Source organism: Nocardia sp. NPDC050630, from assembly GCF_044457245.1.
GTDB lineage: Bacteria > Actinomycetota > Actinomycetes > Mycobacteriales > Mycobacteriaceae > Nocardia.
This window is the reverse complement of sequence record NZ_JBITGN010000017.1, coordinates 1-57,521: the sequence shown is the minus strand read 5'-3', so window position 1 is coordinate 57,521 and position 57,521 is coordinate 1. Positions and strand designations below refer to the sequence as shown.

The window sequence follows — 57,521 nt, the reverse complement described above, 5'->3', positions numbered from 1 at the left end:
CACTCCCGCGAACGCCCCAGCAACGAAACCGCTTTGAACCCACCACCGATGCCGCAGGGTGAGCAACCCCACCAGCGCAGACCCGAACCGACCACTCACGCAAACACCCCAGCAACGAAACCGGATCGACCCACCCCGATGTCGGAACCGCCCCCGCTGAGCAACCCTCGGTGCTGGCATCCATGGCCACCCAGTACGGCAACGCCAAGCCCACCGCTGACACCGGTCAGCCGTACGCACCACCTGCGCTCGGCTCCGGCCAACCGACCTCATAGCCCGGCGAATCGGGCACACAGTACGCGGCGAACAATCTCGACACCGCACGGCGCGGACAATCGATGAACGCAGAACTCGGCCGCCTGCTCGGCGGCGCTGCCGATAGCACCATCCGGGGGGCGAGCCGCCATCGATGGAATTATCGCCGAGTTGAGCACGGCCATGACCGCGCTCGGTGGTGTCGCGGATACCACCGCTGGGCGGCAAATGCTGATCACCACACTGAGCAGTGCCTTACAGCGCACAGGGACCGTGCTCGGACAGGGGCAGACCGCTGCCTCCGGCGATCACCGCGGATAAGGTTTCCGCACTGGCCGATCGGTTCCTGCAGAACGCGCGCCCTCCCCGGCAACCACCACGGCGATCCCAGCCGAGCACCGGCCGACCGATAGAAGCCTGAGCCATCCGCTTGCCACGGCACCGCAGCCGGATTCGGACCCACCGGTGTCGGGCCCGCCCCGAGTAAGCAACCCAATTGGTGGCAGCCTGAGCCGACCAGCACGCGATCGCCACAGCAGTGCAGTGTTTCGACCCTGCCCCGGCACCGAGGCGGCTTCTCGGCCGACACCCTGGTGGGCACATGCCTGAACCATCGCTAGGGTTCATTTCCGCCCGGCCAACACAGCATGCGATAGGCAGCCCGGCCCGGTTGCACGCGGTTTACCTGCCCCCTTCCGTCGTACCCGGGGAACATCGGTCACTACGACGCGCTGACCTGCGAAGTTTGCGTACGATCCCGGTTCAGGAAACCAACTCGGCCCGGTCACCCGCCCGGTAATGTCTGCCCCGCTGTACTGGTCGAATGCGAGGCCGACCGAGTTCAGGCGGCGGCGTCAGGGGTGGTTGAGGCACCCGCCAGCAGTCGCTTTACAGTGTATTCGGCGTGGAACAGGGTCCGGAGGCTTGAACGTTGTCGAGAAACTTGTCGGTGCTCATCGGTGAGGTGGCTCCCACATCGGAAACGATGCCCCGGATATCCGGGCCGCAGGCAGGGCTGCCAATGCCTGTGGAGATTTCGGCGCTGGTCAGCCCACTACTCCGACTGGTGAAACCGATGTCGACGCAGCAGGAGCCTGCATCGATGCGGCAGCACCCGAGAAGGGTGGCGTCGCGGAAGCACCCGAGAAGGGTGGCGTCGAACAGTTTGTTCGGCGCGCGGTAGGCACAACGACGCGCATGGCAGATCAGCGACTGACGGTGTCGCGAAGAGCGATACTTCGCGGCACCGTCGCAGCAGGGGTAGCAACGGCGGGGGCACTAACGGCTGGTGGGCTCAGACCGGCGCCCGCCGCGGGCAGTCCCGGCGGCAGGCGGGTTGCGGTACTCGGCGGTGGGGTCGCGGGGTTGACCGCGGCGCACGAATTGGCCGAGCGTGGGTTCCAGGTCACCGTATTCGAAAGACGTGCGCTCGGTGGCAAGGCGCGCAGCATTGCGGTGCCCGGCAGCGGGTCGGGCGGGCGGGCGGATCTACCCGGTGAGCACGGATTCCGATTCTTTCCCGGCTTCTATCAACACATTCCGGACACCATGCGACGAATTCCGTTCGCGGGCAATCCGAATGGCGTTTGGAACAACCTGATCGGCGTGCCGGAGGCACGTTTCGCGCGCCGCGGCGGCGATGATTTCCGACTTCCCTTGGGCCCCAAGGCCCGCGCGAATTTCACCCCGGACGCGTTCCGCGAAACCGTGGGTGCGGCAATCGCGACGGCCCTGAAAATGCCCGCCAACGAGGGCGCGTACTTCGCCGATCGGCTGCTGGTATTCAACTCCAGCTGCGACGCCCGCCGAGTGGGGCAGTGGGAATACACCTCATGGCGCGATTTCGTCGGCGGCCACCAGCGCTCCCATGAATTCCGCGCCCTGCTCTCACGGACACTGACCAGCATCATGGTCGCCGCGAAAGAGGATGTCGCCAGCGTCCGAACCATCGGCACCATGGGCGAACAGTTCCTGGGCAACCCCTTCGAAATCGGCAATGACGGGGCGCTGGACCGAGTGCTCAACGGTCCGACCAATTCGGTGTGGATCGATCCGTGGGTGCAGCGGCTACGCGACCTCGGCGTGGAATTCGCGCTCGGGGCCGAGGTGCGCGGGCTCGACGTGCGCGATCGGCGGATCGCCTCGGCCCGCATCGTCGATGAGAACGGGTCTCAGCGCAGCATCGACGCGGATTACTTCGTGGTCGCGCTGCCCGCCGAAAAAGCCCGCGCCCTATGGTCGCCCGACGTGCTCGAGGTGCGCCCGGAATTGGCCGCGATGGATCGGCTCTTCGTCGACTGGATGAACGGCATCCAGTTCTATCTACGCAGGCCGATGGATATTTCACACGGTCACACCGCCTATATCGACGCCCCGTGGTCGCTCACATCGATCACCCAGAATCAGCTGTGGACGCGCAAACTCACCGAATTCGGCGACGGCACGGTACAGGACTGCCTTTCGGTCGATATCTCCGATTGGAACTCCCCCGGCATGCTCTACGGCAAGCCAGCCAAGGAGTGCACCCACGAGGAAATCGCGCGCGAGGTGTGGGCGCAACTGCGGGCGCATCTCAACGACCGCGAGGACCTGTTGCGCGATGCCGATCTGCATTCCTGGTTCCTCGATCCGGGCATCAGCTGGCAGGAATCCCAGCGGCGCAATGCCAATGCCGATCCGCTGCTGATCAATACCGCCGGTTCGTGGGAGTGCCGACCGGAAACCCACGGCGCGCTCGAAAACTTGTTCCTGGCAGGCGATTACGTGCGCACCAATGTCGATCTGGCAACCATGGAGGGCGCCAACGAATCCGCGCGCGACGCGGTCAATGCCGTTCTCGACGTTTCGGGTTCGAATGCCGAACGCTGCCGCAAGTTCACTCTCTACCGAGCTACCGAACTGGAGCCCCTGCGCCGCATCGATGCCGACCGCTACGCCGCGGGTCAGCCCAACGTGTTCGACGTGCGTCTGTGACCCGTGACTCGCCGCGCAGATCACCGTAGAGTCAACGTAATAACTGATTTCGTCAGCACATGGGTAACTCGTCGGGTACGCCCAAGACTCACTCAGTACGCGTCCGGCGGCCCAGAACGGGAGTCTGCACGTGCTCAACGACCGGCAAAAGTTCTGGGGAGGCGGGGAGTGATTACCGAAGCCAATGAGATCACCGACCCGGCCGAGCTGCGGCAGTTGCTCGGTGAGGTCATGCCGCGAGCCGCGACCAAGGAACGCGTCGCACTGCATCCCCGCGACCGCGACTGGATCGCGGCTACCCCGTTCATTGCCCTCAGCACCAGCGATGCCGACGGCAACTGCGATACCTCACCGAAGGGCGATCCGCCCGGATTCGTGAAGGTGCTCGACGACACCACCATCGCCATTCCGGAACGGCCGGGCAATCGAAGGGCCGACGGCTACCTGAATATCCTCAGCAATCCGCACGTCGGGCTGCTGTTCATCATTCCGGGCCGCCGCGAGACGCTGCGCATCAACGGCCGGGCCCGTCTGGTTCGCGATGCACCATATTTCGACGACATGGTGGTCAAGGGTCATCGACCGATCCTGGCGATCGAGGTCGATATCGAGCAGATCTTCTTCCACTGCGCCAAGGCGTTCATCCGCAGTCACCTGTGGGAACCGGCGCAGTGGCCGGTCGACAATCTGCCGAGTGCGGCCCGGCTCGTCAAAGAGGTCCAGACCAATGTGACGGAGTCGCTGGAGGAGCTGGAGCGCTACTACTCGCCGGAGAACTACAACGCCAAGCTGTATTAGACAAACGTAAGCACTGATTTCGTCAGCACATGGGTAACTCGTCGAGTACGCCCAAAAGACGTTCGGCACAGATCCGGCGGCCCGGAACGGGAATCTCCCCGTGCTCGACGACCGGCAAAAGTTCTGGGGAGGCGGGGGAGTCTGGCCGCAGCGAATGCGGCGCCGAGCAGAACACATAGACTCGCGGCGTGGCAGACATAACGGTGCGCGGGCGACTCGCGCTGCGGGCGGCGGCGGCAGCGTCGTGGGCCTCGCAGAAGGCGGGCCGCGGCAAGGGGTCGATGATCGGCGGGCTCATCGCCCTGCAGATCGATAAGACGATCATGGATCAGCTGGGTCGTGGGCGACGCACCGTGCTGGTGACCGGCACGAACGGCAAGTCGACCACCACCAGGATGACCACCGCCGCATTGAGTACCCTCGGCAAGGTCGCCACGCAGGCCGACGGCGCGAATATGGACGCAGGCATCGTGGCCGCGCTGAGCGCGCACCGCGGGACCCCGCTGGCCGCGATCGAGGTGGATGAACTGCATCTGCCACACGTCACCGATTCGTTGAATCCGTCCGTGGTGGTGCTGCTCAACCTGAGTCGCGATCAGCTGGATCGGGTCGGCGAGATCAATATGATCGAGCGCAAGCTGCGCGCCGGACTGGCGCGGCACCCGCAGACCGTGGTGATCGCCAACTGCGACGATGTGCTGGTGACCTCCATTGCCTACGACCATCCGAATGTGGTGTGGGTCGCGGCGGGCAGCGGTTGGTCGATGGATGCGACGAGTTGCCCGCGCAGCGGCGAGCCGATCGTCTGGGAGGGTGCGCACTGGCGCAGCACCGGCACGGATTTCGAACGGCCCGAACCGAATTGGTGGTTGGACGGCGCAGAATTGGTGGGACCCGGCGGTGTTCGGCTGCCGCTGAAATTGGCGCTGCCGGGGCGGGCCAATAAGGGCAATGCCGCGCAGGCGGTCGCCGCGGCGGTCGCACTCGGTGCGGATCCGGCGGAGGCGGCGACCGCGGCGGGTACGGTGCGCGAGATCGCCGGCCGGTATCGGACGGTGCAGGTCGGCGAGCACGCCGCGCGGCTGCTGCTGGCGAAGAATCCAGCGGGCTGGCAGGAGGCGCTGTCGATGATCGAGCCCGATTCGGCCGGTCTGGTGATCGCGGTGAACGGGCAGGTGCCCGACGGCGAGGATCTGTCCTGGCTGTGGGATGTGCGGTTCGAGCATTTCGAGGGCGTCCAAGTGGTGGCCGCGGGTGAGCGCGCCACCGATCTCGCGGTGCGCCTGACCTACGCCGGAGTCGAGCACACCACGGTGCCGGATCCGTTGCGCGCCATTGCATCCTGTCCGGCGGGACGGGTCGAGGTGCTGGCGAACTACACCGCGTTCCGCGATCTCAACCGCGATCTGGAGGAGCAGAACTGATGGCAGCATCGCGTAGCGATTCGATGAGCGGTGGTGGCCGGATGACGGGCGGATCCGAATCGACTGTGCGCATCGGCCTGGTGCTGCCCGATGTGATGGGCACCTACGGCGACGGCGGCAATGCTCTGGTGCTGCGGCAGCGACTGCGCATGCGCGGCCATGACGCGGAGATCGTCGAAATCACCCTGTCCGACCCGGTTCCCGAGTCGCTCGACATCTATACCCTTGGCGGAGCGGAGGATTCGGCGCAACGTTTGGCGACCCGGCATCTGCAGCGCTATCCCGGACTGCAGCGGGCCGCCGCGAAAGGCGCTCCGGTACTTGCCATCTGCGCCGCGATTCAGGTGCTCGGCCACTGGTACGAGACATCCACCGGCGAGCGCGTCGACGGCGTCGGCCTCATCGATGTCACCACCTCCCCGCAAGCCAAGCGCGCCATCGGCGAAGTGACGACCACGCCGATGCTTCCCGGTCTCACCGCCGCCCTCACCGGCTTCGAAAACCACCGTGGCGGAACGAAACTCGGCGGGGACGCCACCGGTCTCGCGCACGTCACCCGCGGCGTGGGCAACGGTGTCGGCGATGGACTCGAGGGTGTAGTCCAGGGATCCACCATTGGCACCTACATGCACGGCCCCGCCCTCGCGCGCAATCCGGAACTCGCCGACCTGTTGCTCGCGCGCGTCCTCGGCGTGGATGAACTCCCCCCACTGCACCTCCCGGAGGTGGACCAGCTCCGCCGAGAACGACTGCGCGCCTGAGCCCCGCCGCAACGCGCCACGCTTTTCGCCGGGGGCCCTCGACGAGGTACGCAGTGATGCACGATACGCTCCCGCTATGGCGACGATCACATCAGCGGAATCGGAACTGCTCGAGGAACAATCGGCACCGGCCGACCGTCGGCCGTCGCTGATCAGCCGGCTACGAGTATGGCGGCCACGCCCGCTACATGCTTCGGCGATCGTCACCGGTGTCGTCGCACTCACGTCATTCGAAATGTCGTTTGCCGCATTGCACGACCTTTCGGTGCGAAACCTGGTGGCTCCGGCGCTGGCCGCGAATGTGCCGATCGCCATCGACGGACTGGTCATCGGTTCGATCATCGCCACCGCCACCTTCAAGCGGCACAGTTCGGCGTGGTGGTACGCCACGGCGCTGTTCGTCTTCTGGACCCTGGTATCGGTCGCGGGAAATATCGAGTACGCGCGCGAAATCGGGGGTAGCCCTGTGTCTTTGTCGCTGTACGCCGGTATGCCGTTGACCATGCTGTTCGCGGTGCATTTGACCCTGATGCTGTTCGGGCGCGGACGCGCCGTGGCGACCGCCCCAGCAGCGCAGCAGAATCGCGCACCGGCAACCCAGCAGACTCACGCACCCGCAACTCAGCAGACTCACGCACCGGCAACTCAGGAGACTCACGCACCGGCAACCCAGCAGACTCACGCACCGGCAACCCAGCAGACTCACGCACCAGCAACCCAGGACGACCGCGCACCGGCAATCCAGGACGACCGCGCACCGGTGACGCAGGAGGATCGCAGCCAAGCGGCGGAGGAGGTTTGGGACCACGCGACGAACGAAAATTGGAATGACACGGAAGAGGATTGGGATTCGGCACCGAATGAAGAGCGTGTCGTAACGACGCGGGGTGCCGCGATCCTGGAGAATACCAACCCACTGCCCGTCGCCCCGAAAAAACTGCTGACCAGCACACTGCCAGGTACCGCGGTATCGCCGCGGATCACACCGACATACGTGAGCAACGGCGCGGGCGGCAAGACGAAGATCAATCCCTTCTGACTCGAAACTGCTTCAGCCACAATCGGACACGTCGATGGAGTAAGCGATGGCTTTTACCGTTTGGCAAGACCAGGGCGTAGAACAATTCCGGGAGGTCGCGGCGCGGCTCGCGTCGGTGATCCAGAGCGGCATCGATCGCTCGGGCGCGTTGAACCAATTCGCCGAATCGATCAGCAGCGGAGAGACATTCACCGATCTGATGATCGAATATTCGTCCCGGTGGTTCACCGAAACCGGTGGACGTTCGACATTGATCGGGCCGGAGTTGTTCTGGTTGCTGTCCGAGCCCAGCCCGCGCCGGGTATCCGGCACCACCGGCCTGCGCGTCCAGGAATCGTATCTGGATACCGAATTGACGGCCGGACAGCGGGCCCGGATTTTGCTGCTGATCTGCGTTTACGAGGCGCTCGCGCAGAATCAGTGGGGTCCGGAAAGCATTGGGGACCATGTGCTCACGACCAACGGTGTCGGCTAGGTCAGCGGGGTTCGGTGCGCAGGTCGTCGACCAAGCACATCGTTTCGAGCACCGGGTCGGGCAGGACGAAGAGGTAGAGGTCGTCGTGGCCCATTGACCGGTTGACCATATTGAGCGACCAGGCGAGCGGAAGCCACGGGTCGAAAATGCGGTCGAAGCCGGCGCGGCCGAACTGGAGACGGTCCAGTGTCGCGCCGGCGGGGGCCCAGCCGAAGGCGGCGGTGTCGATGGCGCCTCAGCCTACCTGCGCACATATCGCTACACCTCTACCGGCGCGACGTCGACGGATACCGTGATCGAGCTCTCCTTCGCGTCGGTGTAGATGATGCCGCGCAACGGGGGCACGTCGGCGTAGTCACGGCCCCATGCGACGGTTACATACCGCTCGTCGGCGAACTGGTCATTGGTCGGGTCGAAACCGATCCAGTGGCCGGTCCGGTCGTGTGCGGTGTCACCGGGGACCCACACCGCGGACCAGGCGTGGGTCACGTCCGCGCCGACCATGCGTTCCTTACCTGGCGGCGGATCGGTTGCCAGGTAACCGGATACATAGCGTGCGGCCAAGCCGTGCGAGCGCAGGCAGGCGGCGCCGATCCTGGCGAAGTCCTGACAGACGCCCGCACGTGCGGCGAAGACGTCGGCGACCTTGGTGGATACGGTCGTCGAGCCGGATTTGTAGGTGAAGTCGTCGTGGATGCGGGTGTTGAGTTCGGCCACCGCTTCCAGTAGCGACCTGCCGGGCGTCAAGGATTCGGCAGCATATGCGCTGATCTCGGGGGTGATTTCCGGGGGTTGCAGGTCGAGAGCGAATTCCACTGCGAGCGGGCCATTGGCGGTGGACGGACGGGACCGCTCCCACGGCTCGGCGGTCGCGCTCACCGCTGTGGCATCGGGTACCTCGACCTCGACCACGGATTCGCCAGTGACCACAAGTTTCGTGTGTTCGGTCGTGACATGGAAATACGAGGTGGTGTTGCCGTACACATCGGTGCCGATCGAGCGATCCGATGGCGTCGGCTCGATATGGATCTCATGGGAGAGCAGGCGCTGTCCGGGAAACTCTCGGGGCGTGAGATAGGCGCGCCCATAGGAGCTGGTAACCGCGTCGGAATATTTGTAGGTGGTGCGATGCTCGACCCGATAGTGCCGGGCGGCGGCATTCGGCGCGATCATCCAACGACCCTCGTGCTACCCCACAGTGGCTGGGTACCGACCGGCAGTGCCAGTTTCGTGGTCTCGAACGATTCGGAGATCTTGCGCAACCGCAGATGCACACCCTCCAACAACTCGGCCAATTCGGTACGCCGACCCTCGGCATCGGTGACATCCAGCTCGTCCGGATCCACCCGGCGCAGCATGCGCTGGGCATCGGCCAGCAGCCGCTGCGGGCGCGAGGATCCCGAATTACCCGGCAGCGCCTGGAAGCCGGCATCGAGCCGATCCAGCTGATAGGCCAGCGAGCGCGGATTCCCGGCGTCGAAAAGCAACAGTCCGGTCACCGCCGATACCCGCACCGAATCCCGGTGCCGACCACGGTAACTCACCGACGACTCGGTCGCCTTCAGCACCGTTTCGATGACCACCCGTTCAGCTTCCGGCGGATAGGCATCTGTCAGCGCGGCCTCGAGCAATGCGGTCAACGACAGCCCCCGTTCGATGCGCTTGCCGATATCCATGACGTACCAACCGGTATCGCGCACCAGCGATTCGGCACCGATACCGGACAACGAAAGCAGCGCCGCCAACGACAGCGAATGCACCGCCGACAATGCCGTTTCCTGATCGTCACCGGTGAACCGATACTCTTCCAGCGCCCGATCGACCGCCCCCAGAATCATCCAGGTATCCATCGACAACTGATCGCGTACCGCCCGAGCCGCCGACCCGTACCGATGGATGGCAAACGCCATCGACCCCGGCATATCCCGATCAACAGTCAACGCCACCAAATAGTCATGTCCCTCCCGACCTGTGCCCGGCACCATCGCCCGCGCGGTAATCGCCGCAACCGCGTTCGACGAATCAGCGGAGCCGGACGCCATGCCCGACGCACTCGAACCCTGCGCTGCAGATTGCGACTGCGCTTGTGACCGTCCAGCTGGCGGGCGCGGGTGCACGCCGCTCGGCTCCGTCGCACCGACACCCGCCACTCGCCCGGCAGTCTCCGAGGCCTTGCCCGCACCTGGACCACTCGTCTCGGAACCATGCGCACTCGTGCTCGAACTCGGCACCTCGGCAGCAGAACTCAGCTCAGAAGGCAACTTCTGCACGGCACCGGCACCATCGGGCAGCACGCTCGGCGGAGCCAGCGTCCCGGTGGTGTGGGCCAGGGCCGCCATGAGGACAGGCAGCGCGTCGGCGCCCGCCATCCAGGGACGGTAGCGGTAGTCCTGATAGCAGTCGTGGGTTGCGATCAGTTGTCGTACAACGGCTTCGGCGCGTTCGCTGTAGCGGCCCATCCAGAACAGATCGTTGAGGACACGCGGGGAGCTCACCGGTTCGAGGGTAGGGGCGCGGCGTTCGCGTACCTCGCGGGTCGGTTCGGTGCCGATGGCGGCCACAGTGGCGGGGACCGCCCGGACCCAAATGTCTTTAGCGGCAAACTTTATGGCTATTCGCTCGGGCTGTAGGCGTTGACGCAGTTGGCCGAGGCCGCCTTCCATCGCCGTGTAACCGCCGCGTCGGGCGAGCGAGAACAGCCGCATACCAACGGGTGCCGAGGCGAGCCCGCCGTAACCCTGCACCGCGGGCGCGACCGAGAACTGCGCGGGCTCCTGCCCGACCCACTGCCACCCGCAGTTCTCGATCCGAGCGGCCAGCTCGGCGCGTTGCGCATTGGACAGCTCCGGACCGAACAGCGTCGCACCGTCGACCGCCGAACGAATGATCAGTCGATCCAGATTCGCGATCAGATGCGACCGCTCACTGTCATCGCCACCCCAGTATGTCGGCGCGCTCTCGAGCGCCAACTCCTCCCCGAGCAGTGCCCGCGAGATCCGCGGCAGGAACCCCGCCAGCGCCGGATTCTCCAGCAGCCCACTGCCGATCGTATTCACCACGGTCACCGCACCGCGACGCAATACCTCCACCAACCCGACCACCCCTAGCCGCGAATCCGGCCGCAGGTCGAGCGGATCGGAGAATTCGGCATCCACCCGCCGCAGCACCACATCGACACGCTTCAACGTGCCGAGCGAGCGCATCCACAGCGCACCGTCGCGCACCACCAGATCCGCGCTCTCGACCAGCGGAAAACCCAGCGTCGAAGCGAGATATGCCTGGTCGAAGGCGGTTTCGGAATGTACACCTGGACTCAGCACCACAACGACCGGATCATCGTTATCGGCCATCGGCGCGGATTCGATCAACATCAACCGCATGGCCCGCGCGAACGGCGAGAGCGGGCGCGGATTGGAATGTTCGAAGGCTTCGGGAATCGCCGTCGACACCACCCGCCGATCCGCCAGCGCGTATCCGGCACCCGACGGCGCCTGCGCCCAGTCGGCGATCACCCGGAACTGTCCGTCACTCCACCGGCTGATATCGCAGGCGTGCAGGAATAACTGGTGGCGTCCGGGAACCGTGATGCCATGCGCGGCCCGCACATATCCGCTATTGCCGAACACCACCTCCGGCGGCAGCAGACCAGTGGTTACGGTGCGACGCGGACCGTAGATATCGGTGAGCACCTCGTCGAGCACCCGTGAACGCTGCACCAGTCCGGCCTCCAGCCGGGTCCAGTCGTCGGCGGAGACCAGCAGCGGAATCGGATCCAACCGCCAGGCGCTCGGCATGGGCGGTTCCCCTGCCGCGCCCACCTCGGTGTAGTAGATGCCGTCGTCATCGATGAGCCTGCGCACCCGGCTGTCCAGCCGTCCCAGCCCGGTCGTGCCCAATTCCACGAAATCGGCGGACAGCTCCGACCACATGCGCCGCACACTGCCCGAGGGATCGACCAACTCGTCGTAATACCCGCCCATCGGACGACCGCATTCGTCGTAGCCCCCGGTCTCGGCACCCTCGGCGCGATATCTGGCGAACTGCTCCTCGACCTGCTCACCGACACTGAGCCGTCCGGCATTCAGCAGTGTCATCTCGGATTCTCGTGCACCCGAACCCCGCGCTTCGTCGCGCATCGTCACCGCGCCGACCTCGCTTCCCCTGCCAGACGTTCTCTCCCAGCGCGGACCACGTGTCCGCTTTACCGATCGCCGACCAGTCCCCACACCGTGCACGCCCGGCGCAGATCGCGGATGCCCGGCGCGCCGATGTCGGCGGACTGTGCTGCCATCTTCGCACGTAGCTCCCCCCGATCGACCTGGGAAATGGTGTGCCCACCGCCTCGAACCGCCGGTTGCGGCGCGATTGCTCTGCCACCGCATCACCGGCGGGTCCAGGCCACGCCGCCCGGATGGGCGAGGTGATAGGCGCCGCCGCCGCGCGACACGCGCGGCTATCTCCCACGCCCTGTCGGGGGCTGATGCTATGACCGATTCACGAACCGATCTCGTCTGGAGGCCATATGCGCGCGTCGATGTGTCCGTCCTGCGAATCCGCCGTCGACCACTGTCACGGCACCCTTATCGTCCACCGCACCCGCATCACCGATTGCACCGATGCGGACTGCATCGATCCCGAGCACGCCAGGCATGCCTTCGTCGTCGACTGCGGTGACATCGCCGGTGGCTGCGCCTGCGCGGCACCGGATGTCACGCGCACCGCCCGAACTAGTAGGTCAGCGCGAAGGTGAGCAGCAGGGTGGTCTGGAAGTAGCCGCGCCACCACGAGTAGCCGAACCAAACATTGGGCGTGACCTCGCGGATCTCGTCGTAGACCTGCGGGGTCGGTGACGGTGCGTAGTTCAACGCCCAGGTCGGCGCGCCATCCACAAGCGCGGGTGCGCTGTAGACATCGGCCTTCCAGCCTTCGATGCCCGCGCCGGTGATTCGGTTCATCAGATAGCCACCGTCGGGTCCGGTGTAGAAGGTCTTACCGATCCAGAACGGCGGGGCCAGCGTCTCCATGATCGGTGGCCTGGTCACCCAACCATTCGTGACTCCCCTCGGCACCTCACCGCGCGGGGCATCGCGGAAGATCGCGTCCTGCTGTTCGGCCGAGCAGCGCAAGCGCAGCGAATCGATGGTCGCAGCCGGATTGTCGGGATAGAGAACACATCCGCCGCCGTAGTCCGCCGCCGCAGCGACGACCCCGGAGTCGGCAACCTCTGAGTCGATAACTTCGGAGTCGACAACCTCAGGATCGACGATGCCGGAATCGGCAGCAGCGGGACCCGCGGTCCCGAGGAGCGAACTGCCCAGTGTGAGCACCACAGTGCCCATGAAAAGAACGCGGTTTACGCGCATTGCTGTCTCCAGAACTCACCACACCGGTCCCCGACCCTGCGTCGATCGTAAGACGGTGGCCGCGCGGGCATCTGGTTAAAAGTCGAACTGTTATCTGGCGGCTCGGGGCTGCGGACACGGCCGTTGCCGCGCCCACTAGGCTGAACAACGACACTTTCCGCAGAGAGGACAAGCCGTGCAGCCCGGTGGTCAGTTCGATATGCAGCAATTACTCGCCCAGGCACAGCAGATGCAGCAGGCGGTGATGCAGGCCCAGGCCGAGATCGCGGCGACCGAAGTGCAGGGTCAGGCCGGTGGCGGCCTGGTCCAGGTCACCATCAAGGCGACCGGTGAGGTCGTCGCGCTGAGCATCGATCCGAAGATCGTCGACCCCGACGATGTCGAGGGGCTGCAGGATCTGGTGATCGGCGCGGTCAACGACGCCATGTCCAACGCACAGCAGCTGGCTGCCGAACGGCTCGGCCCACTGGCCGGCGGCGGGTCGCTGCCGGGTCTGCCCGACTTCTGATCCGGGGACGTCTTTGTACGAGGGCCCGGTCCAGGATTTGATCGACGAATTGGGCAAGCTGCCCGGCGTCGGTCCGAAAAGTGCGCAGCGCATCGCATTTCATCTGCTCCAGGTCGAGCCGCCCGAAATCGACCGACTGCAGGCCGCTTTGCAGAAGGTGCGCGACGGCGTGCAGTTCTGCATTGTCTGCGGCACGGTCTCGGATAACGAAATGTGCCGCATCTGTTCGGATCCGCGGCGCGACCGCACCATGATCTGTGTGGTCGAGGAGCCCAAGGATGTGCAGGCCATCGAGCGCACCCGGGAATTCCGCGGGCGCTATCACGTGCTCGGCGGTGCGCTCGATCCGCTCAGCGGCATCGGACCCGATCAGCTGCGCATTCGAGAGCTACTGGCGCGCATCGGCAATCAGGAGGACGGCGTCGATGTCAGCGAGGTGATCATCGCGACCGACCCGAATACCGAGGGCGAGGCGACGGCCACCTACCTGGTGCGGATGCTGCGCGATTTTCCCGGCCTATCGGTGACGCGATTGGCATCCGGCCTGCCGATGGGCGGCGATCTCGAATTCGCCGATGAGCTCACCCTCGGCCGCGCACTCTCGGGGCGGCGGGCACTGTAGCTTGCGTTCGGCCGGGCACGGGTTACTGTGTCGGGGATGAGCATCGAGTTCTTCCTGACCACGCTCGTCATCGTCGCCACACCCGGAACCGGCGTGCTGTTCACGCTGGCGGCCGGACTCTCCCGGGGAACGCGGGCCAGCGTGATCGCGGCCTTCGGCTGCACGCTCGGCATCATTCCGCACATGATCGCGGCCGTGACCGGGCTGGCCGCACTGCTCAACGCCAGCGCCGTGGCCTTCCAGACGCTGAAGTATCTGGGCGTGGCTTACCTGCTGTACATGGCGTGGAATACGTTCCGGGACAAGGGCGCACTGGCCGTGCCGGAGGCCGAAGCCGCAACGCCCTCGGCCCGGCAGGTGATCACCTCGGCGGTGCTGCTCAATATCCTCAACCCGAAGCTGACCATTTTCTTCTTCGCCTTCCTGCCCCAGTTCGTGCCGACCCTTTCGAGCGACCCGCAAGCGATCGCTAGCGAGGCAGGTACCCCGAACGCGTTGGTGCGCATGCTCGAACTGAGCGGACTGTTCATGCTCGCCACATTCGTGGTCTTCGCGATCTACGGTGCCTGCGCGGCTGGCGTGCGCAACCAGGTGATTTCCCGGCCCGCCGTGGTCACCTGGATGCGTCGGGTGTTCGGGGCTTCATTCATTGCCCTGGCCGGGCGGCTGGCGGTACAGAATCAGTAAGCGTCAGACGGTGATTCGGCTCCAGGGCAGGGCCTGGAGCCGGGTGCGGTCATCGACGGCCCAGTCCCAGATAAGCTCCGCGACGGTCTGCGGGTCGGTGACGGTGATGCCGAAGTGCTGGTCCGGGGCGCCATCTCGATATTCGAGGGTGAATGTCCCGGACTTATCGCGGTAGGTCTGGATGTAGATTTGCTCGTCACGTTCGATGACTAGATACGGGTTCGGCGGTGCCAGCTCGGAAACCCACTGGTCGGCGAGGGCTTTCGTCAGATAGGGGAATTCCCCGGCACCGCCGTGCGTGACCAGCGCGGGCACGTGTCCGGCCGGATCGATGAGCCAGGCCAGCTGCGGATCGTAGACGGCGTAGTTCAGCGGTGTCGCGATCTCGAAAAGCAGCTGCCGGACGAATCCGATCGCGTCGTAGGGGCACGGCACGTGCAGCACCGCACCGGTCGCCGCGCCACCGACCGGAACCGTACTCAGGAATCCGTCCTGCTCAGGCAGTTCGGCATTGCGCTTGTTCAGCTCCGCCGCTATCGCCGCGACCGGTTCCGTCTCCGGTCGTCCCTGCTGGGTAGCCAGATACGCATCGACCTGCGCGATCGTCATCGCGACACCGGATGGCAACAAGACGTGGTCGTAGCTCACCAGAACAGCGTACGGGGGGAGTCGGAACTGGTCGGATGCTCACCTGCGCTGGTGTTATCGGGCCAACGCATGGTGAGCAGCCGGTCAGGTTGACTCTCCAGTGGGGGGAGGGTGTTCGCTGATGGGTATGGCCGCGACAGTTTCGATCGGGGAGTTCGCCAGGTTGACCAACCTCAGTGTGAAGACGCTGCGGTACTACCACGAGGTCGAGCTCCTCGAGCCCGTCGCGATCGATGCGGGGTCCGGATATCGGCGGTATTCGGTGAACCAAGTTGGGCAGGCGCAGCTGATCCGGCGGCTGCGGGGGCTGGATATGCCGCTGCCGGAGATCAAGGCGGTGTTGACGGCCTCGGATACCGAATCCCGGGATGCCGCATTGCGCGCACATCTCGAACGCATGGAAGTGGAGTTGCGGCGCACGCAGTCCGTGGTTGCTTCGCTGCGCTCACTGCTCACCCCGGCCGCGCCGCTCACCGTCGAGTACCGGTCGATCGCGGCCTTCCCGGCGCTCGCGTATGTCGATTCGGTGCGCAGGGACAGGATCGGTGACTGGTGCGCGGCCGCATATCCGCTGCTGCACGAGACGCTGGCCGCGGCGCATATCGCGCCCGCCGGTGTCGAGGGCGCCACCTATTCGATGGAGTTCTTCGAGAACGATGCGGGCGAGGTCGTGGCGTTCGTTCCCATCCAGGCCGACGCGCGGATCGCGCTACCGAGCGAACTCTCGATCATCGAATTGCCAGCGCGTCGCTTCGCGATCGCCGTGCACTCCGGTCCGTTCGACGATTTCGACCGCACCTACGGCGCCCTCGGCAGCCACGTCGCCGAATACGACACCTCGCTCGCCGAACCCATTCGTGAGCTGTACGTCCTCGGCCCCGGCGAAATCGAGGACCCCAACGCCTACCGCACCGAAGTCTGCTGGCCCATTGAACAAGGAGAACCGCAATGACACTCACCATCGGGCATATCACCTTCGATTGTGCCGATGCCGCGACGCTGGCCGGTTTCTGGTCAGAGCTGTTGAATCGTTCGCTCGATGCGAACGCCAGCGCGGAATTCGCCACGGTTGGAATGGCCGAAGGCAATGCGCCGGTGCTGATGTTCATTCAGGTGCCGGATAAGACGCCCGGCAAGAATGTCATCCACCTGGACCTAGAGGCCGCGGACTGGGGCGAACAGATCGATCGCGCGATCGGCTTGGGCGCCAAGCATATCGGCGATTTCGACGAGTACGGTACGCAATGGGCGACACTGGCCGATCCGGAGGGCAATCTCTTCGACATCGCGGCCGGTTAAAGGAAAGGCCCGACTAGTGTCGGGCCTTTCCTGCTGTCTCAGGCGAGTTCGCGCTGCAGGTTCGCGAGCACCTCGGCCTGGATCTTCTTGAGCCCCAATGGCGCGAAGATGCCCTCGAAGATCCCCGCGATACCGCCCGCACCCTTCCACGATGTGCGCAGCGTGACCTGCGAACCGGTACCGTCCGGCGTCACCGTCCAGGTGTTCACCAGCGTCGAATTCGAATCACGTTCGGTCACGATCGAATCCGATACCGACACGACCGCATGGACGTTGCGGGAACGCTTTTCGGTCGCCTGCAGGGTCCATTCGGCGACGGTGCCCGCGCCCTGACCACCCTCGACCACCTTGTAGTCGCGGTAGTGCGCGGAGAGGATGCGCGGACGCACCTTCTCGTAATCCGCGATCGCCTCGAGTGCGCGCTGCGGATCCGCCGCGACGGCGATCGAACTGCTGGCGCTGACCTGTCCCACGATGAGCTCCTTGTCCGGCTGCTGATCTTTTCGAGCGACGTGCAAGCAATCGCTACGGTTGCCTCCTATCCTGCCCTGTCTGCGCCGCTGTGTGGCGCCCAGGGCGGTCCGCGCGCCGCGATGTTGATCACTGCGCGCCGACCGGCCCGCGCTGTTAGGCTTGCCGATCAGATTGCACCGGAGGGGATCCATGCAATACATCGTGCGAATCGGGTGTTCGAAACCGCCCGGATCACCGCCGGACTGACACGGCGAGTCCTGGGTATTCCCGATGCAACAGAAGCGTGACATTTATCCCTCGTCGGTGACTTCGCAGTGGCTTGTGTTACCGGTGCGTACTAGCGTCGAGGAGTGGCAGTGAGTCTGTTGGGGAAGGCCGGACACGCATCGGCCGCACACGAATCAGGGTTCGCCGCGCATCGAGCGGGTGTGGAGCGATTGTTGGCCAGTTACCGCGCGATACCCGCGACCGCCAACGTGCGATTGGCGAAGAAGACCTCGAATCTGTTCCGGGCCAGGGCCAAGAACACCGCCCCCGGCCTGGATGTTTCCGGACTCACCAAGGTCATCGCGGTGGACGCCGCGGCCAGGACCGCCGACGTCGCCGGAATGACCACCTACGAGGATCTGGTGGCCGCGACATTGCCCTACGGGCTCGCCCCGCTGGTGGTGCCGCAGCTCAAGACGATCACCCTCGGCGGCGCGGTCACCGGCCTCGGCATCGAATCCACCTCGTTTCGCAGCGGTCTGCCGCACGAGTCGGTGCTGGAGATGGATGTGCTGACCGGGGCGGGTGAGATCATCACCGCGGCACCGGATGGCGAGCACGCTGACCTGTTTCGCGGCTTTCCGAACTCCTACGGGACCCTCGGCTATTCGGTTCGCCTGAAGATCGAACTGGAGACCGTACAGCCCTATGTGGCACTGCGGCATGTCCGTTTCCACGATCTGCGCGAGTTGGAGTCCACCCTCGCCCGGATCGTCACGGACAAGACCTATGACGGTGAGCGCGTCGACTACCTCGACGGCGTGGTCTTCAGCGCCGACGAAAGCTATCTCACGCTGGGCCGCCAGACCGATGAGCCGGGCCCGATCAGCGACTACACCGGCATGGACATCTACTACCGGTCCATCCAGCACGATTCCGACCGGCCCAAACGCGACCGGCTGACCATCCACGATTATCTGTGGCGCTGGGACACCGACTGGTTCTGGTGCTCGCGCGCTTTCGGCACGCAGAACCCGACGATCCGCCGGTTGTGGCCGAAGCGCTACCGGCGCAGCAGCTTCTACTGGAAGCTCATCGCACTCGATCACAAGTACAACATCGGCGACAAACTGGAGGCCCGCCAGGGCAATCCGCCGCGCGAGCGTGTGGTGCAGGACGTCGAAGTTCCGGTCGAGCGGACCGCGGATTTCGTCGAATGGTTCCTGCGCGAAATTCCGATCGAACCGATCTGGCTGTGCCCGCTGCGACTGCGTGGAAACGACGCATCGAACGCGGGGCGTCCATGGCCGCTGTATCCGCTGCAGCCGAACCGTACCTACGTCAATGTCGGATTCTGGTCCGCGGTGCCGACCGTCGCAGGTCAGCAGGAGGGCAAGGCCAACCGCGCGATCGAGCAGACCGTCACCGAGTTCGACGGGCACAAATCCCTGTACTCGGATTCGTATTACGGCAAGGATGAATTCGCGGCCTTGTACGGCGGCGAAACCTACACCGATTTGAAGAAGCGCTACGACCCGGACCAGCGACTGCTGGATTTGTATTCGAAGGCGGTGCAACGCAAATGACTACATTCAAGGACCGTTCCGATGTCTTCGCGGACCTCGGGACAAAACTCAGCATTGCCGAGATCTTCGAGACGCTGATCGACGGCGAGATTCCGATTCGGCTCACCGCCTATGACGGCAGCGCGACCGGGCCGCAGGATTCGGAATACAGCCTCGAGATCAAGACCCCGCGCGGTATCAACTACCTGGCCACCGCCCCCGGTGACCTCGGCATGGCCCGCGCCTACATCGCCGGCGATATGACCGCCACCGGCGTGCACCCGGGCGACCCCTACGACATTCTCCGGGCGATGGACGGGCTGAAGTTCCGTCGTCCGTCGGCGCTCGCGCTGGTCACCATCGCCCGCTCGCTCGGTTGGGAGCGGCTCAAGCCGATCGCGCCGCCGCCGCAGGAGACGCTGCCGCGCTGGCGCCGGATCGCGCTGGAGGGCCTGCGGCACTCCAAGACTCGCGATGCCGAGGCCATCCACCACCACTACGACGTCTCCAATACCTTCTACGAATACGTCCTCGGCCCCTCGATGACCTACACCTGCGCGGCCTACGGTGACGAGAACTGGACGCTGGAGCAGGCCCAGGAGAACAAGTACCGCCTCGTCTTCGACAAGCTGCGGCTGAAGGAAGGTGACCGGCTGCTCGATATCGGTTGCGGCTGGGGCGGCATGGTGCGCTACGCGGCCAAGCGCGGGGTCAAGGTCATCGGCGCGACATTATCCGCGGAACAGGCCGAATGGGCACAGCAGAAGATCGCCGAAGAGGGCCTGTCGGAGCTCGCCGAGGTGCGGCATTCCGATTACCGCGATATCCCGGAGGTCGGTTTCGACGCCGTCTCCTCGATCGGGTTGACCGAGCACATCGGCGTGCACAACTATCCGTTCTACTTCGAATACATCAAGAGCAAGCTGCGCGATGGCGGCCTGTTCCTGAACCACTGCATCACCAGGCCGGACAACACCCGGACCACGAAGGCCGGTGACTTCATCGACCGCTACGTCTTCCCGGACGGCGAGCTGATCGGGTCCGGTCGGATCATTTCCGAGATTCAGAATGTCGGCCTCGAGGTGATGCACGAGGAGAACCTGCGCGAGCATTACGCGCTCACCCTGCACGAATGGTGTAAGAACCTGGTCGCCAACTGGGATGCCTGCGTCGAAGAGGTCGGCGAGGGCACCGCGAAGGTATGGGGCCTGTACATGGCCGGTTGCCGACTCGGCTTCCAGCGCAATGTCGTTCAGTTGCACCAGGTGCTCGGCGTCAAGCTCGGACCGAACGGCGAATCAGGTCTGCCGTTGCGTCCGTGGTGGCAGCCGTAAGCAGCGACCGATACCGCCCGTCCTAGCCCAGGAGTTCATCCAGGAATAGGGCGGGCAGCGTCGTTTCACCGGGTTGACCCGGCGTCGCACGCATTTCGGTGCGCAGTACGCGCAGGATGCCGAGCACACCTGGGCCCGCATCCAGAAGTGGCATGGTCCAACCGTGCTCGGCGCAGGTGGCCGCCGCGGGCAGCAGCAGTCCGGTGGCCTCGCCGACCCAGCCGGAGGCGGCCAGACATTCGGCCAGCAACAGCACGGTATCCAACTCAGCACGGGGACGGTGCTGTTCGACCATGCGAGCGTGTAGCGCGCGGGCCCGGCGCACCGCACGATCATCGGCGCGCAGCTGACGTTCGGACAGCAGTGCACGGATCGCGGCGATCTCCTGCGCCTCCGCCGCCAGCGCCGCCGCACCCGTCATCCGATGAGCCTGATGGATGGTTCCGGAGATATCCGATTCGTATCCGGTCGCGGCGTCGACGGCCAATCGGGCCCCGGTATCGGTCAGCAGTCCAAGGCGCAGCCGTTCGGCGCGAATATGAGCGGCGAGCCGAATCAACCTGTTATCGGCGGCGATTCGATCGCCCTCGTCGAGTCGGGCGGTGGCGGTGTACAGATCGCCGAGCGCGGCCTTGACCCTGGCCCCGACCACGAAGGTGGAAATCAGGAAGTCAACCGGCCCGACCCGGGTGACCAGCTGATGACTGTCATCGAGCAGCCGATCGGCGGTATCCAGATCGCCGCGGCGGTAACTCATTTCCCCGCGCAGCGCCGCAGCGACCCGCACCGCATCCGAGCGCGGTCCCGACTTCTCCCGTGCGGTCTCCCACGCCTGCTGGAAACAACTTGTGGCAGTGGCGATATCGAGCTGTTCATAGGCCGCGGCACCCTTGCCGCACAGTCCGAAAACCGCGCCGAGCGGATCCTTGGATCGGGCGTGATATGGCGCCGCCCATTCCTGGATTTCGCGCGCGCCGTCGAAATCGAATTCGCACAAGCGCACGAAGGAGGTCAGATTCGCGGCGGTCGATACGGTCCAGGCGGGTAGTTCATCGGGCTTTTCGAGACATTCGGCCACCCGGTCGAGCACACCCTCGGTGTGGTCACGGGCGATCTGATCCGCGGCCGCGAGCACCACCGCCTGGCACTGTTGCCGATCCGCATCGTCATCGGTGGACGAACCCCGCGCCAGCACATTGGACAATCGGCCCAAGGCCGCGCGCGCCGCGGCTGGCTGCTGCAGATTCACATTCGCCCTGGCCACGGCCATCAGCAGTTTGGAACGCGAAGCCACCTGCTGCACCGGCAGTTTCGATACCGTCCCGAGCAGCGTCGCGACGCGGGACTTATCGATGAGGTCCATGCCGCCGCTCTCGACCAGATCGAGCGCCATCTTCAGATCCGTCGCCGCGAGTGCGTGATCGACCGACTTGCGCAGCAAATTATGTTCGGCGTACCAGCGAGCCGCCTTGCGGTGCAATGCCTTCGACTTGCTCGGATCGGCCCGCTCCAACCGTGCCCGCAGATGTTCGGCGAACAGCGGCTGCATCCGGAACCACTCGGGATCATGAGCAATGCGCCGGACGAACAACTCGCGCTGTTCAGCCTGCTCGAGCATCGATTCACCGTCCGGCTCCTCCGACAGCGCCGAGGCCAGCGAACCGCTGACCCGCTCGGTGATCGAGATCGAGGTCAGGAAGTCGAGCATTTTGGGTTCGAGTGCGTCCAGAACGTTTTCGGCGAGATACTCGCGGATACCGTGACTGCCTTCAGCGAGATTCGCGATCAAACGATCCGGATCGACATTGCCGCGCAACGATAAACTCACCAACTGAACCGCGGCGGGCCAACCGTCGGTGGCCGCGTGAATCTCCTCGATCTGGTCATCGGTGAGCGCGAATCCGTTGCGCTGCACCAGGATTTCCTTTGTCTCCGCACTGGTCAGGCGCAATACCGAGGAGCCGATCTCGATCAATTCATCGTGCACCCGCATCCGACTTGTCGGCAGGCCCGACTGCTCACGACTGGTCACCACGAAGCGCAGATGATGACATCCGTTCTCCAACAACGCATCCATCACCCGCCGCGCACCCGCATCGCTGACCCGGTGCCAGTCGTCCACGATCACCACCACGGTTGTCCCGCTGGCGTGGATCTCGTCGATCAGCGTCGAGACGACATAGGCGACCGCATCAGCGGGCCGCTCCTCGAGCACCTGATCCAAACCCTCACCGATATCCGGGCGGACCCGGCGGATCGCCTGGATGAGGTGGGCCAGGAACCAGATCTCGTTATCGTCGTCCTGGTCGACGCCGAGCCAGGCCACCGGGACCCCGCCATCGACCAGCTCACTGCGCCACTGCGCGGCCACCGTGCTCTTGCCGAATCCGGCTGGTGCGTGGATCACCGCGAGTCGGCGGCGACCACCAGCGCGCAGCGTGTCGAGCAGGCGTGGGCGCGGTACCGGCTCGCGGGCGGGGGTCGGTGGGCGGAATTTCGTCGTCGCCGTCGGGGGCAGTGTCGGCGCGACCGGGGTGGAGTTGGCCGGATGTTGGGATACCGCGGGACGCAATGTCAACGGCCAACTGCGGCGGGCGGTAACCGCCGGTCGCGTTACCGTCACCTCGGCCGCGCTCGGATGTTCGGTCTCCTCCGGCGCCACCACCGAGGTATCCAGCAGAGCCATCTCATCGGGCATCTGATCATGCTCGGCCTGCACCGTGCGCAGCAGCTCCCCGAACTCGAAGGCCGAGGCGGGCCGATTATCCGGATCGGTGTGCATCGCATACTGGATGGCATCGGCGACATCGTCGGGTATGTCGTGGCCGTGCAGATCCGGTACGGGCTGGGTGGTGATCCGCAGGAATTGCGCGACCACCTTCTCCCCCGATTGCCGTTCGAAGGCGGCATGGCCGGTCAGCAGGGCGAACAGCGTCGAGCCGAGGCCGTATACATCGGAGCGGACGGTCGGCTCGTCGCCCTTGAGCACCTCGGGCGCGGTGAAGGCGGGCGAGCCGGTGATCAAACTGCTGGACGTGCGGAAACCACCCGGAATCCTGGCGATTCCGAAATCCGTCAGTTGCGGTTCGCCGTACGCACTGAGCAGGACGTTCGCCGGTTTGACGTCCCGATGCAGAATCTGGGCCCGATGCGCGCTCTCGATCGCGCCCGCCAACTTGACCCCGGCCCGCAGCGAATCCGCCCAGGTGAGCGGGCCTTGGTCCCGGATCAGCCGTTCGAGCGAACCCCGAGTGCAGAAGGGCATCACGATGAACGGCTGACCGGTCGGGGTGACATCGACCTGCAGGATGTCGACGATATTCGGATGGCCGGACAACCGGCCCATCGCCTGCTCCTCGCGCAGGAATCGTTCCCGGCTCTCGGCATCGATCTCCGAGGAGAGCACCTTGACCGCGACCACGCGATCCAATGCGTACTGGACACAGCGGTAGACCACCCCGAACCCGCCCCGGCCGATCTCGACCGCATCCGACAGGCCCATCGCCTCGAGCTCGTCGACGATATCGATGGGCGCATGTCGCTGTGTGTCCGATTCGGCCGAAGTCGCTTCGGCGTTTGCCTTGTCCGAACGCATCTGTGGATTCATGTGACCACCTCGAATTCACAACGAATCGGCGTCACCGGCGACCGAGAAACACACGGACATCGGACATCGCGAAACGATCTCACGATGCCCGATAGGTCACGCATACTCCAACGTAGCGCGGTATCAACCCGAGTGGGGGGCCTTTCGAAACAGCGTGGTTGCGACCGCCTCAGCGCTCGGCGATGGGCCTGGTCGCGGGATCGTAGAGAAACGAGATCCGCTCCATGACGTTCTTGCGCTGCGTGTTCTGGAACGCGGCGATCAACCAGCGACCGTCTTGGCGAACGACGGTGTAGGTCTGCGTTTTCGACAACTCCTCAGGCTGCTTCGGGTCGCCCTTATAGGTATCGCCGCGGCTGGTGACAACGGCGGTATTCGGGCCGTAGAAGCGGATGCCGAGGATCGAATCGGTGAGTTCGGTGCCCTTCTTGAAGCCCTTGAACAGGGCGCGGTGCCCCTCGACGATATCGGCGCGCCCCTGGTAGTAGGTGCCGACGAAGCTGGTGTAGGTGGCGTCCTCGGTGAACAGGGCACCGTAGGCGTCGGCGTCGCCGCGACCCCAGGCGTCGGTGAGGTGGTCGAGCAGATCGCAGATTTCCCGGGCCGACTGCGGTGCGGGAGTGCTGATGGTGGTGCAGCCGGGCGTGCCGAGGTTGTGCACGTCCGAGGTCTGGTCCAGCCAGAGGTAACCGCTGCCCGCGGCGACACCGAGGGTGATGGCGGAGGCGGCGAGGACGCGGGAGACGATGCGGCGGCGATTGCGTGGCTCGGGGGCTTTCATAGCGGATCCTTTGGGGCAGTGGGAGTTCAGCGCTCGGCGGCGGGGCGGGCGGCGGGCGTGGACAGGTAGGTGATGCGCTCCATGAGCTTGTTGCGCTTGGTGTTCTGGAAGGCGGCGATCAGCCAGCGGCCGTCGCGGCGGACCATGGTGTAGGTCTGGGTCTTGGTGAGTTGCTTGGGCTTGCCCTTGTAGGTGTCGCCGTGGCTGTTGACCACGGCGGTATCCGGGCCGTAGAAGCGGATGTCGACGATGTCGTCGGCCAGCCGGGTGCCCTTCAGGACGCTGCCGAACAGGGCGCGATGCGAGGCGACGATATCGGGGCGGCCGCGGTAGAGCGTGCCGAGAAAGCTTGTGTAGGTGGCGTCTTCGGTGAAGACGGTGCCGTATGCGTCGGCATCGCCGCGGCCCCATGCGTCGACCAATTCCGCGAGTACGGCTTCGATCGCCTGGGTGTCATTGCTTGTCACGATGGTCCTCCATGCTAGATTTCTTCTTGGAAGAGCTTTCTTCGTTGAAGAACTCTCTTCGTTGAAGAAGAGATTAAGAGATGGAGGTATCCTTGTCAACACCGCCGATGCGCAAGGACGCGAGCCAGGTCTACCGCCGCTATCTCAGCGCGGTCATGCTGCACGGACAGGCCGGTGCGCGCGCCGTCGACCTGGGCGCGACAGACCTCTACGCCCTGAACATCCTGGAACTCAACGGCGCCATGACGCCCGGTGAACTGGGCGCCCGCAGCGGCCTGACCACCGGCCCCACCACACGCCTCATCGATCGCCTCGAAGACGCGGGCTATGTGCGCCGCGTCCCGGTTCCGGGCGACCGTCGCAAGGTCATCGTCGAATTGATCGATAAGCCAGCCGATCTCGATGAAATCCTGGCACCCGCCCGCCACGCCATCGGCGAAATCATCGGCGGCTATTCACCCGAACAACGCGAAGTGCTCTTCGACTACTTCACTCGCGCCGCCGACGCGTACTACCAAGCCGCCGAGGACCTACGCCCCAGCTGAACTACAACCCCGCCGCCGCGTTCTACTGCTGTACGGCCAGCGCCACGATCTGAGTGACCTGCTTATCCGAGAAGTTGTTATCGCTCACCAGAATCAGCGTCCGCTCGCCCGACGGCAGGCCCGGCCCCCACGTCATGCCCTCGATATTGTCGATGCGATCGAGGCCGACATTGGCGAGGTCGACCAGCAACCGCTTGGTGACCGGTCGGGCGGTGCCGAGCGGAGCATCGAGGATAGTGGTCGCACCCTTGGTATCGGCTTCGTAGATTCGGATCTTATTTCCGACACCAAGCACGTAAGACCGTTCCAAGACAAGGAATTTCGTGGGATCGAGCGGATCGGCGGCCAGGATCGAGGCAATACCGTTCATACCCTGGCCCGGCTCCGGACTCGACTCCGCGAATACCGGTTCCATCGGGTAGGCGTACTGAGCGAGCAGCGGGCCGAAGCGCGCCGGATGTCCCGCAACGGCGAAAGCCCGCCACCGCGAAATGCGATGGCGGGCTTGCCGTTAGCGGGTTACCGCGTGACTACTTGCGCAGCGAGGCCGGGACCTCGAAACGCTCGCCGTAGGTCTTGGCGAGGTAGTCGGCGCGCTCGACGAAGGCCGCCTGGCCGCCCGGGTAGCCGACGATGAACTGGTGCACACCACCGGTCCAGGCCGGGTAGCCGATACCGAAGATCGAGCCGATGTTGGCGTCGGCGGTGGTGGTCAGCACACCCTCGTCGAAGCACTTCTGGGTCTCGATCGCCTCGATGAACAGCATGCGGTCGATCAGATCCTGCAGCGGCACACTGAAACCGGCGGTGGTCTTGAAGTGCTCGCGCAGTCCGGGCCACAGGCCGAGGCGCTTGCCGTCCTCGTCGTACTCGTAGAAACCGGCCTTGCCGAGACGCCCCGGGCGACCCTGCTCGACCAGGTAGTCGATGACATCCTGGGCCGGATGCCGCTTCACACCGAGGGTGTTGTCACCCTTCTCGGCGGCCTCGAGGGTTTCCTTGGCGATCTTCTGCATCAGCGTCAGGTTCAGCTCATCCGACAGCTGCAGCGGCGCGGCCGGGTAGCCTGCCTGCAGACCGGCCTGCTCGATGGTCGCGGGCTCGATGCCCTCGTTGAGCATGGCGATCGCCTCGTTGACGAAGGTGCCGATCACGCGCGAGGTGAAGAAGCCGCGGCTGTCGTTGACGACGATCGGGGTCTTCTTGATCGCGAGAGTGTAGTCGAACACCCGGGCCAGCGCCTCATCGGAAGTCTTCTCACCCTTGATGATCTCCACCAGCGGCATCTTGTCGACCGGCGAGAAGAAGTGGATGCCGATGAAGTCCTCCTGGCGCTTCACACCGGTCGCCAGACCGGTGATCGGCAGGGTGGAGGTGTTCGAGCCCAGCAGCGCGTCCGGGGTGACGATGTCCTCGATCTCCTGGAACACCTTGTGCTTGAGCTCGGTGTTCTCGAAGACCGCCTCGATGACGAAGTCGACACCGGCGAAGTCGGCCGCATCCGCGCTCGGCTTGATCCGATCCAGCAGCGCCTTGGACTTCTCCTCGGTGGTCTTGCCGCGCGAGAGGGCCTTGGCCTCGATCTTCTCGGAGTAGTTCTTGCCGCGCTCGGCCGCCTCGATGGTGACGTCCTTCAGCACGACCTCATAGCCCGCCTTGGCCGAGACGTAGGCGATGCCCGCGCCCATCATGCCCGCGCCGAGCACGCCGACCTTGCGGATCTCCTTCTTCGGAACATCCTTGGGCCGCGAACCGCCGTTGTTGATCGACTGCAGGTCGAAGAAGAACGCCTGGATCATGTTCTTCGCGACCGGGCCGGTCAGCAGCGAGACGAAGTAGCGCGATTCGATCAGCGACGCGTTGTCGATGTCGACCTGCGACCCCTCGACCGCGGCCGCCATGATGGCGCGCGGTGCGGGCATGTTGGTGCCCTTGAGCTGCTTGCGCAGGTTGGCCGGGAAGGCCGGGAGGTTGGCGGCGAAGGCCGGGCTGGACGGAGTGCCGCCCGGAATCTTGAAGCCCTTCTTGTCCCAGGGCTGCACGCCACCCTCTGGGTTGGCCTTGATCCACGCCTTGGCGGCGGGCACCAGCTCCTCGACCGAGCCGACGACCTCGTTGATCAGGCCGAGTTCCTTGGCCTTGGCCGGACGGTACTTATTGCCCTGCAGCAGGAACTGCATCAGCGCACCCTGCAGGCCGAACATGCGCACGGTGCGGATGACACCACCACCGGCGGGCAGCAGGCCAAGGGTCGCCTCGGGCAGGCCGAGCTGCACACCGGGCACATCCGCGGCGATACGGTAGTGGGTCGCCAGGGTGATCTCCAGGCCACCGCCGAGCGCGGCACCGTTGATCGCCGAGACGACCGGCTTGCCCAGGGTCTCCAGCCGGCGCAGCGCCGACTTGATGGTGCCGAGCTCCTCCATGAGGGCCTGGCCGTCTTCCGGGCCGACCTTCATCATGTTCTTCAGGTCGCCGCCGGCGAAGAAGGTCTTCTTCGCGGAGGTGATCACCACGCCGGTGATGCTGTCCTTCTCGGCCTCGAGCCGGTCGACGGTGGCAGTCATCGACGTCTTGTACAGCTCGTTCATCGTGTTGGCGCCCTGGTTCGGGTCGTCCATCGTCAAAACGACGATGCCGTCCGAATCCTGCTCCCAACCGATCATGTTGGTCTCGCTCCCGGCTTCGCCGGGCGCGACGCGCGCTGTGTCTTCGGTTCGCTCGCTGCGCTCGCTCACTGCTCTGTGTCTCCTGTGTCTAATTGGCGGCGTTCGCGGTCCCTGCGTGGCTACGCAAGCTACCGCCTCCGGGCCTGCGCGAACGCCGCCGTGAATTCTCAGCTGTCGGTTGGGTTAGACGCGCTCGATGATCGTGGCGACGCCCATGCCGCCACCGATGCAGAGCGTGATCAGCGCGTAGCGGCCGTTGCGGCGCTCCAGCTCGTCGACCATGGTGCCGGTGATCATCGCGCCGGTGGCACCCAGCGGGTGGCCCATCGCGATGGCACCGCCGTTGACGTTCAGCTTCTCGTCCGGGATCTGCAGATCCTTCTGGAACTTCAGCACCACGGAGGCGAAGGCCTCGTTGATCTCGACCAGGTCGATGTCATCGAGGGTCAGGCCCGCCTTGGCCAGCGCCTTCTTGGCGGCCGGGGTGGGACCGGTCAGCATGATGGTGGAGTCGGCGCCGCTGGTGGCGGTCGCGACGACGCGCGCACGCGGGGTCAGGCCGGAGGCCTTGCCCGCCTCTTCCGAACCGACCAACACCAGCGCGGCGCCGTCAACGATGCCCGAGCTGTTACCGCCGTGGTGGACGTGGTTGATCTTCTCGACGAAGTGGTACTTCTGCAGCGCCACGGCATCGAAGCCGCCCATCTCGCCGACCACGGCGAAGGACGGGTTCAGCTTGGCCAGGTCCTCGGCGGTGGTGCCGGGACGCATGTGCTCGTCGTTGTCGAGGACGACGAGGCCGTTCTGGTCCTTGACCGGAACGATCGACTTGGCGAAGTAGCCGCCAGTGGTCGCCTTGGCGGCGAGCTCCTGCGAGCGCACGGCGTAGGCGTCGACGTCATCGCGGGAGAAGCCCTCGATGGTGGCGATCAGGTCGGCGGAGACACCCTGCGGCACGAAGTAGGTGTCGTAGTTGGTGGCCGGGTCCAGCGCCCATGCGCCACCGTCGGAGCCCATCGGCACGCGGGACATGGACTCCACGCCACCGGCGATGACCAGGTCATCGAAGCCGGATCGGACCTTCTGCGCGGCCAGGTTGACGGCCTCGAGGCCGGAGGCGCAGAAGCGGTTGAGCTGGAAGCCGCCGACGGTGTCGGGCAGGCCGGCCACGGTCACGGCGGTGCGGGCGATATCGGCACCCTGGTCACCCACCGGCGCGACGACACCCAGGATCAGGTCGGAGATCCGGTCCTCGTCGAGGTTCGGGAAACGGCCGCGCAGCTCCTGGATCAGACCAACAGTCAGATCGATCGGCTTGACCGAGTGCAGCGAACCGTTCTTCTTGCCGCGTCCGCGCGGGGTGCGGATGGCCTCGTAAATGTAGGCCTCTGTGGTCATATCGGAGTGTTTCCTTCCTTAAGGGTGCGGCGGCCGAACATTCGTCCGTCCATGCGAGTGACCTCGCCGATCGGTCCGGAGACCGACCGTCCTGACGCTGTACAAAAGTCGACAAGCAGCGGCGATGACGAGTACTCGGTACACGCATGCCTGCGCCTACCATAGAACTTCGCCATACCGTGGCTCGCGGCCACCCGTTCATACTACCGTCGTGTGCGAACTCCGGTTAACTTAACGTCTTGTGAACGCGGGTTGTCAACCGTCGAGACGTGTGGCACCCAGCTCACTTTTGAGCAACTCCACGGCGACCTCATCCGGGTCGCGCCGATCCCCCGGCGCCACCGGGGTCTGCGATTCGGCCAGCATCTCCTGCTCCTCCTCCGGGGTGGAGGGCGGCGGGACGCCATCGATCGGCGCGTAATCCATTGGGCCGGGGTCATCGGGTAGATCCGGGTAATCGGGCGGCGGAATATCGTCGTCGCCGCGGAACGACCGCGGATCGCCACTCGGCGCCGGCCGCTGACCGGCGGCCGCCGCGGGATCGGCGGCCGCCCTGGCCTGACTCGGCCGCGAGAACCGCGGCGGTGCAGGCGCATCCGAACCGCGTCCGGCCGGGTTGCCGGATTCACGTCCCGACGCATTGGCGGTCTGTTGCCCGCCCTGACCGCGCCCCCGGCTCGTCTTGGGTGCGGCAGCCGCAGGCCGAGGCGTCGCCCCACCCGCCTCCCAGCGCACCGGATGATCGCTGCCGAGCACGGCCCGCACCGCCGACCGCACCGCCTCCACATTCCGCGGATCCGACAGCCGCTGCGCCAACGGCGCATGTTGATGCGCGAATACGATCACCTCCCCCTCGATCCGCGCCACCGATGCCCCCGACAACAACGCCTGCACCGTAGGCCCGAACTCCCGAACCTTCGCCCGAATCTCCCCCCAGGCTCCTTCCACCGCCCGCAACAAATCCCCCTGCTGCGCGACGTCCGCACCGCCCTGGTCCGCGCCACCCTGCGCACCGCCTTGCCGCACGGCACCGTGTCCCTGCTGCTCAGCAGTACCTTGCGCATGTCCCGGCTGCTCGACAGCACCTCGCGCGCGCCCCTGCTGCTCGACAGCATCTTGTGCACGTCCCGGTTGCTCGACAGCATCTTGTGCACGTCCCGGTTGCTCGACAGCATCTTGTGCACGTCCCGGCTGCTCCGCAGTACCTTGCGCACGCCCCTGCTGCTCGACAGCACCTCGCGCACGCCCCGGCTGCTCGACAGCACCTCGCGCACGCCCCGGCTGCTCGACAGCATCTTGTGCACGTCCCGGCTGCTCCGCAGTACCTTGCGCACGTCCGGGCTGCTCGGCAGTACCTTGTGCACGTTCCGGCTGCTCCGCAGTACCTTGCGCACGCCCCGACTGCTCGACAGCATTTTCTGCACGTCCCGGCTGCTCCGCAGTACCTTGCGCACGTCCGGGCTGCTCCGCAGCATTTTGCGCGCGCCCCCGCTGCTCGGCAGCATTTTGTGCACGTCCGGGCTGCTCAAAAGCACGATTTGGACGCCCCTGCCGCTCGGCAGCACCCCGCCGATCCGAGCCCACCCCCGCCGCCGACTCACCGCGTTGCGCCGCGGCACCAGCTCCGACCGGATCCGCGAAATCTCGCTCCGACCGCTGCCCCGCAGCGTCGTGGTGCGTTTCGACACTCGCGCCGGCCCCACTGGTCTGCTCGCTCGCTTGTGCCGGACCGACCCCGGACGACACCCCACTTGCGGCAGCTTGATCAGACCACTGACCCGAAATCGACTGCGCAGCTTTCGAATTCGACGCAGCCGGCGCATCTGCGGAATCGGAGTAGTCGCGCTGTCGCGGCGCAGTTGCCTCGGAGACCGCCTGCGCCCCTTTGGTTTCCAGCAATTCAGTGGCGGCCTGCGAGTCCGCGGCATCAGCGAATTCGGCTCCACCGAGGCCGGACGCGACGGCTCGATCCGCAGCTTCGGCGCCCGAAGACGTGGCGGAAGCCTCCCCGTGAGCGGCATCGGCCGAAGCAGCGGCAGCACCCGGCGAAGCATCGAAGCCTGCTTGTCCTGAGGAGGCCGCGTCGACGGGTGCGCCGCTCGTCCCGGCCGAGGCATCAGCTCCGGTTGGATTTGTCGCGCCGAGTTGTCCGGTACTCACGCCCCGTTCGACGAGTGTGGGATATGCACCCGTCTGCGTCTCGCCGTCCTGCGCCGTCGAATCGCCGGGGACGAAAGCGAATCCGACCCCTGCGTCGCCTTTCCGCGCGTCCGGGCTCCGCCCAACAACCGAATGCTCGCTGGTGGTCCGATCCTCTGCTGTCGCCGAGGGCTGTGCTGCCACAGCGCTGTGTCCGACCGCCGGATCCTGCGCATCGGCAAGGTGCTGGCCACCGACATCGCCCTGTTCGGCAGCCGCGTTCCGGCGGGCGACAGGATCCTGCCCACCGGTCAGGCTTTCTTGATCGGCAGTCGACCGCACCGCCGCCGCGGCTCGTTCAGCAGGAAGGCTCCGCCCGGGAGCAGCACCTTGCCCGGCGACACCAGCGTGCCCGGCACCAGCCTGCCCGACAGCACCAGCTTGCCCAGCAACACCAGCCTGCCCAGCAACACCAGCCTGCCCAGCAACACCAGCCTGCCCAGCAACACCAGCCTGCCCAGCAACACCAGCCTGCCCAGCAGCGCTCGCAGGGCTCGCGCCACCGCGGGTGGCGTCTTTTTCGCGGCGGGCGGCGGCGAGGAGTTCCGCGCCTCGGCGGCGGGGAGGTTCGTTGGGCGAACGTGGTGGGGTCGATTGGGCAGGGGCTTCGGGCTGCGCCAGGGCGGAGGGTGCGGTGGCGGGCGGTGCCGCCGCGGTGGCTATGCCGCGTTCGAGGCGCTCCAGGCGTTGCAGCGTTGCGGATTCGGCGTCGGAGACCGATGGGAGGAGCATGCGGGCGCAGACGATCTCGAGCAGCAGGCGGGGGGCGGTGGCGCCGCGCATTTCGCCGAGGCCCTCGTGCAGGAGCTCGGCATGCCTGGCCAGCGTGGCCGGGCCGGTGCGTTCGGCCTGTTCACGCATGCGGTCGAGGACATCGCCGGGGCCGGAGACCAGACCACGGTCGGCGGCGTCGGGGACGGCCCGCAGCAGGATCAGGTCGCGCAGGCGTTCCAAGAGGTCGACGGCGAAGCGGCGCGGATCGTGGCCCGCCTCCATGACGCGGTCGATGGTGCCGAACAGAGCGGCGCCATCGCTGGCGGCGAGCGCGTCGATCGCATCGTCGATCAGCGCGACATCGGTGACGCCGAGCAGCGAAACCGCCCGCGAATAGGTGACGCCCTCGGGTCCGGCGCCCGCGAGCAGTTGGTCGAGCACACTCAGACTGTCGCGCGGTGACCCACCGCCCGCGCGGATCACCAACGGGTACACCGCCTCCTCGACCGGCACCTGCTCCTGCTCGCAGATCTTGCCGAGCAGTCCGCGCATGGTGGCGGGCGGCAGCAGCCGGAACGGGTAGTGGTGCGTGCGGGAGCGGATGGTGGGCAGCACCTTGTCCGGCTCAGTGGTGGCGAAGATGAAGATCAGGTGGGCCGGCGGCTCCTCGACGATCTTGAGCAGCGCATTGAACCCGGCCGTGGTGACCATATGCGCTTCGTCGACGATGAACACCCGATACCGCGACTCCGCGGGCGCATAGAAGGCCCGGTCTCGCAGTTCGCGGGTGTCGTCGACACCGCCGTGACTCGCGGCGTCCAGTTCGATCACATCGAGATTGCCCGGACCGCCCGGTCCGAGCGCGACACAGGAGGGGCAAACGCCGCAGGGTGTCGAGGTGGGGCCCTGTACACAGTTCAACGAGCGCGCGAGGATGCGCGCCGAGGAGGTCTTGCCACAGCCCCGGGGGCCGGAAAACAAATAGGCATGACTGATGCGACCGGTGTCGAGGGCGGTACTCAGCGGGTCGGTGACGTGCTCCTGACCCACCACTTCAGCGAACGTTGCCGGTCGGTACTTCCGGTACAGAGCCACGGCCAGAGGTTACCGGCGCCCACCGACAAAGCACATTCCTCGCGACCGACAGGCCGGGCGCGGCGCGGCGCGGGGCGTTTCGTGTCACATATGTGATGTAGATCACAAGATGCTAAAACCTTTGTTAGCCCCCACTGATCAGCGGCGAAGGCGGCAATACCGGAGCAATCGAAGATCGAGAACGGATGAACGGCGAATTTTGGCGGCCGTCCAGTGCACTTCGCGCCGATTAGTTGAACTCACGCCCCGGTTCTGGATCCATAAACGGAGATAACGAATCAATCAACCGACATGACATCTACGCAATCGCCTGGCTACCGTGGTGATCGGCAACTTCGGTAGCCAAACCTTCATCAGGTTGGTGGCCCCGGCCGGTCCCTCATCCCGACCGGGGCACAACCTGAAACCCAGAATTCCGGCGCTTTTCGCCGACTCACACCACTTTCACCGGAGGATATTTCCACCGTGCCGTCGTGTGACGACATCGCCGCCGCCTGGCTTTCGAGCACCGATTTCGCCGACGACCATGCCGCCGTCGACCTGCTCAGCCGGGCGATCAGCCCTCAGGACTTCGCGATCAAACGCGATTCGCTACCGGTGGCCGCGGCCGCCGATCCGTCGACCGCCGCCGCCATCCTCGAACTACTAGAACGTGGCCAGGTGCCGACCATGGCGGCGATCCGCACCCTCACGGCGCAGAACGAGATGCGCAGGGAGGCCGAACGCATCGAACGCCTCGGCCGCCGGGCCCAGCGCAGCATCGATGACTTCGGCCGCATACTGGCCCGGCTGTCCGAGGACCACTGGATCGCGCACGGCACCGGTCCCACCCGACGCGATGTGCTGCAGTCCGAACCGGTGATGGCACTGATCCGGGACCGGATCGGCCCGATCGCCCCGACGGCGGTGAAACACCTCTGGTTGATCGAACGCGCACAGCGCGCCGGCTGGATCGCTTCCAATGCCAATCCCGGTTCCCTCTGCGCCGCAAGACGCTTCTACTCCGCGAAGTACGGCAATCGGGTTTCGCTGCGACCGGTCAATACCATCGGCACGATCGTGGCGACCTATCTGCGCGACTATCTCGCCGAAAATGACCGTCCGCCGCGCTGGTCCACCCTCGCCCACGACCTGCGCGACGACCGCGGCCGCCGGATCTTCCACGACACCGCCGACGCGCGCATCCAGCGCCGGTGGCTCACCACCGCCGAATGGATGGCCGAACGCGATGACCTGCCGGTGCCAGGGCGACGCGGCCTACGCGCGTTGGCCAAGAAGGCGCGGCGCTAACTGTCTGGGCCGATAAACAGCGACGATGTGAGCATTCGGTAACTTCTTCGCAACGCATTTAGCGTGGAAGGAGTTACCCCGTGTCCTCAACCATCGATCCCGCGGCCACCGCCTGGCTGCTCATCAGTACGGCACTGGTGCTGATGATGACGCCCGCACTCGCCATTTTCTACGGCGGGATGGTGCGCTCGACCGGCGTACTCAACATGCTGATGATGAACTTCATCGCGATCCCGCTGGTAACCGTGGTGTGGCTGGTGGCCGGTTACAGCCTGGCATTCGGCAAGGACGCGGGTGGCGGTCTGATCGGGAATCTCGACCACGTCGGGATGGCGAGCATTGATCCGAATTCCGTCCACGGCACGATTCCGGAACTGCTGTTCGCCACCTTTCAGCTGACCTTCGCGATCCTGACCGCGGCACTGGTCAGCGGCGCGATCGCGGACCGCGCGAAGTTCGCGGGCTGGATGGTCTTCGTACCGCTGTGGGCACTTGTGGTCTATGTACCGATCGCGCACTGGGTGTGGGGTCCGGACGGCTGGCTGGCCTCCTTCGGCGCGCTCGACTACGCCGGTGGCATGGTCGTGGAGATCGCCTCCGGCGCCTCCGCGCTTGCTCTGGCCCTCGTGCTTGGACCGCGCATCGGCTTCAAGACCGATGCGATGCGTCCACACAATCTGCCGTTCGTGCTGCTCGGCGCGGGTCTGCTGTGGTTCGGCTGGTTCGGTTTCAATGCCGGCTCGGCCCTGACCGCGAATGGTGTTGCGGCAGCGGTATTCCTGAACACTCTGGTGGCAGGCTGTCTTGGCATGCTCGGCTGGCTCGCGGTCGAGCAGATCCGCGACGGTCGGCCGACCACCTTCGGTGCGGCCTCGGGTGTGGTGGCCGGTCTGGTCGCGATTACGCCTTCGTGCGGTTCGGTGAATACGCTCGGCGCGCTCATTGTCGGTCTAGCGGCCGGTGTGGTGTGTTCCTTCGCGGTCGGCTGGAAGTTCAAAGCGGGCTATGACGATTCGCTCGATGTGGTCGGTGTGCACTTCGTCGGCGGTATCGTCGGCACGCTGCTGATCGGACTCCTGGCCAACCAGGTGATGACCGGGGGTGTCGAGGGTCTGTTCTACGGCGGCGGACTCGCGCAGTTCGGCAAGCAGTTGGTCGGCGTGCTGGTGGTCGCGGTGTATGCCTTCGCCATCTCGTTCGCACTCGGCAAGACCATCGACCGGTTCCTCGGATTCCGGGTCAGCAAGGAAGACGAGATCGCGGGCATCGACTCTGTGCTGCATGCGGAGACCGCGTATGCCGAAGGCGTGCACGGACATGCGCCGCGGCGCTTCGGTGAGGGGCACTTCGGGCACCTGCACGGTGACGATCACTGATACGAACACCAACAGCGCCACAGCACTTTACTGAGCCCGAGGTCACGACGCGGCCGACGGCATAACTACGCGACTTGGTCCGCCGATGCCAGCCAGGTGTTGCACTGGGATGTCCGATCGGTCTTGTAGCCCTGCGTGAACCAGTCCCCGGCGTTCTGCCCGGTACCATGATCCCGCGCGTCACCCTGCTTGTCGCCGCGCCCATACGTGTCCTTCGTCGCACGGGCCCCTTGCGCATCGGAAAAGACACCATCGTAGACCGATGTGCCGACGTACATTCCGGAGAAACACTGCGCTTGCAACTCCATGCGGCGTGACAGCTCCAGCCCGCGCGCGCTGCGGGTGCCCGCCGCGCTGCGTTCGGTGTTCATCTGCTGTGTCATCCCGGAGATCGCCTGCACGTGATGGCCGTACTCGTGCGCGAAGACCGCCAAGTAGATGACCACATCATTGCCATACTTCTCCACCTGGATGTGATCGAGCGGCATGTAGATCGTATGGTTCGCAGAACAGTAGAACGCCGCATAGTTGCCACCGGATGAGGTACACGGCGACGACTCGTCCTGTGCTAGGGCGGGCGCCCGAACATTCGGGCTGGAGAACGGCAGGTTCGATCCCTGCAGGGCGGGCCGCCACTTCTTGTCCAGACAAGCCGCTGCGGCCTCGAAGAATCGTTGGGCCGCGGCGGCCGTAGCGGCCCAGGACGGAAAATCGCAGTCGATATTGATCAGCCCGTTGTCGGTATCGCTGAACAGCGGATTGTCCCCGAGCTTCGCGACCGGTTGCGGCCCGGCGGGTTTCGTCGTGGTCGGCGCGGCGGCGCGGCTGGTGGCCGCCGCCGCGGCAGGCGATGTCGGGATTGGCGAGGAGGTCGATGATGAAGTCGGCGGAGTGTAGGTGTAGCTCGGCGTCGGCGGGGTGTAGGCCGAGGGACGGTTGCGCTTCTTCTCGTTATCGGCCGAAATCGCCGATGAGACAAAGAGTCCGGCGACCACGACGATAACCGTCAGCACACCGAACAGGGCACTGAGCCCAGCACCCGAACTCCTGCGTCGCGGCGGGTACGGACGCGGCGGATAACCCGACCGCTGATACGGCATCGGCGGACCGTAGGGCGCCGCATAGGGCGGAGAGTATCCCGACGGATAACTCTGTGGCGGAACATATCCCGGCGGTTGCTGATATCCGGGAGCGGTTTGATATCCCGGAGCAGATGGAAATCCGGGCGCGGGCTGATGCCCAGACGCTGAGTGATGACCAGGCACGGACTGATATCCAGGTGCGGACTCATGACCGGGCGCGGGTTGATGACCGGGCGCGGGTTGATGACCAGGCACGGACTGATATCCAGGTGCGGACTCATGACCGGGCGCGGGTTGATGACCGGGCGCGGGTTGATGACCAGGCACGGACTCATGTCCGGGCGCGGACTCATGTCCGGGCGCGGACTCATGCCCAGGCGCGGGTTGATGCGCAGGCGTCGGCTGATATCCGGGCGACGAACCATAGCCGTGAGGCGGCCGCGTCATCTACTCACGACACTGAACTGGCCGACGCGGTGAACGTATTGCACTGTGCCGCCCGGTCTTTGTCCACCCCGATCTCGAACCACGTGCCGCCGTTTTCCGCCGTCCCGTGATCGCGCATATCGCCGCGCTGGTCGCCGCGGCCGTGTGCGTCGCGGCGAGCGAGGGTGATCTGCGATGTGGTCAGCGAACCGCCATTGGACGAGGAGCCGAGGTACATGCCGTCGAAGCAGTTGGCCTGCAACTCGATTCGGCGCGAGAGCTCCAAACCGCGGTCGCTGCGTACGCCCGCGTCGACGCGATCGCTATTGGCCTTGCGCAGGATTCCGGCCATCGCCTGTACGTGGTGGCCGTATTCGTGGGCGAAGACCGACAGATAGACAATCCAGTTGTCCTTGAACAGCTCGGTCTGCAACTGGCTGATCGGCATGTAGATCGTCTTGTTCGCCGGGCAGTAGAAAGCAGCGAAATTACTGGTGGAGCCGGTGCACGGGGTGGTGATGCCGTCCGTGGTCGCGCTGACATTCAGCGTCGGCGACTGGAATGGCAGATTCTTCTGTGCCAGTACGGGTTTCCACGCCGATTCCAGGCAGGCCGCGGCGGTCTCGAAGAACTTGCGCGCGGTGTCCACCTGGGTGCTCCACGTCGAGTACGAGCACTTCGCCGGGATCAAGGTGGTGTTCGGATCGGTCAGCAGCGGGTTGGTTCCGGTCTCCGATACACCCCCATTCGAATCCGGGGTGTAGGTCATGCTCGGGCCGGGTCCGGAGGAAGTGCTGCTGTGCCTGCCGTGCGAAATCGCGCCGCGCACCAGGCCGCCCACGACCACGACCACAATGATCAACAGCAACGCGATCCATCCGCCGCCGCTCTTGCGCTGCTGCGGTGGACGTCCGGGCGGACCGTAGGGCATCGGCGCGCGCTGTCCGTATCCGTGCACTGGATAACCGGGCTGCTGGCCATAACCCGGCGGTGGACCATAACCGGGCTGGCCGTAGCCGGACGGATAACCCGGCTGCTGGCCGTATCCGGGCTGCCCATATCCCGGCGCGGGACGATATGCGGGCTGGCCATATGGCGCACCGGGGCGCGGCGGAACCGGTTGTCCCCCAGGCGGAACCGGCCCATAGCCGTACGGTGGTTGGGTCATGTCCCCCGTACCCCCTCGTCTCATGATCGCCGACCGTGTTGAATTTGCGGCGCTCCCGGGGCCCTTCGTGGTTACGCTGCGCTACCGCCTGCGGACCCGTCGCTCGCGCCGGGCTGCTGACGCAGCTTAGCAACTTGTCTAGAGTAGGCAGCCATGCTGACTTTACGGGGGGGCGCCGCGAGCGCGCTGCTTCTCGCCGCTGCGGGAATGCTGGCCGCCGCACCGCTTGCCCACACGGAGCCCGCAACCGATGGCGTCGAGATTGTCGCGGATCTGAAGCTGAGCCGCGAGGGTGTGCTCGAGGTCACCGAGAAGGTGACCGTCCCCGCCGAGAGCGGCTTCAAAATGACACTGCCGCTGCGCCTCAAGGTCGGCAACGACGTCGAACGCGTCTTCAAGGTCACCGATGTCGATACCAAGGGCACCGGCACCGCGACAGTGGCGAACGATCTGTTCACTATCGATGCCAAGCCGGGTGAATCGACCTTCACCTACGCGATCCACAACACGGTCAGCGACGCGCCGGGCACCCAGGTCTTCCGCTGGCTCGGCACCATCAATGCCGATGTCGCATCGATCGATGCGTCCCTGATCAGCCCGAGCTACGAAATGGGTGTGGTCGACTGCAAATTGGGCCCGCCCGGCAATCTGCGGCAGTGCTCGGATCTGCAGATCGAGGCGGACGGGGTGCTCTACTGGCGCCAGACCGACCTGCGCAAGGGCGACAATATCGACCTGACCTTGCAAATGCCGCCCGGCACGGTGCCCGCCAATGCCGATATTCGTGATAACAGCGAAGCGGGTGCCTTCTCCTTCACGACCCCGGTGCTCGTCGCATTCGGTGCGCTGCTGCTCGCACTGGCCGCAATGGCTGCCTACGTGCTCATGACGAGGCGGGAAAACGCTGCTGCCACAGCCGGTTCGGAGACGATCGATCCGCTGCTACGCGACGGTAAGCAGGTGCAGTTCACCTCTCCGGACGGCATTCTGCCCGGCGAGGCGGGCGTATTGCTCGACGAACATGCCGATCCGAGCGATATCGCGGCGACGGTGATCGACCTCGCGGTGCGCCGGTACATCTGGATCACGCCGGTCAGCGATACCGATTGGCGCATCGACCGGGTGAACGCGCCCGATGACCAACTGCGCGATTACGAGAAGGCGGTCTATCGCGCGCTGCTGCCGGACGGCACCGATTCGGTGACCGTCGGTGAATTGCGCGCGCCGGGCCGCGTGCAGTCCCAAACTGTGCGCAGCGCAATGCTCGCCAATGCGGTCGAGCGCGGCGCCTTCATCGACCGAGCCCGCATCGGATTGCCGATCCTGTTGGGTGGGGCACTGATCGTCGGCGGAATCGCCACGACCGTCATCTTGGCGCTCACTTCGGGCAGTGCCCTGGTCGGCGTCGCCATCCTGCTCGCCGGTGTCGCGACCGTGCTGCTGCCGCGATTCCTACCGGTCCGCACCGCCCAGGGCCGCGAACTCGTCGGCAGGATCCGCGCACTCCAGCGTGGCCTGGACGCGACCACCCGCGACCAGATCCCACCCGCTGACCAGGAATTGGTCTTCTCGCGTGCGCTGCCGTTCATGGTGATCGGCGGCCGCGCCGACAACTGGATCCGCGCCTTCCGCGACCTGAACCTCGCGGCCGATTCCCAACCCGGCCTCTACTGGTTCGGCACCTTCGAACGCGACCGCAACCTGCAACGTTTCGCCGGCCACTTCCCCTACTTCATCACCGCCCTCGAAGGCCTTTTCGCCTAAGGTGGGCAGCCCATCGACGGTAGTCATATGGTGGCGCGACACCCCGCCCGACCACCATATGACTACTGGCGACAATGAAAGTCCCTGCAACACAACAGCAGCCGGTCCGAGTGTCGATACGGCACACGACGTGGCCAGGACGGTCGGGCAACCATTCGACAGCAATTGACGGGACTGCCGAGGCGGGGAGTCTGTGCAGGACAACAGGAACCGCCTCGGCCACCAACCCGCCGCACAGGGCCGCTTACGTTGTCATGCGCGGGGCTACTCTGCGAGCACCGTGCGGCGGATGGCGGAGAGCGGATCGGCGTAGATGGCGCTCAGTGAGGTGACCACCGCGGCGAATTCCTGCACCTTGCCACCGAATCCGCTGATGCGGATATCGGTCGGTGGGAGTTGGGAGGATTGGGTGAAGGCGCGGGCGACATGGGCGACGGCGGGGCGGTAGCCGGTGAAGGCCTGGCCGCCGAGGATCACCCGGTCCGGATTGAGCATGTCCCGGACCATCGCCACGGTATGGCCGAGAATGGTGGCGCGCTCGGCGAGCAACTCCTGGGCATCCGCCGCACCTGCCTCGGCGGCGCGGTACAGGTCGGCGATGGTGGTGCCGCCGGCGCCCTTGTGCGCCGGAATGATCCCGCGCCCAACGGCTCTGGCGTGCAGCGACCGATCACCGACAGTCACCTCGAGGCAGCCGCGCCGTCCGCAGGTGCATTCGACATCGGAGCCGGTCGGGAAGTGCGCGATCGAGCCGGGGCCGCTGCTGGGAGTATGCACCCGGCCGTCCAAAGTCACGGCGATACCGGCGGTTTCGCGAACGTAGAAGTACAGGCTGCTGCCCGGGCCGCCGATACCACGCGGTTCGCCGGTCGGCAACAGCAGCTCCGACGCCGCCATCGCCTCGACGTGCGGCGCCACCGAAACCGGCAGCTCGAGCACCTCGCCGAGCACCGAACCGACCTGCGCGCCTTGCCAAGCCAACTTGGGATGATCGACCACACCGGTGGCGGCATCGACCCGGCCACCGATCGCCACACCGGCCCAGAGCGGCTTGCGCCGGTGCCAGCGCTGCAGGAAGGCCTTGGCGCTGCGCGCGACGGTCGTGGTCGCGAAGTCCTGACCGGTCTGCGGCGTCGCGATGGCCAGCCCGCCCAGGATGCGCCCGCGCAGATCGGCCGCGACGATCTTGGTGACCGCGGCGCCGATATGGATGCCGAGGGTCAGATAGGCCTCGTGGTCGATTTCGAACGGAACTCGCGGACGTCCGACCGCACCCGACGCGGTCAGGTCGGGGCGTTCGCGCAGTAGCCCGGCGGCCAACAGTGCGGATACCTGGCGGTTGACCGTGGCGATGCTCAAACCGGTTGTGCGCGCGGCATTGTCACGGGACACCGGACCGCCGGTCGCGGTGCGCAGCACGGCTGCTGCTGGATTGTCGGCGATGCGGAGTTCCGGCGCGACGACAGGGCGCTGGACACGGACACGACCAGTTACGACCCTGGAGGCGGATCGATCAAGGGTGAGGGACATATGAAGATTCCTTGCTGAAGTCCCGTACCACGGGACATGCCTACACGTGCGGCGGCTGGGCAGCGCACGAGCCGAAAGAGCGGCTCAGCTGCAGCAGGAACAACACAGTTCGCGAGTCAACGGCAGTCGCAGACCCAGTGCGGCGGTCACATAGGTGACCCGCAGGGCGGTCGGACGGCTCGAAGACATGGGATCAAAGTTAACACCGAAATCGCGGTGTACCAAGCCCTGCCAGCGGCGCGCGACCTCGCCGAATGCGTGATTCGCATCGAAATCCTTGCCGCGCAGCATGTTCCGATCATACTGTGGCCCAGCGCACGATATGCCCGAAAACGCCGAATGGGGGTCGCATTTTGGCGACCCCCACGGGGTGACTGGCTCGCCCGATCCCGGGCTGTTCGGTTACGCCGTTTCCGCGACCAACTGACGACGGGCCAGCAGTGCGGTGGCCGAGGCGATCAGCCCGACCAGCGCGACCACGGTGACCAGGTACAGACCCGGCCGGTACTGCCCGATGCTGGTGGCGGCGCCACCGCTGATCAGCCCGGTGACGACGGCGAGCACCACCGCGCCACCGATCTGACCGGAGGTCTGCACCAGCCCGGAGGCCAACCCCTGCTCGTGGTCGGCGATGCCCTCGGTGGCCTGCACCATGACCGACGAGAAGCCGAGTGCGAAGCCCAGGCCGAGCAACAGGAACGCGGGCAGGTAGTCCACGACGTAGGTCGGGTCGGCGCTACCGCCGAAGGAGATGAACCAGACGTACCCGATCACGAACGAGGTCATCGAGGCGATGATCATCGGCGTGGTGCCATAGCGGTCGATCAGCTTGCCCGCGACCGGCGACAGGATCGCCACGATAACGCCCGTCGGAGCCAGGGCCAGCGCCATCTTCAGCGGTTCCCAACCCAGGGTGTTCTGCAGGTACAGCGACACGATCGTCTGGAAGCTGATGTAGGAGCCGAAGATGGCCAGCGCGGCCAGATTCGCCCGGACGATCGACTTCACCTTGAAGATACTCAGCCGCACCAGCGGGTGGGCCACTTTGTTCTCGACCACGAAGAACGCGCTCAGCAGGGCGACGGCGATTACCGTGGTCGCGACAACCGTTGCGGTGAGGCCCTTTTCGGGGGCGGTGACGATGGTGTAGACGGCGGCCAGCATGCCACCGGTCAATAGTGCGGCACCTGCGAAGTCGATGCGACCCTGCTCCTTCTCGATGTTGCGCGGCACCACGAGGTAAGCGGTGAGCACCACGGCCGCGACGACCAGCACCGGGACGTAGAAGGTCAGCCGCCAGTCGATGCCGGTGAGCAGGCCGGAAACGATCAGGCCGGAGGCGTAACCGGTGGCGCCGAAGACGGTGAAGATCGACAGTGCGCGGTTGCGGTCGCGGCCTTCCTTGAAGGTGGTGGTGATGATCGAGAGCGCGGCGGGTGCGGTGAATGCGGCGGCGACGCCCTTGATGATGCGACTGGCGATCAGCAGCGCACCGTCATCGACCAGACCGCCCGCGAGCGAGGCGAGTCCGAAAACCACCAGGGCGGTGAGAAATACCTGGCGACGGCCGAGCAGGTCGGCGGCTCGGCCACCGAGCAACAGCAGGCCGCCGTAGCCGAGGATGTAGCCGTTGACGATCCATTGCAGGCTCTCGGTATCGAGTCCCAGTTCGGATCCGATGGACGGCAGCGCGACGCCGACCATGGAGACATCGAGTGCGTCGAGGAACATCGCCAGACCAGCGACGAAAAGCACGGCCCACAACTTCGGGCCCCAACGGCCCGGGGTGTGGTCGGTAGATGCGGCGATCCGGGTGTCGGGTGGGGTAGCTGTCATAGTCACCTTCGGTAATTTAGATGCACACGCATTAAATGTCAACGCAAGTAATGCGAGGACATGAAAGGCCTGGTCGCGATCTTGCCGCCAACACGCGAAGGCCCCGCTCAGTACTGAGCGGGGCCTGTGTCCGTGGTGCGATCAGCCCGGGTAGACGTAGTGCTTGGGCCCGAAGTGGCCGGTCCCGCTGGAGCCCGCATACGGCAGGTCGAGCGGAGAGATATTGAGCTTGTGCGGATTGCCGTCGATGTCGGCTTGCCAGCAATCCTGCTGTACGCCATGGAAACTGGTGCACACGATCCGGGTACTCGTGCCGAATGGCGAGGTCAAGCGGTTGCGGTCGGAAAATGGGTTCCAGTAGTCGGGATCGGATTGGACCGCGAAGTCTTTGGTCTCATAGACCTCGAGTCCGCCGCCGTTCGAGGGCCAGTCGTCGGCAGCGGCTGTACCCGCACCGATCAGCAAGCTGGCGCCCGCCGTCGCGAAGAGTAGTGCGATTGGCAGAATGCGCTTGATGTCGAAGTTCATCACTATCCCCTCCTGCTTCCAGAGTCTCTGAGCAGCCTGAGCATGCTAGCCGGATCGGCCCGGTCTTCCCCGCAACAAGAAGGCCCCGCCCAGTCGAGAGGTACTGGGCGGGGCCTGTTTTCCGTGGCGACGGTGCGGCCACGGATGCCGAATGACCTACTTGGGCGGGGCGAACGGCTGGTTGATGGTGGTGAAGTACTGGATCGCCGCACCGATCGCGACCGGGGCGGTGACAAAAATCTGACCGGCCAGGGTGCCCAGTGCGCCGACGGCGACGATGCCGCCGAGGCAGCCGATGGCCGCGGCCGGAATGAACGGACCGAACAGACCGACGATGGTGGCCGAGGCGACCGTGGCACCGGCGATACCGCCGAGCACGCAGCCGGCCGCGCCGCCGATGAGACCGCCGACCAGCGTGCCGATGGTTGCCGCCGCCGAGATGGTGCTCGTCAGACGGGTCCAGGCCGCGACCTCACGGTCATATGGGGTCTTCCAGGGGGCTTGATCCTCGTAGGGCAGCGCGACCGGTTTGTAGACCGCGTGTTCGCGATCGATTTGCGGGGTCAAGCTAGCGCTGCGATCGGAAATCTGCGCGGCGATGGGGAATTCGAAGTCGTCGATCTTGAACCGCAGCGGCGTGCCCGCGAGCACGGTGCCATCGGCGGCCTTGATCTGGAAGACATCGCCCTCGACCGCCAGCGAACCCGCGTCGGTCTTGATAATCGATGTATCGCCTACTGCTTCGGCGGTGAAATTGATTGCGCTATCGTCACTTTCGGTCGCGGCCGGGGCGGCGACCGAGGTGCCCGCGGCCACACCGGTCGCCATGGTCACCAGCGCCGCGACGACGGCGAGTTTCCTCATCCTCATGTACTGCATTCCCTCATCTAGGTGTTGCTACCGAGGGAAAAGCATCGGCGAGAACTCAATCGAGCACGAGGGAAAAATGCAGACAGATTCGAATAGGCAAACCTGGAGCGACCTCAGGACTTCTTGGCCGCGGCTTTCATCTGCTTCTTGAAAGCCCGTACTTCCAAAAGGGATTCGCCGTCGACGATATCGGCGGCCGAGCGCCGCGAGCCCGTTTCGGAGTAGGCGCCGGCCGCCGCTTCCCAGCCCTTCGGCCGCACACCGAGCTGCTTGCCGAGCAGTGCGAGGAAGATCCTGGCCTTCTGATCGCCGTAGCCGGGCAAGTCCTTCAAACGGCGCAGCACCTCTTTACCGTCCGGATCGCCCTGGGTCCAGATGCGGTCGGTCTTGCCGTCGTAATGCTCGACCACATAGCGCGCGAGTTCCTGGGTGCGGCGGGCCATGGACCGGCCGTAGCGATGAATGGCGGGCGGGGTCGCGCACAATTCTTCGAACGCCTCGGTATCGGCGTCGGCGATCCGCTGGATATCGAAGCCGTCCATGCGGTCGGCGATTTTCTTCGGCCCGCGGAAGGCGTGTTCGAGCGGAAACTGCTGATCGAGCAGCATGCCGGTCAGCAACGCGAAGGGATCCTCGGAAAGGAGTTTGTCCGCTTCCGGCTCCTGGGCCAGACACAGCTTCACAGTCGCGGACTTCGCTTTGGTCACGGGACTTCCTTTCGCTGGTACCGGACTCTGTCGATCATCTCACTCGGCGCCGCTAGCGACTGCTTGTAGGTCGCTCGAAAAGGGCCGGCCAAGCGGTCCGGCCAACCCGGATCGATGGCATGCCCGAATCGTGACCGACATCACAGACCTGCCGTGCGATGCGGTCGGCGCCGAAGTAGGCTCAACGCCATGCCTCAGACGACGGCAATACCAAGAGACGGAATCGGGCCCATGAATACACAGGGGTTACGCCCGGATCGCTTCGACAGCGCGGGCCAGGATCAGTTGGTCGACGTGCGGGATCTGCAGGCGGCACTGCCGGGCATCCGCCGACTGCGCACGTGGGCACATGAAGCATTGGCGCTGCAGCCCGGCGAAAGTGCGGTCGACATCGGATCGGGCACCGGCACGGAGGTCATCGCCTTCGCGGATGCGGTCGGCCCGACCGGCACCGCGATCGGCGTCGAACCCGATCCGCAGCTGCTCGCCTCGGCTGAACGCCGCGCTCTACAGTCCGGTTCGACGGCGAAATTCCATTCCGGCGACGCCTACGGGCTGCCCTTCGGCGCGAACACCTTCGACGCCGCACTCTGCGAGCGGGTGTTCCAGCACCTGACCGCACCGAATCGCGCAGCCAACGAGATCGCCCGGGTGCTCAGGCCGGGCGGTCGTGTCGTGGTGATGGACAGCGACTGGGGCACGGCGATCGTGCATCCCGGCGACCGGCAGGTGGTTCGTGATGTCGTCGACACCCTGATCGCCGCCACCACCAACCCCTTTTCCGGCCGCAGGTTACCCGGACTACTGACCAACGCGGGCCTGGTGATCGACGAAGTCGGCTCGCACGCCTTGGTGCAGGACCGGACGGTAGGGGCAGGTGCGCTGGTCAACCGCATCTCGGCCATGGCGGTCGCGCGCGGCTCCATCACCGAGACGCAGCGCGATCAGCTCATCGCGGATCTGGAACGAGGCGCCGAAACCGGCGACATCCACCTATCGGTGACCATGTTCGCCGTGCTGGCCCACAAGCCGCACTGATTCGAAACCACAACGGGCGCATACCGAATCGGTCTGCGCCCGTTGTACATCAAGCTATTTCTGCAGCAGCTTCTCGGTGGCCGCGAGCAGTACACAGGTGGCCAGACCGTCCATTGCCTTCTCCAGTTCCGGCAGCTGCGGGAAGCTGGGGGCGATGCGGATGTTCTTGTCTTCCGGGTCGTTTTTGCACGGGAAGGCCGAACCGGCCGCGGTGAGCGCGATACCGGCGTCCTTGGCCAGCGCGATCACCCTGGCCGCGGTGCCTTCCAGGACGTCGAGGCTGATGAAGTAGCCGCCCTTCGGCTCGGTCCAGGACGCCACCTTGGACGCGCCGAGCCGATCCTCCAGAATCTTCAGTACCAGTGCGAATTTCGGTTCGAGAATGGCGCGATGCTTCTGCATATGCGCGCGCACACCATCGGCATCCTTGAAGAATCGCAGGTGGCGCAGCTGGTTGATCTTGTCCGGGCCGATGCTCTTCTTCGAGGCGTGGTCGAGGTACCAGTTCAGGTTCGGCGTCGACGCACCGAGGAAGCTCACCCCCGCACCGGCAAAGGTGATCTTCGAGGTCGAGGCGAAAACGATGGGGCGGTTCGGATTTCCGGCCGCAGCAGCCATGCCGAGCACATCGAGGACGGGTGCGGCGGTATCGGTCAGCGGGTGCACCGCGTAGGCGTTGTCCCAGAACAGGCGGAAGTCCGGCGCCGCAGTGGGCATCGAAACCAATTCCTGGACAACATCTTCGGAGAAGATGACGCCGGTCGGGTTGGAGTAGTTCGGCACCGCCCAAAGACCCTTGATCTGCGGATCGTTGGCCACCAGTTCGGCAATGGCGTGCACATCCGGACCGTCGTGACGGATCGGAACCGGAATCATCTCGAAGCCGAGCGCCTCGGTGATCGCGAAATGCCGGTCGTAGCCGGGACTCGGGCACAGGAACTTCAGCGTAGGCTCGGCCACCCAGCGGCGCTCGGAATCCGGTGTGCCGTACAGCAATGCGTAGCTGATCACATCGTGCATCAACTCGAGGCTGGCGTTATTGCCCGCGATCAGATTCTCGACCGGAATGCCGAGCAGCTCACCGAAGATCGCGCGCAATTCCGGGAGACCGTGCAGCCCACCGTAATTGCGGCAGTCGGTGCCCGTACCGTCCTTGAAATCGCCCGGACCGGGCAGGGTGAGCAGTTCGGCGGAGAGGTCGAGTTGTTCCGGCGAAGGTTTACCCCTGGTCAGATCCAGCGTGAGCTTCTCGGTCTTGAGCGTCGCGTAATTCGCGGTCTGGGTCTCGTGTTCGGACACGAGCTCCGGGGGGCTCATCAAACCGATCTGCGTTTGCCGGGGCATCCTGGGCAGCCTTTCGAAGCAGCGAAGGGGCGATTGACGTCCGAACCGACGTGCTGGGGTCGGACCCTTGATCCAGCCGAGCGCGTTCGACGTCCGGCGGACCGTGTTCACGTTACCCGGCGGTTGCTCCGAATTGGAGTGAATATAGGGGACCCCGCGCACCCGGCAGAGCCCGTTGACCCTTGCTGCCTTCCGGCCCTGGGGGAGTTCACAGGATGCGCGCCGCGCGGGATCCGTCCACAAGTGTAGCCGGCGGATCCGACAATGATCACCACCGGGGCATCGAAGATGGCCCGAGCTGGGACTTCCCCACCGCGACCGGCCCCAATTTGGTGACCGGCCGGGGGCACCCGGTATGCTGCTGCACGGAGGATTCGCCTAGTGGCCTATGGCGCTCGCCTGGAACGCGGGTTGGGTTAACGCCCTCAGGGGTTCAAATCCCCTATCCTCCGCCACAAAACAGCAGGTCAGATTCGTTCGCGCGAATCTGACCTGCTGTTTTTGTATGCACCGATCCACACGTGCGCGGTCATGATCCAGGTGGCCCGGTTTATTCATCTGCAGACCCAGGCGGGGCGCAGCACCAATCGGTGCCAGGTCAGGTCGTGGATCGAGTGGCGCAGTCGAATACCTCGTTCAGCGCATCGCGTAGCAGGTTCGCGTAGGTATCGATGTCCGGTAGCGCGGCGGTGTCGGCGTGGATCGAGACGGTGACGGTGTCGCCGAGGCCGTGTACGCCGTGCGTGAGATGCATCACGGAGCCGATCGCGGGGAAGCCGCCGGTGAAGCGGACGGGGGCGCCGCCGAAGGTCAGGTCGGCGGGTCCGCGGTTGACGCTGGAGACGACGGTGTGTCCGGCGATCGAGTCGGGGACGGCGTCGAGCGGGTACCGCTCGATGTCGCGGCGTAGTAGTCGGGCGGGGATGACGGCGGTTACGCGGTCCTGTGCGGTCAGCAGTGGATGCCGGGCACGGGCTCGGCGCTCGGTGAGGGCCGCTGCGATTTTGTCGGCGCGGGCCAGTAGGTCCGGTTCGTCGATGAACAGGTCGACGCTCAGGCTGCGATAGTTATTGCGAGCCGCTATCCCGTTGTCGGACAAGGCCATCGGCACCTGCGCACCCAGACGGTCCACTCGTTCACCTCGCGCCGTGAGGTAGCGATCCAGTGCGATCGACACAGCGGTCAGCGCGGCCACGGTCACGGTGTGGCCAGGTATGCGCATCCGCTCGGCATCGCAAACGAGCATCCGCACCTGATGAGCATGCCGATCCGGCGAACCGCCCCGGTTCACCGGACTCGGCGTGAACCCGGGCCCAGGTTCCGGAAGCCTTCCCGCAGTTGTCGATTCGGCCAATTCCCGCTGTGCCCGGAAGGCTTGATACCCGCGAATTGCCGTGCGCCCGAACTGAATCGGCATCCGAACCAGAGCCAGCACCGAATGCACGTGTATGGGATCCACCGGTGCCGACTCAACCGCTGCCGCTCCGAGCCATCGACCGAGGCGAGCGGCCCGCCCAGCCACCGCCCGAGCAACCGAATCCAACGCCGCAGCAACCGGCGCGCCACCGATCACCGAGGCAACCGGTGCGGCCTCGGCAATCCGCTCGACCGCAACAGCCTGGTCCCGCACAGCGGTCTCGCCCCGCGCAGCGGTCTCGCCCCGCGCAACCGCCTCGACATCGGAAAACAACGCCCTGGCGAGCTCCGCACCGCGCCGCCCATCCGCCAACGCATGCGACATCTGCAACACAACCACCATCGCGGGCCCATCACCCCCGGGGGCGCCGATAACCCCACGAAACACATGCAATCGCCACGGCCGCATCGCGGCGTCCACTCCGGTGCCGAGCAGTTTGCCGAGCGCCATACACACACTCGGCCAATTAGGTTCCGGAAGGAAATGTTCTACAAATTGCTCGGCACGGTATTCACAGCGAACCCATGCCGGATAGTCCAGATCTGCGGGCAGCTCGCGCAGCCGGACCGACAGATCGGCAATGTCGGCACTGCGCCGCGCGACGAACTCGCGCAGTTGCCCACCGGAACGCCCGGAATCGTCGAAGCAATAGAGCATGAAGAGGTCATTTCGGGTACGGCTCGACAGCCAGTACATCGTCGCGTCCTGGGCGGCCACCGTACTCACGACTCGACAATATGACACCCGGTTACCCGAGGAAGCGAGCAGCATCGAAAAACTGAATGATCTTGTTCCACATTGCGGTTCAGGGAAACCTATCGATTCCCGACCGATCCCCTGCTACCGTCTGTAGTAGAACATGTACCACCTCTCACCCAGAGCGGGGTGTCGGCCATGGCTGTTGACGTAGGTCGTAGGGCAAGCGAACAAGCCAACTCGTTCGACGAGCGATATAAGGCCGCGGCGTTCATGAAGCGGTCGATCAACAAGGTCTTTCCGACCCACTGGTCGTTCCTACTCGGCGAGATCGCGCTCTACAGCTTCATCATTCTGGTGCTGTCCGGTACCTATCTGACGCTGTACTTCGACCCATCGATGGCCGAAGTCACCTACAACGGCGCATACCAGCCGCTGCGCGGGGTGTCCATGACCCGCGCGTACGAGACAGCGCTGAACCTCTCCTTCGAGGTCCGCGGCGGTCTATTCGTGCGCCAAGTCCACCATTGGGCCGCACTACTGTTCGCGGCCTCCATCATCGTGCACCTGTTCCGGATCTTCTTCACCGGCGCATTCCGCAAGCCGCGAGAGGCCAACTGGGTGCTCGGCTCCCTGCTGCTGATCCTTGCGATGTTCGAGGGGTACTTCGGCTACTCGCTGCCCGACGACCTGCTCTCGGGCACTGGCCTGCGGGCGGCGTTCTCGTCGATCACGCTCGGCATTCCGCTCATCGGCACCTGGATGCACTGGCTGATGTTCGGCGGCGACTATCCGGGCGAGATCATCCTGCCGCGACTGTTCATCGCGCACGTGCTGCTGTTCCCCGGCATTATGCTCGCGCTGATCGCGGCACATATCGCGCTGGTCTGGTACCAGAAGCACACGCAATTTCCTGGGCCGGGTCGCTCCGAGAACAATGTCATCGGTGCGCGGATCGTGCCGGTCTTCGCCGCGGACCAGGGGGCGTTCTTCGCATTCACACTCGGTGTGGTCGCACTCATGGGCGGCCTGCTGCAGATCAACCCGATCTGGGCCTTCGGCCCCTACAGCCCGGCCAAGGTATCGGCGGGCACCCAGCCGGACTTCTACATGATGTGGACCGACGGCATGATGCGCTTGATCCCACCGTGGGAGCTGTATCCGGGACGCTATACCGTGCCCGCACCGTTCTGGGGCGCGATGATCATGGGCCTGGTCTTCGCCATGCTGATCGCCTATCCGTGGATCGAACGGCGCCTGACCAAGGACACCGCGCACCACAACCTGCTGCAGCGCCCGCGCGACGTACCGGTTCGTACCGCGATCGGCGCGATGGCGATCACCTTCTACGTGGTACTGACGCTGTCCTGCGTGAACGACATCATCGCCTACAAATTCGATGTCTCACTGAACGCGACCACCTGGGTGGGCCGCATCGGCATTCTCACCCTGCCAGCGGTGGCCTATTTCGCCGCTTACCGCATCTGCCTCGGCCTGCAGCGTAGCGACCGCGCGGTGCTCGAGCACGGCATCGAAACCGGCATCGTCCGGCGGCTGCCGCACGGTGAGTACATCGAGATCCACCAGCCGCTCGGTCCTGTCGACGCACACGGTCATCCGATTCCGCTGACCTACCAGGGCGCGACGGTGCCGAAGAAGATGAACAAGCTGGGTTCGGCGGGCAAACCGGGTACCGGCGGATTCTTCCGCCCCGATCCATGGCAGGAGTCGCGCGCCAATCTGGCGGCCGAGCATGAGGAAGAGCGCAAACAGCTCGCCGTACTACGCGCCGCTCAGGAACAGACCGACGGTCGACCCCACTGAGAAAAGCCGCTGAGCACCTGCGAAGGCCCCGAGTCCGTGCCGACCCGGGGCCCGTGCTGTTGGTTCGGACTCACCCTGTTGTTCAGGCGCGTCCGAACTCCCCCCTATGACATTCCGTTTAGGAATGCATCCCACTCGCCTGGCGTGAACGCCAACAACGGACCATAGCCGTTGTCTTTGGTGTCGCGGACCGCCACGTTGCCGTCGACGAGAAATGCGACTTCCACGCAGTTCCCATCGGGGCCGCTGTATGTGCTCTTACGCCACACAGCGCCCGTCAAGTCAACTTCCACGGCACTAGCTCCTTTGCTGCGTCGACAACGAGATTTTCTTCTGACATCGTTCTAACTAGCACCGGCATCCGGCGCGGAAGGCCGAATCCCGCGGTGCGCCTTGCCAAAGCGCGCGACTTTCACGGTGCGTCGTGATCGCACTGCTCTTCGAGGTGAATTCACCTCGCGGGGTCGCCCCCGCGCGCTAAACACTAGCAGGTTCATCATGAATTTGCCGATCTCTTGCCCATTCCATCATCGCAATTGCCAATCTTGCGAAGATACCGAGTTGCGGGGGCATTGCCGGAAGATGACATTCATTCCTATGTTTGCTGGGCAGCAAACTTTTTGGTGACGTGATTTCTCTGTGATGGTCAATTAATCAAGATCGGCAGAACTCGGCTGGACGTCCGTGATGTCATCCATGGATGATGGGCAGCATGGTCGAACGCCCGCGCGACGAGGCAGGTCGCGCCCGTAATCCCCGCCCACGCGACCGGTTCGGACGACCCATGCCGGTCGGTAGCGTCGGTGTGCCGCGCATTCCCGACGACCTGAATCTGCCGCCCCAGCAAACTCTCTTGTTCGCCCAGCAACTGCTGGATGACGGCCTGGCATTCAACGCGCACGAGGTATTGGAGGCCGCATGGAAGAACGGGCCGTTCGCCGAAAGGATGCTGTGGCAGGGTCTGGCGCAATATGCGGTCGGGCTGACGCACATCCAGCGTGCGAATCCGAAGGGCGCGCGCACCCTGCTCAGCCGCGCGGTGAGCCGGCTGCGCGCCTATGAGGCCGTCCCGGACACCGAGCCGTCGAACCGAAACAGCGATATGCCATACGGAATCGACCGCGCGGGTCTGATCGCGCACGCCGAGGCACTCTTGACCGCGCTCGACAACGGAACCGCGATTCCGGAAGACCGACTCAAGCCGCGGCTGCTGCTACGGTGACCCGCGCCGAAGCCTCTAGCATGGCAAACGTGCCAGTAACCAGATTTCGAGCAGGCCGGTACGCCCCGAGCCCGTCCGGCGATCTGCACATCGGAAATCTGCGCACCGCGATGCTTGCCTGGCTGTTCGCGCGCTCGACCGGACGCCGCTTCGTGGTCCGGATCGATGATCTCGATCGCGTCCGGTCGGGCGCCGAACAGCGCCAACTGGCGGACCTCGCCGCGATCGGCCTGGACTGGGACGGCCCGGTCGTGCGGCAGAGCGACCGACTGCCGCACTATAGAGCAGCCATCGATCAGCTCACCGCGGCCGGACTCACTTACGAGTGCTATTGCACCCGAAGGGAAATCCAGCAGGCCGCGACCGCACCGCACGGACCGCTCGGCCACTATCCGGGCACCTGCCGTGATCTGACCGAGGCGCAGCGAACCGCGCATCGCGCCGACGGACGCCCGGCCGCACTGCGGTTACGTGCGCACGTGCGCGAATTCGAGATCACCGATGAATTGCACGGGCGATACCGCGGCCCCGTGGACGATGTCGTACTGCGCCGCGGCGACGGAATTCCGGCGTACAACCTGGCTGTGGTCGTCGACGATGCGGAGCAGGGTATCGATCAGGTGGTCCGCGGCGACGATCTGCTGCCGTCGACACCGCGCCAGGCCTATCTCGCGACGCTGCTGCGACTTCCGGTTCCGCACTACGCACATGTACCGCTGGTGCTCAACGCCGAAGGCAAGCGACTGGCCAAACGCGACGGTGCGGTGACACTGGCCGATCAGCTCGCCCTCGGCAGCACACCCGACCGGGTCGCGGCCGCACTGGCCAGTTCACTTGGCTATCCCCCGGTTTCGCCCGCCGAACTGCTCGACCGATTCGACCCAACCGATCTGACCGAGGAACCGTGGATACTCGACGAGAATGGGTTGTTGCAACCCGCGCGATGTCCGTAACGTACGCAATCGACCGATCTACTGATCACTGACGAGGACACACATATGACAAGCGGTGGGTACGACCCCAACCAATATCCGCAAGGCGGGCAACCGCATCCGGGCGGCCAGCAATACCCGCAGGGTGGACAGCAGTACCCGCAGGGTGGACAGCCCCAATACGGGCAGCAGCCGCCGCAGTACGGGCAGCAGCCCCAATACGGACAGCAGCCCTATGGTCAGCCCCAGTATGGGCAGCCGCCGCAGGATCCCTACGGCCAGCAGCAGCCCTACCCCCAGCAGCCCTATGGCGAGCAGCCGGGATACGGATACGGCGGACAGCCCGGTGATATCGGAGCCCGCATCGGCGCCCGTGTCATCGATCACCTGATCGTCGGCATCCCGGTTTATGTCATCATCTTGCTCATCCTGGGCTCCGGACTCGGCGGGCAGATCGTGGTCGGTCTGGTCAGCGCGATCGCCTTGCTCGGGTACTTCGTCGGCATGGAGACCTCGCAGGGGACCACCCTCGGCAAGAAGATCGTGGGCCTCAAGGTTGTCGCCCCCGGCGGCGCGGCGAAGATCACTCCGGAGGTTTCGCTGAAGCGCAACCTCTACGTCGCCCTCAGCATCATCCCGTGCATCGGTGGCCTTGCCGAGCTCGGCCTGATCATCTACATGATCGTCACCACCTCGCAGGACCCGAACAAGCAGGGTTGGCACGACAAGTTCGCCGGCGGTACGCAGGTCGTCAAGTCCTGATCGCAGACCCGGGCAAACATCAGGGGCGCTCCCGAAATGGGAGCGCCCCTGATGTTTTCGAAAGCTAACGCGTCGCCGTCAGCGCTACGTCCAGCACGATGTACACGATCCAGAGCACGATGGCACCGGCGCCGATCCAGATTCCGGCCAGGGCCATACCACGACCACCCTGGCCGCTCTCCTTGATCTGATTCAGTGCGATGACACCGAGGATGATTCCGACGATCGCGCCGATACCGCAACTGCACAGCCCGATTATCGAGGCGATCAGTGAACCGATCGCGAGCCCGTTATTCCCCTGCGCCTGCTGCGGATAGCCGTACGGCTGGTACGCATTCGGGTAGGCGGGAGTCTGCGGGTAGGGCTGCTGCGGACCGGCGACCGGCTGCTGGGGGTAGCTCGGATACTGCGACTGCGGCTGTGGTGGCGGAGTCGGAGCCGGCTGCTGCGGGTACTGCGGCGCGGAAGGGTACTGGGGTGCCGAGGGGTACTGCGGTACCGACCCCTGGGAGCCAGCCTCCGGCGATACACCTTCGCCGCCGTACTGTTTCCACCATTCGTCGGAATCGCCGGGATTCGTCATTGCTACAGCCTATTCCACAACCTGGTTGGATGAAGCGCGTGAGTGAGTCCAAAACAGTCGAAGAACACCCAGAATCTGGGGGCCCCGCGGCGGCCCACCCGGCATTCGCCGTCGCCGCGCGGGGCTACTACACCCCCGTCGTCGCCCTGTTCACCGCGACGCTGATCATCTCGAATATCTGCGCAACCAAAGGCGTCCAATTCTTCACCGATCATTCGGTGAAACTGGGCCCCATCGAGGTCCTGCCGATCTCCACCGACGGTGCGTGGTTCCTGTTCCCCCTGGCCTACATCATCGGCGACGTGCTCAGCGAGGTCTACGGCTTCAAGGCCGCCCGCCGGGCCATCTACTACGGATTCGCCATCCTGCTGCTCGCGGTCGTCTGCTTCAAGATCGCCATCGAGCTGCCCGCCGCCACCTTCTACGACAATCAGGAAGCCTTCCGGTCCGTCATCGGCACCACGCCGCAACTAGTCGCCGCAGGGTTGTCCGGCTACTTCGTCGGCGAGATGCTCAATTCGGCATCGCTGGTGCTGATCAAGGAGAAGACCAAGGAGAAACACCTGTGGGCGCGGTTGATCGGTTCCACGATCGTCGGCGAATTCGGTGACACGCTGATCTTCTGCTCGATCGCGGCCACCGCGATCGGCATCGATAGCTGGGGACAGTTCGTGAACTACGTGATCGTCGGATTCATCTGGAAGACGCTCGCCGAGGTCATCGTGCTGCCGATCACCTATCGGGTGATCGCCTTCCTGAAGAAGCACGAGCCGAGCTACGCCCCGCGCGAAACTCCCGCGCTCCTGAGCTGAATCGTGTGACGCCGCAGGCTCGCTCCTCACGTAACCACGAAGGAGCGAGCTCACCAGCGACGTTCGCCGCCCGTCCCGCATCCGCACCGAAGGCACAGCCATTGAATAGCCAAGCCGTCAAAGCGCATGCGCCACAGACACAAACTCCCATCACCGACGCAACCACAACGGTGCGAGCCTTACGAACGAGCGTTCGCGGCCCGTCTCGCGTCCGAGCCGTCGAAACGCATGCGCCGCAGGCGCGAATCTCGCCCTTCCCGGCGTGCATCAAGCGCCAAACGCCCCGCCACCACCAACCACAACGGAGCGAGTCTTACGAACGAGCGTTCGCGGCCCGTCTCGCGTCCGAGCCGTCGAAACGCATGCGCCGCAGGCGCGAATCTCGCCCTTCCCGGCGTGCATCAAGC

Annotated in this window: 47 protein-coding genes, 1 tRNA gene, 1 other RNA gene and 2 pseudogenes; 25 read left to right on the top strand and 26 right to left on the bottom strand. The window is 65.2% G+C overall.

Features of this window, described 5'->3' with window-relative positions; translation table 11 throughout:
- The first annotated feature begins 426 nt into the window (after positions 1-426).
- From ACIBG0_RS31930 to ACIBG0_RS31900, 7 genes are all read left to right on the top strand, one after another.
- Entirely contained in the window at positions 427-576 is a 150-nt protein-coding gene (locus ACIBG0_RS31930) for a hypothetical protein (RefSeq protein WP_397037582.1), read from the top strand.
- 876 nt (positions 577-1,452) lie between these two features.
- Positions 1,453-3,228, top strand: a complete 1,776-nt coding sequence (locus tag ACIBG0_RS31925; RefSeq protein ID WP_397037580.1) for an FAD-dependent oxidoreductase — start codon at positions 1,453-1,455, stop codon at positions 3,226-3,228.
- Positions 3,229-3,396: 168 nt separating this feature from the next.
- Positions 3,397-4,026, top strand: a complete 630-nt coding sequence (locus tag ACIBG0_RS31920) for a pyridoxamine 5'-phosphate oxidase family protein (RefSeq protein WP_397037579.1) — start codon at positions 3,397-3,399, stop codon at positions 4,024-4,026.
- Positions 4,027-4,214: 188 nt separating this feature from the next.
- Positions 4,215-5,450, top strand: a complete 1,236-nt coding sequence (locus ACIBG0_RS31915; protein WP_397037577.1) for a MurT ligase domain-containing protein — start codon at positions 4,215-4,217, stop codon at positions 5,448-5,450.
- Positions 5,451-5,491: 41 nt separating this feature from the next.
- On the top strand, positions 5,492-6,211 hold the full coding sequence (locus ACIBG0_RS31910; RefSeq protein WP_397037769.1) for a type 1 glutamine amidotransferase: 720 nt from the start codon (positions 5,492-5,494) through the stop codon (positions 6,209-6,211).
- A 76-nt stretch (positions 6,212-6,287) separates the two neighbouring features.
- Positions 6,288-7,250 carry a DUF2637 domain-containing protein gene (locus tag ACIBG0_RS31905; protein ID WP_397037576.1) on the top strand — a complete coding sequence of 321 codons (963 nt, stop codon included), beginning with the start codon at positions 6,288-6,290 and terminating at the stop codon, positions 7,248-7,250.
- Between the two features lie 46 nt (positions 7,251-7,296).
- Complete coding sequence (locus ACIBG0_RS31900; protein ID WP_397037574.1) at positions 7,297-7,725, top strand: hypothetical protein; 429 nt, start codon at positions 7,297-7,299, stop codon at positions 7,723-7,725.
- 1 nt (position 7,726) lies between these two features.
- Here ACIBG0_RS31900 and ACIBG0_RS31895 read toward each other — a convergent pair.
- The 4 genes and pseudogenes from ACIBG0_RS31895 to ACIBG0_RS31880 all read right to left on the bottom strand — a co-directional run.
- A pseudogene (locus ACIBG0_RS31895) lies at positions 7,727-7,954 on the bottom strand (putative zinc-binding metallopeptidase); the annotation flags it as partial.
- A gap of 29 nt (positions 7,955-7,983) precedes the next feature.
- The gene (locus ACIBG0_RS31890; protein ID WP_397037573.1) at positions 7,984-8,898 is read right to left on the bottom strand and encodes a transglutaminase N-terminal domain-containing protein; all 915 of its coding nucleotides are present in this window, start codon (positions 8,896-8,898) and stop codon (positions 7,984-7,986) included.
- Entirely contained in the window at positions 8,895-11,819 is a 2,925-nt protein-coding gene (locus ACIBG0_RS31885) for a circularly permuted type 2 ATP-grasp protein (protein WP_397037572.1), read from the bottom strand. The genes ACIBG0_RS31890 and ACIBG0_RS31885 overlap by 4 nt, the downstream gene beginning before the upstream one ends.
- Before the next feature lie 633 nt (positions 11,820-12,452).
- Positions 12,453-13,088, bottom strand: coding sequence for a hypothetical protein (locus ACIBG0_RS31880; RefSeq protein ID WP_397037570.1), 636 nt, complete (start codon positions 13,086-13,088; stop codon positions 12,453-12,455).
- A 175-nt stretch (positions 13,089-13,263) separates the two neighbouring features.
- Between ACIBG0_RS31880 and ACIBG0_RS31875 the strand changes: the two genes are divergently transcribed.
- The 3 genes from ACIBG0_RS31875 to ACIBG0_RS31865 are packed head-to-tail and all read left to right on the top strand — an operon-like array spanning position 13,264 to position 14,905.
- Complete coding sequence (locus ACIBG0_RS31875) at positions 13,264-13,596, top strand: YbaB/EbfC family nucleoid-associated protein (RefSeq protein WP_084509499.1); 333 nt, start codon at positions 13,264-13,266, stop codon at positions 13,594-13,596.
- A gap of 13 nt (positions 13,597-13,609) precedes the next feature.
- Positions 13,610-14,218: a recombination mediator RecR gene (gene recR / locus ACIBG0_RS31870; protein WP_364358372.1), complete on the top strand. Its 609-nt coding sequence runs from the start codon at positions 13,610-13,612 to the stop codon at positions 14,216-14,218.
- Between the two features lie 36 nt (positions 14,219-14,254).
- Positions 14,255-14,905, top strand: coding sequence for a LysE family translocator (locus ACIBG0_RS31865; protein ID WP_397037568.1), 651 nt, complete (start codon positions 14,255-14,257; stop codon positions 14,903-14,905).
- 3 nt (positions 14,906-14,908) lie between these two features.
- On the opposite strand, the gene ACIBG0_RS31860 is transcribed toward ACIBG0_RS31865, so the two are convergent.
- Positions 14,909-15,553 carry a hypothetical protein gene (locus tag ACIBG0_RS31860; protein ID WP_397037566.1) on the bottom strand — a complete coding sequence of 215 codons (645 nt, stop codon included), beginning with the start codon at positions 15,551-15,553 and terminating at the stop codon, positions 14,909-14,911.
- Positions 15,554-15,680: 127 nt separating this feature from the next.
- Here ACIBG0_RS31860 and ACIBG0_RS31855 point away from each other — a divergent pair, with 127 nt between their 5' ends.
- Both ACIBG0_RS31855 and ACIBG0_RS31850 read left to right on the top strand, forming a co-directional pair.
- Complete coding sequence (locus ACIBG0_RS31855) at positions 15,681-16,505, top strand: MerR family transcriptional regulator (protein WP_397037565.1); 825 nt, start codon at positions 15,681-15,683, stop codon at positions 16,503-16,505.
- Positions 16,502-16,852: a VOC family protein gene (locus tag ACIBG0_RS31850; RefSeq protein WP_397037563.1), complete on the top strand. Its 351-nt coding sequence runs from the start codon at positions 16,502-16,504 to the stop codon at positions 16,850-16,852. Before ACIBG0_RS31855 ends, ACIBG0_RS31850 begins: the two co-directional genes overlap by 4 nt.
- 38 nt (positions 16,853-16,890) lie before the next feature.
- Here ACIBG0_RS31850 and ACIBG0_RS31845 read toward each other — a convergent pair whose 3' ends face one another.
- The gene (locus ACIBG0_RS31845) at positions 16,891-17,325 is read right to left on the bottom strand and encodes an SRPBCC family protein (protein ID WP_062981254.1); all 435 of its coding nucleotides are present in this window, start codon (positions 17,323-17,325) and stop codon (positions 16,891-16,893) included.
- A 357-nt stretch (positions 17,326-17,682) separates the two neighbouring features.
- Here ACIBG0_RS31845 and ACIBG0_RS31840 point away from each other — a divergent pair, with 357 nt between their 5' ends.
- Positions 17,683-19,119: an FAD-binding oxidoreductase gene (locus tag ACIBG0_RS31840; RefSeq protein ID WP_397037561.1), complete on the top strand. Its 1,437-nt coding sequence runs from the start codon at positions 17,683-17,685 to the stop codon at positions 19,117-19,119.
- The gene (locus tag ACIBG0_RS31835; protein ID WP_397037559.1) at positions 19,116-20,432 is read left to right on the top strand and encodes a class I SAM-dependent methyltransferase; all 1,317 of its coding nucleotides are present in this window, start codon (positions 19,116-19,118) and stop codon (positions 20,430-20,432) included. Before ACIBG0_RS31840 ends, ACIBG0_RS31835 begins: the two co-directional genes overlap by 4 nt.
- A 22-nt stretch (positions 20,433-20,454) precedes the next feature.
- On the opposite strand, the gene ACIBG0_RS31830 is transcribed toward ACIBG0_RS31835, so the two are convergent.
- The 3 genes from ACIBG0_RS31830 to ACIBG0_RS31820 form a co-directional block, all read right to left on the bottom strand.
- Entirely contained in the window at positions 20,455-24,039 is a 3,585-nt protein-coding gene (locus ACIBG0_RS31830) for a protein kinase (protein WP_397037557.1), read from the bottom strand.
- A 169-nt stretch (positions 24,040-24,208) separates the two neighbouring features.
- The gene (locus ACIBG0_RS31825) at positions 24,209-24,820 is read right to left on the bottom strand and encodes an SgcJ/EcaC family oxidoreductase (protein WP_397037555.1); all 612 of its coding nucleotides are present in this window, start codon (positions 24,818-24,820) and stop codon (positions 24,209-24,211) included.
- Between the two features lie 26 nt (positions 24,821-24,846).
- The gene (locus ACIBG0_RS31820; protein WP_397037553.1) at positions 24,847-25,287 is read right to left on the bottom strand and encodes an SgcJ/EcaC family oxidoreductase; all 441 of its coding nucleotides are present in this window, start codon (positions 25,285-25,287) and stop codon (positions 24,847-24,849) included.
- Between the two features lie 92 nt (positions 25,288-25,379).
- On the opposite strand from ACIBG0_RS31820, the gene ACIBG0_RS31815 reads away from it, so the two are divergent.
- Complete coding sequence (locus tag ACIBG0_RS31815; protein WP_397037552.1) at positions 25,380-25,832, top strand: MarR family winged helix-turn-helix transcriptional regulator; 453 nt, start codon at positions 25,380-25,382, stop codon at positions 25,830-25,832.
- A gap of 22 nt (positions 25,833-25,854) precedes the next feature.
- Here ACIBG0_RS31815 and ACIBG0_RS31810 read toward each other — a convergent pair whose 3' ends face one another.
- The 4 genes and pseudogenes from ACIBG0_RS31810 to ACIBG0_RS31795 form a co-directional block, all read right to left on the bottom strand.
- Positions 25,855-26,325 carry an esterase-like activity of phytase family protein gene (locus ACIBG0_RS31810; protein ID WP_397037768.1) on the bottom strand — a complete coding sequence of 157 codons (471 nt, stop codon included), beginning with the start codon at positions 26,323-26,325 and terminating at the stop codon, positions 25,855-25,857.
- Positions 26,326-26,362: 37 nt separating this feature from the next.
- Complete coding sequence (locus tag ACIBG0_RS31805; protein WP_397037767.1) at positions 26,363-28,498, bottom strand: 3-hydroxyacyl-CoA dehydrogenase NAD-binding domain-containing protein; 2,136 nt, start codon at positions 28,496-28,498, stop codon at positions 26,363-26,365.
- A 186-nt stretch (positions 28,499-28,684) separates the two neighbouring features.
- On the bottom strand, positions 28,685-29,899 hold the full coding sequence (locus tag ACIBG0_RS31800) for an acetyl-CoA C-acetyltransferase (protein ID WP_397037550.1): 1,215 nt from the start codon (positions 29,897-29,899) through the stop codon (positions 28,685-28,687).
- 2,427 nt (positions 29,900-32,326) lie between these two features.
- Positions 32,327-33,907 (bottom strand): annotated as a pseudogene (locus ACIBG0_RS31795) (DNA polymerase III subunit gamma and tau); the annotation flags it as partial.
- 465 nt (positions 33,908-34,372) lie between these two features.
- Here ACIBG0_RS31795 and ACIBG0_RS31790 point away from each other — a divergent pair.
- Both ACIBG0_RS31790 and ACIBG0_RS31785 read left to right on the top strand, forming a co-directional pair.
- Positions 34,373-35,197: a hypothetical protein gene (locus tag ACIBG0_RS31790; protein ID WP_397037548.1), complete on the top strand. Its 825-nt coding sequence runs from the start codon at positions 34,373-34,375 to the stop codon at positions 35,195-35,197.
- An 80-nt stretch (positions 35,198-35,277) separates the two neighbouring features.
- Entirely contained in the window at positions 35,278-36,573 is a 1,296-nt protein-coding gene (locus ACIBG0_RS31785) for an ammonium transporter (protein WP_397037546.1), read from the top strand.
- A 65-nt stretch (positions 36,574-36,638) separates the two neighbouring features.
- On the opposite strand, the gene ACIBG0_RS31780 is transcribed toward ACIBG0_RS31785, so the two are convergent.
- Positions 36,639-37,673: a neutral zinc metallopeptidase gene (locus ACIBG0_RS31780; RefSeq protein ID WP_397037545.1), complete on the bottom strand. Its 1,035-nt coding sequence runs from the start codon at positions 37,671-37,673 to the stop codon at positions 36,639-36,641.
- A 433-nt stretch (positions 37,674-38,106) separates the two neighbouring features.
- The gene (locus ACIBG0_RS31775; protein ID WP_397037543.1) at positions 38,107-39,249 is read right to left on the bottom strand and encodes a neutral zinc metallopeptidase; all 1,143 of its coding nucleotides are present in this window, start codon (positions 39,247-39,249) and stop codon (positions 38,107-38,109) included.
- Between the two features lie 153 nt (positions 39,250-39,402).
- On the opposite strand from ACIBG0_RS31775, the gene ACIBG0_RS31770 reads away from it, so the two are divergent.
- Positions 39,403-41,013 carry a DUF2207 family protein gene (locus ACIBG0_RS31770; protein ID WP_397037541.1) on the top strand — a complete coding sequence of 537 codons (1,611 nt, stop codon included), beginning with the start codon at positions 39,403-39,405 and terminating at the stop codon, positions 41,011-41,013.
- 264 nt (positions 41,014-41,277) lie between these two features.
- Here the strand turns inward: ACIBG0_RS31770 and ACIBG0_RS31765 are convergent, their stop codons facing one another.
- The 6 genes from ACIBG0_RS31765 to ACIBG0_RS31740 all read right to left on the bottom strand — a co-directional run bounded on the left by ACIBG0_RS31765 (position 41,278) and on the right by ACIBG0_RS31740 (position 46,484).
- Positions 41,278-42,543, bottom strand: coding sequence for an ROK family protein (locus ACIBG0_RS31765; protein WP_397037539.1), 1,266 nt, complete (start codon positions 42,541-42,543; stop codon positions 41,278-41,280).
- Between the two features lie 84 nt (positions 42,544-42,627).
- Positions 42,628-42,834: a hypothetical protein gene (locus ACIBG0_RS31760; protein WP_397037538.1), complete on the bottom strand. Its 207-nt coding sequence runs from the start codon at positions 42,832-42,834 to the stop codon at positions 42,628-42,630.
- A gap of 111 nt (positions 42,835-42,945) precedes the next feature.
- Entirely contained in the window at positions 42,946-44,379 is a 1,434-nt protein-coding gene (locus ACIBG0_RS31755) for an MFS transporter (protein WP_397037765.1), read from the bottom strand.
- Positions 44,380-44,520: 141 nt separating this feature from the next.
- Entirely contained in the window at positions 44,521-44,907 is a 387-nt protein-coding gene (locus tag ACIBG0_RS31750) for a hypothetical protein (RefSeq protein ID WP_397037536.1), read from the bottom strand.
- A 156-nt stretch (positions 44,908-45,063) separates the two neighbouring features.
- Positions 45,064-45,777, bottom strand: coding sequence for a hypothetical protein (locus tag ACIBG0_RS31745; RefSeq protein ID WP_397037534.1), 714 nt, complete (start codon positions 45,775-45,777; stop codon positions 45,064-45,066).
- Positions 45,778-45,890: 113 nt separating this feature from the next.
- Entirely contained in the window at positions 45,891-46,484 is a 594-nt protein-coding gene (locus tag ACIBG0_RS31740) for an HhH-GPD-type base excision DNA repair protein (protein WP_397037532.1), read from the bottom strand.
- A 231-nt stretch (positions 46,485-46,715) separates the two neighbouring features.
- On the opposite strand from ACIBG0_RS31740, the gene ACIBG0_RS31735 reads away from it, so the two are divergent.
- Positions 46,716-47,522, top strand: coding sequence for a class I SAM-dependent methyltransferase (locus ACIBG0_RS31735; RefSeq protein ID WP_397037531.1), 807 nt, complete (start codon positions 46,716-46,718; stop codon positions 47,520-47,522).
- 54 nt (positions 47,523-47,576) lie between these two features.
- Here ACIBG0_RS31735 and ACIBG0_RS31730 read toward each other — a convergent pair whose 3' ends face one another.
- Together ACIBG0_RS31730 and ffs are read right to left on the bottom strand one after the other, a co-directional pair.
- Positions 47,577-48,866 carry an aminotransferase class I/II-fold pyridoxal phosphate-dependent enzyme gene (locus tag ACIBG0_RS31730; RefSeq protein WP_397037530.1) on the bottom strand — a complete coding sequence of 430 codons (1,290 nt, stop codon included), beginning with the start codon at positions 48,864-48,866 and terminating at the stop codon, positions 47,577-47,579.
- A gap of 143 nt (positions 48,867-49,009) precedes the next feature.
- Positions 49,010-49,104, bottom strand: an RNA gene (gene ffs, locus ACIBG0_RS31725) — signal recognition particle sRNA small type.
- 129 nt (positions 49,105-49,233) lie between these two features.
- On the opposite strand from ffs, the gene ACIBG0_RS31720 reads away from it, so the two are divergent.
- Positions 49,234-49,321 (top strand) — tRNA-Ser (locus ACIBG0_RS31720).
- A 143-nt stretch (positions 49,322-49,464) separates the two neighbouring features.
- Here ACIBG0_RS31720 and ACIBG0_RS31715 read toward each other — a convergent pair.
- Positions 49,465-51,009 (bottom strand): WS/DGAT domain-containing protein, encoded by a 1,545-nt coding sequence (locus ACIBG0_RS31715; RefSeq protein ID WP_397037528.1) that lies wholly within the window; start codon positions 51,007-51,009, stop codon positions 49,465-49,467.
- Positions 51,010-51,177: 168 nt separating this feature from the next.
- On the opposite strand from ACIBG0_RS31715, the gene ACIBG0_RS31710 reads away from it, so the two are divergent.
- A complete protein-coding gene (locus ACIBG0_RS31710) occupies positions 51,178-52,803 on the top strand; it encodes a cytochrome bc complex cytochrome b subunit (protein ID WP_397037526.1) in 1,626 nt (541 codons plus the stop codon).
- A gap of 104 nt (positions 52,804-52,907) precedes the next feature.
- Here ACIBG0_RS31710 and ACIBG0_RS31705 read toward each other — a convergent pair whose 3' ends face one another.
- Positions 52,908-53,030: a DUF397 domain-containing protein gene (locus tag ACIBG0_RS31705; RefSeq protein WP_397037763.1), complete on the bottom strand. Its 123-nt coding sequence runs from the start codon at positions 53,028-53,030 to the stop codon at positions 52,908-52,910.
- Positions 53,031-53,515: 485 nt separating this feature from the next.
- Between ACIBG0_RS31705 and ACIBG0_RS31700 the strand changes: the two genes are divergently transcribed.
- Genes ACIBG0_RS31700 through ACIBG0_RS31690 form a run of 3 tightly spaced genes read left to right on the top strand, consistent with a single transcriptional unit; the run spans position 53,516 to position 55,719 of the window.
- On the top strand, positions 53,516-54,025 hold the full coding sequence (locus ACIBG0_RS31700; RefSeq protein ID WP_397037524.1) for a DUF309 domain-containing protein: 510 nt from the start codon (positions 53,516-53,518) through the stop codon (positions 54,023-54,025).
- A 20-nt stretch (positions 54,026-54,045) separates the two neighbouring features.
- On the top strand, positions 54,046-54,978 hold the full coding sequence (gene gluQRS, locus ACIBG0_RS31695) for a tRNA glutamyl-Q(34) synthetase GluQRS (RefSeq protein WP_397037522.1): 933 nt from the start codon (positions 54,046-54,048) through the stop codon (positions 54,976-54,978).
- Between the two features lie 45 nt (positions 54,979-55,023).
- Complete coding sequence (locus ACIBG0_RS31690; RefSeq protein WP_397037520.1) at positions 55,024-55,719, top strand: RDD family protein; 696 nt, start codon at positions 55,024-55,026, stop codon at positions 55,717-55,719.
- A gap of 64 nt (positions 55,720-55,783) precedes the next feature.
- Here ACIBG0_RS31690 and ACIBG0_RS31685 read toward each other — a convergent pair whose 3' ends face one another.
- Entirely contained in the window at positions 55,784-56,302 is a 519-nt protein-coding gene (locus tag ACIBG0_RS31685) for a DUF4190 domain-containing protein (RefSeq protein ID WP_397037518.1), read from the bottom strand.
- A 29-nt stretch (positions 56,303-56,331) separates the two neighbouring features.
- Between ACIBG0_RS31685 and ACIBG0_RS31680 the strand changes: the two genes are divergently transcribed.
- Positions 56,332-57,114: a queuosine precursor transporter gene (locus ACIBG0_RS31680; RefSeq protein ID WP_397037516.1), complete on the top strand. Its 783-nt coding sequence runs from the start codon at positions 56,332-56,334 to the stop codon at positions 57,112-57,114.
- Positions 57,115-57,521: the final 407 nt, after the last annotated feature.

Excerpts from the sequence above, each read along its gene's own strand:
- ACIBG0_RS31925 (WP_397037580.1), top strand. The coding sequence starts at position 1,453 with ATGGCAGATCAGCGACTGACGGTGTCGCGAAGAGCGATACTTCGCGGC.
- ACIBG0_RS31910 (WP_397037769.1), top strand. The coding sequence starts at position 5,492 with ATGACGGGCGGATCCGAATCGACTGTGCGCATCGGCCTGGTGCTGCCC.
- ACIBG0_RS31905 (WP_397037576.1), top strand. The coding sequence starts at position 6,288 with ATGGCGACGATCACATCAGCGGAATCGGAACTGCTCGAGGAACAATCG.
- ACIBG0_RS31900 (WP_397037574.1), top strand. The coding sequence starts at position 7,297 with ATGGCTTTTACCGTTTGGCAAGACCAGGGCGTAGAACAATTCCGGGAG.
- ACIBG0_RS31890 (WP_397037573.1), bottom strand. The coding sequence starts at position 8,898 with ATGATCGCGCCGAATGCCGCCGCCCGGCACTATCGGGTCGAGCATCGC.
- ACIBG0_RS31885 (WP_397037572.1), bottom strand. The coding sequence starts at position 11,819 with ATGACACTGCTGAATGCCGGACGGCTCAGTGTCGGTGAGCAGGTCGAG.
- ACIBG0_RS31880 (WP_397037570.1), bottom strand. The coding sequence starts at position 13,088 with ATGCGCGTAAACCGCGTTCTTTTCATGGGCACTGTGGTGCTCACACTG.
- ACIBG0_RS31865 (WP_397037568.1), top strand. The coding sequence starts at position 14,255 with ATGAGCATCGAGTTCTTCCTGACCACGCTCGTCATCGTCGCCACACCC.
- ACIBG0_RS31855 (WP_397037565.1), top strand. The coding sequence starts at position 15,681 with ATGGCCGCGACAGTTTCGATCGGGGAGTTCGCCAGGTTGACCAACCTC.
- ACIBG0_RS31850 (WP_397037563.1), top strand. The coding sequence starts at position 16,502 with ATGACACTCACCATCGGGCATATCACCTTCGATTGTGCCGATGCCGCG.
- ACIBG0_RS31835 (WP_397037559.1), top strand. The coding sequence starts at position 19,116 with ATGACTACATTCAAGGACCGTTCCGATGTCTTCGCGGACCTCGGGACA.
- ACIBG0_RS31830 (WP_397037557.1), bottom strand. The coding sequence starts at position 24,039 with ATGAATCCACAGATGCGTTCGGACAAGGCAAACGCCGAAGCGACTTCG.
- ACIBG0_RS31825 (WP_397037555.1), bottom strand. The coding sequence starts at position 24,820 with ATGAAAGCCCCCGAGCCACGCAATCGCCGCCGCATCGTCTCCCGCGTC.
- ACIBG0_RS31805 (WP_397037767.1), bottom strand. The coding sequence starts at position 28,498 with ATGATCGGTTGGGAGCAGGATTCGGACGGCATCGTCGTTTTGACGATG.
- ACIBG0_RS31800 (WP_397037550.1), bottom strand. The coding sequence starts at position 29,899 with ATGACCACAGAGGCCTACATTTACGAGGCCATCCGCACCCCGCGCGGA.
- ACIBG0_RS31780 (WP_397037545.1), bottom strand. The coding sequence starts at position 37,673 with ATGCCGTATCAGCGGTCGGGTTATCCGCCGCGTCCGTACCCGCCGCGA.
- ACIBG0_RS31775 (WP_397037543.1), bottom strand. The coding sequence starts at position 39,249 with ATGACCCAACCACCGTACGGCTATGGGCCGGTTCCGCCTGGGGGACAA.
- ACIBG0_RS31770 (WP_397037541.1), top strand. The coding sequence starts at position 39,403 with ATGCTGACTTTACGGGGGGGCGCCGCGAGCGCGCTGCTTCTCGCCGCT.
- ACIBG0_RS31765 (WP_397037539.1), bottom strand. The coding sequence starts at position 42,543 with ATGTCCCTCACCCTTGATCGATCCGCCTCCAGGGTCGTAACTGGTCGT.
- ACIBG0_RS31760 (WP_397037538.1), bottom strand. The coding sequence starts at position 42,834 with ATGCTGCGCGGCAAGGATTTCGATGCGAATCACGCATTCGGCGAGGTC.
- ACIBG0_RS31755 (WP_397037765.1), bottom strand. The coding sequence starts at position 44,379 with ATGACAGCTACCCCACCCGACACCCGGATCGCCGCATCTACCGACCAC.
- ACIBG0_RS31750 (WP_397037536.1), bottom strand. The coding sequence starts at position 44,907 with ATGAACTTCGACATCAAGCGCATTCTGCCAATCGCACTACTCTTCGCG.
- ACIBG0_RS31745 (WP_397037534.1), bottom strand. The coding sequence starts at position 45,777 with ATGAGGATGAGGAAACTCGCCGTCGTCGCGGCGCTGGTGACCATGGCG.
- ACIBG0_RS31735 (WP_397037531.1), top strand. The coding sequence starts at position 46,716 with ATGAATACACAGGGGTTACGCCCGGATCGCTTCGACAGCGCGGGCCAG.
- ACIBG0_RS31730 (WP_397037530.1), bottom strand. The coding sequence starts at position 48,866 with ATGCCCCGGCAAACGCAGATCGGTTTGATGAGCCCCCCGGAGCTCGTG.
- ACIBG0_RS31710 (WP_397037526.1), top strand. The coding sequence starts at position 51,178 with ATGGCTGTTGACGTAGGTCGTAGGGCAAGCGAACAAGCCAACTCGTTC.
- ACIBG0_RS31700 (WP_397037524.1), top strand. The coding sequence starts at position 53,516 with ATGGTCGAACGCCCGCGCGACGAGGCAGGTCGCGCCCGTAATCCCCGC.
- gluQRS (WP_397037522.1), top strand. The coding sequence starts at position 54,046 with ATGGCAAACGTGCCAGTAACCAGATTTCGAGCAGGCCGGTACGCCCCG.
- ACIBG0_RS31690 (WP_397037520.1), top strand. The coding sequence starts at position 55,024 with ATGACAAGCGGTGGGTACGACCCCAACCAATATCCGCAAGGCGGGCAA.
- ACIBG0_RS31685 (WP_397037518.1), bottom strand. The coding sequence starts at position 56,302 with ATGACGAATCCCGGCGATTCCGACGAATGGTGGAAACAGTACGGCGGC.
- ACIBG0_RS31680 (WP_397037516.1), top strand. The coding sequence starts at position 56,332 with ATGAAGCGCGTGAGTGAGTCCAAAACAGTCGAAGAACACCCAGAATCT.